The following is a 56200-nucleotide window of genomic DNA, read 5'->3' as shown; positions in this document are numbered from 1 at the left end:
CACCTTGTCGATCTCGTCCAGCAGCACGACCGGGTTCATCGACCCGGCCTCCTTGATCGCCCGCACGATGCGGCCGGGCAGGGCACCCACGTACGTACGCCGGTGTCCGCGGATCTCCGCCTCGTCCCGCACGCCGCCGAGGGCGACGCGGACGAACTTGCGGCCCATGGCGTGCGCCACGGACTCGCCGAGCGAGGTCTTGCCGACGCCGGGCGGGCCGACGAGCGCGAGCACCGCGCCGCCCCTGCGCCCGCCGACGACGCCGAGCCCGCGCTCGGAACGCCGCTTGCGCACGGCGAGGTACTCGGTGATGCGCTCCTTCACGTCCTCCAGGCCGGAGTGCTCGGCGTCCAGGACGCGCTGGGCACCCTGGATGTCGTACTCGTCCTCGGTGCGCTCGTTCCACGGCAGTTCGAGGACGGTGTCGAGCCAGGTGCGGATCCATGAGCCCTCGGGGGACTGGTCGCTGGAGCGCTCCAGCTTCTCGACCTCCTTGAGCGCGGCCTCACGGACCTTCTCCGGAAGGTCGGCGGCCTCGACCCGCGTGCGGTAGTCGTCGGACTCCTCACCCTCCGACTCCCCGTTCAGCTCGCGCAGCTCCTTGCGTACGGCGTCCAGCTGGCGCCGCAGCAGGAACTCGCGCTGCTGCTTGTCGACGCCTTCCTGCACGTCCTTGGCGATGGACTCGGCCACGTCCTGCTCGGCGAGGTGCTCGCGCAGCTGCTCGGTGGCCAGCTTGAGCCGGGCGACCGGGTCGGCCGTCTCCAGGAGCTCCACCTTCTGCGGGGTGCTCAGGAACGGCGAGTAACCGGAGTTGTCGGCGAGCGCGGAGACGTCGTCGATCTGCTGGACGCGGTCCACGACCTGCCAGGCGCCGCGCTTCTTCAGCCAGTTCGTGGCGAGTGCCTTGTATTCGGTGACCAGCTCGGTCACGGAGCCGGGCAGGGGCTCCGGCACGGTCTCCTCGACCGCGAGGCCCTCCACCCACAGGGCGGCGCCGGGGCCGGTCGTGCCCGCGCCGATCCGCACGCGGCTGCGGCCACGGATGAGGGCGCCGGGGTCACCGTCGGCGAGCCGGCCGACCTGCTCGACCGTGCCGAGCACGCCGGTGTTCGCGTACGTGCCGTCGATCCGGGGAACAAGAAGCACCTTCGGCTTGCTGCCGCCCACGGAACCACTGGAACGGGCCGCCGCCTGGGCGGCCTCCACCGCGGCACGTACGTCGTTGTCGTTGAGGTCGAGGGGCACCACCATTCCGGGCAGCACGACCTCGTCGTCGAGCGGCAGCACGGGCAGGGTGAGCGGTGTGGACGTCGATGCCATGATCTCCCCTTAAGCAGTCAAGTTGAGCTATGCAGACTCAATGCACGTGAGTCTCCGAATGTTCCCCCGGCGCTGTTCGCTCTCGGCGATCAACGGAGGGACAGGGGAAAGCCGCAGCTCAGATGGGGTGTGTGACGTGTGCGACCATGGGCCGGCCGAGGGACTGCGTCAGGCCGCGGAGGATCCCGGCGCGCGACGCCACCGGCGCACCAGCGGCCAGGTCCCGATGCCGATGGCCAGCGCCATGAGGTGGCCCCAGCTCGTCATCGGGTCGGTGAACGCGATGAGGTCCTCCACCAGCATTCCGCCGAAGACGGCGAGCACGCTCCAGCGCAGCCAGGGCGTGAGGAGACCGGCGAGCGCGCCGATGCTCGCGGCCACGCCGAAGCTGATGCCGTAGTCGAGGCGGTGCAGCGAGCTCTCGGGCAGGTGCCCGGCCATCACGGACAGCCCGACGGGCACCTCGGTGGCGAGTGTCGCCACGATGTGGCCGAGGACGAAGACACCGGCGGTCCGCCGGCCGCCGATCCGGCGCTCCAGCGCCGTGAGGACGACGAGGAAGCAGATCGCGAACGGGGACGTGATCCCGCCGGCGATCCACAGCGCACTGGCGACCAGCACGAACACGGGCGTGTGCGCGAGGTGCGCCACGTCGGTACTGGAGCCCTGCAGCGCGGACGCGACGACACCGGGGTCGGCGAACAGCGCGAAGAGGGACGTACCCATGAGCACGGCGGCGTAGGCGAAGGTGAACGGCGTCCCCGTGGGCGTGGGCAACAGCCGCCAGGGGCGCATCCGCCGACGCGGAACGACGGGCTCGCGCGAAGTGCGCGAAGTGCGCTCGTCGGTCGCCGCGGGCGCCGCGTCACCGGCCGCCTCCTGAGCCGGGATCGCGTCGAGCAACTGCCGCGAAGGGCCGGGGAGCGCGGGCGGGGAATCCAGCCGGAGCCGGTGGGACTCCCGCACGGGTCGCGAAGTTTCGGGCGGAGTCCCCGAAGGAACACCCGCCCCGTCGGCCTCGACCGTCACGCCACGCTCCACCTGCGGCACCCTTTCCCTTCCGGCCCGCCCCACCTTTCGCCTCCCGCACCCGCGCTGTCCATGACCGGCGTCACGTGCGGCACGATCCACAGGACCCGCACAGGAGCGCCCCCAACTCCGTTTCCAGGGACGGCAGGGCGTCCCACCGGTTACGGCAGGATGGACGCCATGTCCACCTCGTACCCCATCCCGTACGACACCGACCACACCGCCCCCGTCGTCCTCGACCGGCGCGAAGGGCCCTTCGGAGAGGTCGTACTGCGGCGCCACGGCGCGCTGCTCCAGATCATCGCCAACGGATGCTTCCTGATGGACACGTCCGACGGCCGCTCCGAGCGCCTCCTGGTCGACGCGGCGCTCGACGCCCTCGACGACCGCCCGGCGCCAGGAATTCTCATCGGCGGACTCGGCGTGGGATTCTCCCTCACGCACGCGGCTGCGAATTCCCGCTGGGGCCGCATCGCCGTCGTGGAGCGCGAGCCCGCGATCGTCGGCTGGCATCGCGAGGGCCCGCTGTCCGAACTGTCACGGTCCGCTCTCGCCGATCCGCGCACGGAGATTGTGGAGGCGGACCTTGTCTCGTACGTCCAGGAATCGACCGAGAAGTACGACGCGCTGTGCCTCGATATCGACAACGGACCCGACTGGACCGTGACGGAGGGTAACGACAACCTCTACTCACCGGTAGGTCTCGCGGCCTGCCGGGCCCGGCTCACCCCGGGCGGCGTGCTCGCCGTGTGGTCCGCACAGCCCTCCGCAAATTTTGAAGGAACCTTGCGGAATGCCGGATTCCAGTCGGTCCGCACCGAAGAGATCCCGGTTGTCCGGGGCGTTCCGGACGTCGTACATCTCGGGGTCAGGCCTGCGTAGCCGACTCGCGGTAACTCCCCGTACGCTGACTGCCGAAACCCAGATCATTCAAGCGTCAAGCGCACACGGATGTGCGCATTCAGGGGCGGGGCGATGGAGCAGACACACACCTCCCACAACGGCAGCACGGCGACGCCGGGTGCCCAGCGACGGGTCCTGGTGGTCGAGGACGACCCCACGATCGTCGATGCCATCGCCGCACGGCTGCGTGCCGAGGGATTCCTCGTGCAAACGGCACAGGACGGTCCGGCGGCGGTCGACACGGCCGAGGCATGGCAGCCGGACCTGCTGATCCTCGACATCATGCTGCCCGGCTTCGACGGGCTCGAGGTCTGCCGCCGTGTGCAGGCGCAGCGGCCGGTGCCGGTGATGATGCTCACGGCGCGCGACGACGAGACGGACATGCTCGTCGGGCTCGGCGTGGGTGCCGACGACTACATGACGAAGCCCTTCTCGATGCGGGAGCTCGCGGCGCGCGTGCACGTCCTGCTGCGCAGGGTCGAGCGCGCGGCGCTCGCGGCGGCCACGCCCAGGAGCGGCATCCTGCGCCTCGGCGAGCTGGAGATCGACCACGCACAGCGCCGCGTGCGGGTGCGCTCCGAGGACGTCCACCTGACGCCCACGGAGTTCGACCTCCTGGTCTGCCTGGCCAACACGCCCCGCGCGGTCCTCTCCCGCGAGCAGCTGCTCGCCGAGGTGTGGGACTGGGCGGACGCGTCGGGCACCCGGACCGTCGACAGCCACATCAAGGCGCTGCGCCGGAAGATCGGCGCCGAGCGGATCCGCACCGTCCACGGTGTGGGCTACGCGCTGGAGACGCCGACGCCATGACCGGCAGCGGCGACGCATCCGACGTACGGGACCCGGACGGGTACCAGCCGGTGGCGCCGGGCCTCGCGCCCGGCGCTCCCCCGGCCGCCCGGCCCCTCGCGGGCCACTGGGTGCAGGACGGTCTGCGGCCGTTCTCCATCAAGACCAAGCTCGGCACGCTGGTCGTCGTCTCGGTGTTCATCACGACCGGACTGCTGATGGTCGCCGTCCGCACCCAGACCGAGCTCCGCTTCATCACGGTCTTCTCGGTCATCGCGACGCTCCTCATCACCCAGTTCGTGGCGCACTCGCTGACCGCCCCGCTCGACGAGATGAACACGGTCGCCCGCGCCATCTCGCACGGCGACTACACGCGCCGGGTCCGCGGCGCGGACCGGCGCGACGAGCTCGGCGACCTGGCCGCGACGATCAATCGCATGGCCGACGACCTGGAGGCCCAGGACCAGCAGCGCAAGGAGCTCGTGGCGAACGTCTCGCACGAGCTGCGCACCCCGATCGCGGGCCTGCGCGCCGTCCTGGAGAACGTCGTGGACGGGGTCTCGGCCGCCGACCCCGAGACCATGCGCACCGCCCTGAAACAGACCGAGCGCCTCGGCCGGCTGGTCGAGACACTGCTCGACCTCTCGCGGCTCGACAACGGCGTGGTCCCGCTCAAGGCCCGCCGCTTCGAGGTGTGGCCCTATCTGTCGGGCGTCCTGAAGGAGGCCAACATGGTCGCCTCGCAGCGCGCCGGCATCGCCTCGGGCTCCGGCACCCATACGCGTACGGACGTGCATCTGCACCTGGACGTGTCCCCGCCCGAGCTGACCGCGCACGCGGACCCCGAGCGGATCCACCAGGTGGTGGCCAACCTCATCGACAACGCCGTGAAACACAGCCCGCCGCACGGCCGCGTGACCGTGCTCGCGCGGCGCGGTCTCTACCCGGAGTCGCTCGATCTGGAGGTCCTCGACGAGGGCCCCGGAATCCCCCGGTCCGAGTGGCACCGCGTCTTCGAGCGCTTCAACCGGGGCGGCCACGTGAAGGGCGCCGCGCACGGCCCCGGCAGCGACGGCGGCACCGGTCTCGGCCTCGCCATCGCCCGGTGGGCCGTGGACCTGCACGGCGGCCGGATCGGCGTGGCCGAATCGGAGCGCGGCTGCCGGATCCAGGTCACTCTTCCAGGCCTGCCGCGGGCTCAAAGTTGACGTAGGGTTCGAACCGGAAGCACAAGATCGCTGTGTCATTCGTCATGGGGTGCGGGCCGAGGGGTCGCACTCGTACAACGACGTACCCAAGGTGAACCGGAACCCCGCTTGTTTCCCGCCATTTCCAGCGTCGAAACACGGATTCCGGTGTGACTTACGCGACGGATGACCGGCCCGGTCTGCAAGTCCCGGTGTTGGAGGCGTAGCCTTTATTCCCGCTGTCCATCACCTTGTGAGAAGCGGAAGAGGGCGGTTACCGCCGTGTCGCCACAGTCCCCCAGTAACTCGAGCACCTCGACCGACCAAGAGGGGCAGGGCAAGAGCCCTGCAGCCGCTTTCGGTCCCAATGAGTGGCTCGTCGACGAGATCTATCAGCAGTACCTCCAGGACCCGAATTCGGTAGACCGAGCCTGGTGGGACTTCTTCGCCGACTACAAGCCGGGTGCCCCGGCCCAGCCGACGACCGGAGCCCCCGCACAGGGTTCCGGTCCCGCCGGCACCGCCGGTACCGCAGCCGCGGGGGCTGCGGGCACTGCCGCGGCGCCCGCCGCTCCGGCAGCCCCGGTCGCACCGCCGGCCGCGGCCGCCCCGGCCGCTCCGGCAGCCCCGGTGGCCAAGCCCGCCGCCGCGGCGCCCGCGAAGCCGGCCGCCGCCGCAGTGAAGGCCCCGGCTCCCGCCAAGGCGCAGCCCGCGACCGAGGCCGCTGCCGGCCCCGAGTTCGTGACGCTGCGCGGCCCGAGCGCCGCCGTCGCGAAGAACATGAACGCCTCCATCGAGGTCCCCACGGCGACGTCCGTGCGCGCGGTCCCGGTGAAGCTGCTGTTCGACAACCGCATCGTCATCAACAACCACCTGAAGCGCGCCCGGGGCGGGAAGATCTCCTTCACCCACCTCATCGGCTACGCGATGGTGCAGGCCATCAAGGCCATGCCGTCGATGAACTACTCCTTCGCGGAGAAGGACGGCAAGCCGACGCTGGTCAAGCCGGAGCACATCAACTTCGGCCTCGCCATCGACCTGGTGAAGCCCAACGGCGACCGCCAGCTGGTCGTCGCGGGCATCAAGAAGGCCGAGACGCTGAACTTCTTCGAGTTCTGGCAGGCCTACGAGGACATCGTCCGCCGCGCCCGCGACGGCAAGCTCGGCATGGACGACTTCACCGGCGTCACGGTCTCGCTGACCAACCCCGGCGGCCTCGGCACCGTCCACTCCGTGCCGCGCCTGATGCCCGGACAGTCGGTCATCATGGGCGTCGGCTCGATGGACTACCCGGCGGAGTTCCAGGGCACGTCCCAGGACACCCTGAACAAGCTCGGCATCTCGAAGGTCATGACGCTCACGTCGACCTACGACCACCGGGTCATCCAGGGCGCCGCCTCCGGCGAGTTCCTGCGCGTCGTGGCGAACTTCCTCCTCGGTGAGGGCGAGTTCTACGACGAGATCTTCAAGGCGCTGCGCATCCCCTACGAGCCGGTCCGCTGGTTCAAGGACATCGACGCCTCGCACGACGACGACGTCACGAAGGCCGCCCGCGTCTTCGAGCTGATCCACTCCTTCCGGGTCCGCGGCCACGTCATGGCCGACACCGACCCGCTGGAGTACCGCCAGCGCAAGCACCCCGACCTGGACATCGCCGAGCACGGCCTCACCCTGTGGGACCTGGAGCGCGAGTTCGCGGTCGGCGGCTTCGCCGGCAAGTCGATGATGAAGCTGCGCGACATCCTCGGCGTGCTGCGTGACTCGTACTGCCGCACCACCGGCATCGAGTACATGCACATCCAGGACCCGAAGCAGCGCAAGTGGCTGCAGGACCGCGTCGAGCGCCCGCACACCAAGCCGGAGCGCGAGGAGCAGCTGCGCATCCTGCGCCGGCTGAACGCCGCGGAGGCGTTCGAGACGTTCCTGCAGACGAAGTACGTCGGCCAGAAGCGCTTCTCCCTGGAGGGCGGCGAGTCCGTCATCCCGCTGCTCGACGCGGTCATCGACTCCGCCGCCGAGTCGCGCCTGGACGAGGTCGTCATCGGCATGGCCCACCGCGGCCGCCTGAACGTCCTGGCGAACATCGTCGGCAAGTCGTACGCGCAGATCTTCCGCGAGTTCGAGGGCAACCTCGACCCGAAGTCGATGCACGGCTCCGGCGACGTGAAGTACCACCTGGGCGCCGAGGGCACCTTCACCGGCCTGGACGGCGAGCAGATCAAGGTCTCGCTCGCGGCGAACCCGTCCCACCTGGAGACGGTCGACCCGGTCATCGAGGGCATCGTCCGCGCCAAGCAGGACATCATCAACAAGGGCGGCACGGACTTCACGGTCCTGCCGGTCGCCCTGCACGGTGACGCGGCCTTCGCGGGCCAGGGTGTGGTCGCCGAGACGCTCAACATGTCGCAGCTGCGCGGCTACCGCACGGGCGGCACGGTCCACATCGTCATCAACAACCAGGTCGGCTTCACCGCCGCCCCGGAGTCCTCGCGCTCCTCCATGTACGCCACGGACGTGGCCCGCATGATCGAGGCGCCGATCTTCCACGTGAACGGCGACGACCCCGAGGCCGTCGTCCGCGTTGCCCGACTGGCCTTCGAGTTCCGCCAGGCGTTCAACAAGGACGTCGTCATCGACCTGATCTGCTACCGCCGCCGCGGTCACAACGAGTCGGACAACCCGGCGTTCACGCAGCCGCTGATGTACGACCTGATCGACAAGAAGCGCTCGGTGCGCAAGCTGTACACCGAGTCCCTCATCGGCCGTGGCGACATCACGCTCGAAGAGGCCGAGCAGGCGCTGCAGGACTTCCAGGGTCAGCTGGAGAAGGTGTTCGCCGAGGTCCGCGAGGCCACCTCGCTCCCGGCCCCGGCCCCGGCTCACGACCCGCAGGCCGAGTTCCCGGTCGCCGTCAGCACCGCGATCTCCCAGGAGACCGTGAAGCGGATCGCCGAGTCGCAGGTCAACATCCCCGACCGCGTCACCGTCCACCCGCGTCTGCTGCCGCAGCTGCAGCGCCGCGCGGCGATGGTCGAGGACGGCACGATCGACTGGGGCATGGGCGAGACGCTCGCCATCGGCTCCCTGCTCCTGGAGGGCACCCCGGTGCGCCTCTCGGGCCAGGACTCGCGCCGCGGCACGTTCGGCCAGCGCCACGCGGTCCTGATCGACCGTGAGACGGGCGAGGACTTCACCCCGCTGCTGTACCTCTCGGACGACCAGGCGCGTTACAACGTCTACGACTCCCTGCTCTCCGAGTACGCGGTCATGGGCTTCGAGTACGGCTACTCGCTGGCCCGTCCCGAGTCGCTCGTGATGTGGGAGGCGCAGTTCGGCGACTTCGTCAACGGCGCGCAGACGGTGGTGGACGAGTACATCTCGGCCGCCGAGCAGAAGTGGGGCCAGACCTCCGGCGTCACGCTGCTCCTGCCGCACGGCTACGAGGGCCAGGGCCCGGACCACTCGTCCGCCCGCCCGGAGCGCTTCCTCCAGCTGTGCGCGCAGAACAACATGACGGTCGCCATGCCGACGCTCCCGTCGAACTACTTCCACCTCCTGCGGTGGCAGGTGCACAACCCGCACCACAAGCCGCTGGTGGTCTTCACGCCGAAGTCGATGCTGCGCCTCAAGGCCGCCGCGTCGAAGGCGGAGGAGTTCACGACGGGCGGCTTCCGTCCCGTCATCGGCGACAGCTCGGTGGACCCGGCCGCGGTCCGCAAGGTCGTCTTCTGCGCGGGCAAGGTCTACTACGACCTCGAGGCCGAGCGTCAGAAGCGCGGCGTGACGGACACGGCGATCATCCGCATCGAGCGCCTGTACCCGCTACCGGGTGCGGAGCTCCAGGCGGAGATCTCCAAGTACCCGAACGCGGAGAAGTACCTGTGGGCGCAGGAGGAGCCGGCGAACCAGGGCGCGTGGCCCTTCATCGCCCTCAACCTGATCGACCACCTGGACCTGGCGGTCGGCGCCGACGTCCCGCACGGTGAGCGTCTGCGCCGCATCTCGCGGCCGCACGGCTCGTCCCCGGCGGTCGGCTCGGCGAAGCGTCACCAGGCGGAGCAGGAGCAGCTGGTGCGCGAGGTCTTCGAGGCCTGAGCAGCCTGACCTCGTACGTACGATTGTGGGGCCCGGAACATCGTTCCGGGCCCCACGTCCGTATCACCCCAGGAGCGACTGGCCCATGTACTTCACCGACCGCGGCATCGAGGAACTGGAGAAGCGGCGCGGCGAGGAGGAGGTCACCTTCGAGTGGCTCGCCGAGCAGCTGCGCACGTTCGTCGATCTGAACCCGGACTTCGAGGTGCCGGTCGAGCGGCTGGCGACCTGGCTGGCGCGGCTCGACGACGACGAGGACGACGAGTAGGCGCCGGGTAGGCCCCGACCGAGCAGGCGCCGGGCAGGCCTCAGTCCCAGGCTCTCAGCCGGTCGTAGGCGAGGGCGAGCGCGCCGTGCACGACGAGCAGGGCGCCCGCGGCCACCCGGCCTGCGCCTCGCCGCCGCAGGCCCCACACGGTGAGCGGGATGCCCACGGCGAGCTGGACCGCCGCCGCTGTGCGCGCCTTGGGTGCGTGCAGCCAGGGCCCGATGGCGCTGCGCTCGACGACGTCGAGTTCCGCGCGTACGGCGTCCCGCCAGCCCGACCACACGAGGTACTCGGCGCCGGGCTGCACGCGCGCGACCGCGCGCAGCCGGTCGGCGGGTTCGCCGGGGGTCAGGCCGGCGGGGAGCGTCAGCCCCGCGCGCGTGAGGACCGCGAGCAGGCCGAGCAGGCGGGCGCGGGCGTCCGCCCCGCTGTCGGGCCGGGTGAGGGCCTCCAGGGACTGCATGTCGAGGACGGGGTCGAGGCCGAGGCGCGCGGCGAACGTGCGCATGGCCTCGTCCTCGCCGACGGGCGTGCCGTTCGCCAGCCATACGTAACCGACCGGGCGGCGGAAGCCGGAGGCGAGCGTGTAGCCGCCGTGTTCGGCGTCCCACCACAGGGCGAGCACCGGCCAGGGAGCGCCGACGGCGAGGGCCGCGGCCCAGCCGGCGAGAACGCTGTCGACCGGTTCGCCGCCGTGCAGCCAGGGCTTGCCCTCGGGGACCAGGACGCTCCAGCCGGGTCCCGCCTGGGCGAGGAGCATGCGTTCGCGCAGCAGCTGGGCGGCGGGGCCGACGGTTGCGGGGTCGGCGCGGCAGAGCAGCAGCGCTCCTGCGGCCCTGGCCTGCGGGGCGGGGATGCCGGCGGAGTCGGCGGTGGCGTCGGACGGCATGGATCCAACGCTAGGTCAGTTTGTGCGGTTCGGCCCATGAACGACCCATACATAGGGATCTCGTACATAGGGATCTCGTACGACGGAACACAGTCGCGACTGTCTTGACTTTCCGTATCCACGATATATCGTGTCTCAGGAGGGTGCGGTACAACGCGTTCGCTCCCGAACCGTCCCGCTGAGGAGGTCGCACCATGCGCGAGTGGTCCGTGGCAGAGCCCCACAAGCTCGGCTTCGAGGAGCCCGTGACGACGCTCCACGTACGCATCGTCAACGGAACGGTGAACGTCGTGGGCACCGACGAAGGTTCCGCCCGCCTCGAGGTCTCCGAGATCGAGGGCCCCCCGCTCCAGGTGACCCTGGAGGACGGCGTGCTGACCGTCGCGTACGACGACCTGCCCTGGAAGGGCTTCCTCAAGTGGCTCGACCCCAAGGGCTGGCGCCGCAGCGCGGTCGTATCCCTGGCGGTCCCGGCCGGCACCGCAGTCGAGGTCGGAGTCGTCGGCGCGGGCGCGGTCGTGTCCGGGATACAGGGGCGCACGGAGGTCAAGGGGGTCACCGGTGACACGACGCTGGTCGGTGTCGCGGGCGACGTGCGCACGGACACCGTGTCCGGGAATGTCGAGGCCCAGGCGGTCACGGGCGAGCTGCGCTTCCACTCGGTCTCCGGAGACCTGACGGTCGTCGAGGGCGCGGGCCCCTCCGTGCGGGCCGAGTCGGTGAGCGGCTCGATGATCGTGGATCTCGACCCGGCCGACCGGGCGACGGATGTGAATCTGACGAGCGTCTCGGGCGAGATCGCGATCCGTCTCCCGCACCCCGCGGACGCGGAGGTCGAGGCGAACACGGCGAGCGGATCGGTGTCGAACGCCTTCGAGGATCTGCGGGTCGGCGGCCACTGGGGCGCCAAGAGCATCACGGGCAGGCTCGGTACGGGCCGGGGAAAGCTCAAGGCGACGACGGTCTCCGGATCGATTGCGCTCCTGCGGCGGCCTCCGGCGGAGGACTACGCGCAGACTCCCGCCGGGCGCTCCCCCGCCGAGGACTCCCCCATCGACGCCGCCACCGACGCCGCCACCGGCGGCCCGGCCGACAAGAAGGTGCTCTGACATGCCCCCCGTCTTCGCCCACGGCCGCCTGCGCCTGTATCTCCTGAAGCTGCTCGACGAGGCACCGCGCCATGGGTACGAGGTGATCCGGCTCCTGGAGGAGCGCTTCCAGGGCCTGTACGCACCCTCGGCCGGCACGGTGTACCCGCGCCTGGCGAAGCTGGAGGCCGAAGGGCTCGTCACGCACACCACGGAGGGCGGCAGAAAGGTCTACTCGATCACCGACGCGGGCCGCGCCGAGCTGGCCGACCGCAGCGGCGAGCTGGCCGACCTGGAGCTGGAGATCCGCGAGTCCGTGGCGGAGCTCGCCGCCGAGATCCGGGACGACGTGCGGGGCGCGGCGGGCGATCTGCGCCGCGAGATGCGGGCGGCCGCCTCGGAGGCGAGGAACGGGTCGGGCACGACCACGCGCAAGAGCGAGCGGCAGGGCCCGTTCGGCGACTTCCAGGACTTCGGGGACAAGGAGGCGTGGCGCGCGGCCAAGGAGGAGCTGCGCCGCGCCCGGCAGGAGTGGAAGGAGCAGGCGCGGCGCGCGAAGGACGAGAGCCGCCGGGCCCGGGAGGAGGCCCAGCGGGCGCGCCGGCAGGCCAAGGAGGCGCAGGAGCAGGCGCGCGAGCAGGCGCAGGAGCAGGTCCAGCGTCTGGCACAGCGGGTGCAGGACCAGGTCCAGGACCACTTCGCAAAAGGCGACTGGCCCACGGGGGTCCGCGAAGGCCTGAGCGAACTGGCCAAGGAATTCGGCGACTTCGGCAAGCACTTCGGCAAGGAGGCGGGCGGCACGGCCCGTTCGGACAGCGCCGGGCCCGAGGTGCGGGTCACCCATGGCGACATCCCCGCGGAGTATCTGCCGTCGTGGAGCCACGAGGACCCGACCGGCGACCCGGGCCGTGATCTGGACCGCCTCCTCGACCGCTTCCGCGACGACATCCGCGACGCGGCCAGGGACCACGGGGTGACGGAGGATCAACTCCGGGAGGCACGGCTCCGGTTGTCGGAGGCGGCGGCGCGCATCGGGGCGTCCCTGCGGGCGCCCAAGGTCTGACCCGCGGCGAGGCGCACGGTGAGGCCCCCGGCGAGGAGGGTCAAGGGGTGTCGCCCCTCGACCCCCACAGGCCAGCCAGGCCCGCCAAGGTCAGGCGAGGTCAGACCGTCAGCACGATCTTGCCGAACTGCCCGCCGGACTCCATCCGCTCGAACCCTTCGCGGGCGCGGTCCAGCGGGAGGGTCTCGTCGATCACTGGGCGCACCCCGGTGGCCGCACAGAACGACAGCAGATCCTCCAGCTCGTCCTTCGAGCCCATCGTCGAGCCGACGATCTTCAGCTCCAGGAAGAAGACGCGGGTCAGCTCGGCGTGCGAGGGACGGTCCCCGCTCGTGGCACCGGAGATGACGACCGTGCCGCCGGGCTTGAGCGACTTGATGGAGTGCGACCAGGTGGCCGCGCCGACGGTCTCGATGACGGCGTCCACCCGCTGCGGCAGCCGCGCACCCGACTCCACGGCCTCGACGGCGCCGAGCTCCAGGGCGCGCTTGCGCTTGGCCTCGTCACGGCTGGTCGCGAAGACCTTTAGACCGGCCGCCTTGCCGAGGACGATCGCGGCCGTGGCGACCCCGCCTCCGGCGCCCTGCACGAGCACGGAGTCACCGGGCCGCACCCCGGCGTTGGTGAAGAGCATGCGGTACGCCGTCAGCCACGCGGTCGGCAGGCAGGCCGCCTCTTCGAAGCTGAGCTCCTTCGGCTTGGGCAGTACGTTCCACTCGGGCACGGTCACCTGCTCGGCGAAGGTGCCCTGGTACTTCTCGGTGAGGATGGACCGGCCCTCCCGGGGCCCGACCCCGTAACCGGCCTGGCCGATGACGGAGTGCAGGACGACCTCGTTGCCGTCCTGGTCGATCCCGGCGGCGTCGCAGCCGAGGATCATCGGGAGCTTGTCCTCACCGAGTCCGACCCCGCGCAGGGACCACAGGTCGTGGTGGTTGAGGGAGGCGGCCTTGACGTTCACGGTCGTCCAGCCGGGGCGGGCCTCGGGGGCCGGGCGATCCCCCAACTCAAGGCCGTTCAGCGGCTGGTCACGGTCGATTCGGGCGGCGTAGGCAGCGAACATGACCTTGACCCTAGGTCCGCGGGGTGCCGCGCGGAACACCGTAGGGCTGTGACACGCGCCGCGCCCCGTGTCCCACGGAGTCGATCCGTGGCGCACGGGGCGCGGTCGGGGCCTGCGGCGTGGTCAGCGTCGGGCGACGCCCTCGGCGCGCGCGGCGGCGGCGACGGCCGCGGTCACCGCGGGAGCGACCCGCTCGTCGAACGGCGAGGGGATGACGTACCCGGCGGCCAGGTCGTCACCGACCACGTCGGCGAGCGCGTCGGCCGCCGCGATCTTCATGCCCTCGGTGATCCGCGACGCCCGCACCTGGAGCGCACCGGCGAAGATGCCGGGGAAGGCGAGGACGTTGTTGATCTGGTTCGGGTAGTCGGAGCGCCCGGTCGCGACGACTGCCGCGTACTTGTGGGCCACGTCCGGGTGGACCTCGGGGTTCGGGTTGGCCATCGCGAAGACGAAGGCGCCGGGCGCCATCGAGGCGACCGCGGGCTCCGGGACCGTACCGCCGGAGACGCCGATGAAGACGTCGGCGCCCGCAAGCGCCGTCTCCAGCGAGCCGGTGATGTTGGCCTTGTTCGTGAGCTCGGCGAGCTCGCGCTTGACGTCCGTGAGGTCCTCGCGGTCCCGGCTGACGATGCCCTTGCGGTCCGCGACCGCCACGTCGCCGAGCCCCGCCTCGAGGAGGAACTTGGCGATGGCGACACCCGCCGCGCCGGCTCCCGAGATCACGGCGCGCAGCTGGCCGAGCGTGCGCCCGCTGAGCTTGGCCGCGTTCTTCAGCGCGGCCAGCGTGACCACGGCGGTGCCGTGCTGGTCGTCGTGGAAGACCGGGATGTCGAGCCGCTCCTGGAGCCTGCGCTCGATCTCGAAGCAGCGCGGCGCCGAGATGTCCTCGAGGTTCACACCGCCGAACGAGGGAGCGAGCCGGACGACGGTCTCGATGATCTCGTCGGTGTCGGTCGTGCCGAGCGCGAGCGGCACCGCGTCGACGCCGCCGAACTGCTTGAACAGGATCGCTTTGCCCTCCATCACCGGGAGGGACGCCTCGGGACCGATGTCTCCGAGGCCGAGCACCGCGGTGCCGTCGGTGACGACGGCCACGACGGACGACTTCCACGTGTAGTCGTGGACGAGCTCGGGATTCTCCGCGATCGCGGAGCACACCTTCGCGACGCCCGGCGTGTACGCCAGGGACAGGTCGTCCTTGTTGAGCACCGGCACGGTGGCCTGCACGGCCATTTTGCCGCCGCGGTGCAGCGCGAAGGCCGGATCGAAGGGCTCTTCGGTGCTTTCGTTGCCGGTATGCGCCGGGCCCGCACTGGCCTGGCCGGAACCGACGTCGCTGCGAGGATTGACGATCTCCGCTGCCACTTGTATTACCCCTTAGGTCTTAATCATCAGTTGAGGGTGGGTCCGCTCCTGGTTGAGGAACGGGCGGGCACCGCGTATGACCCATATGTCGGGTGTCTTGCACTCGTACACGGGTCGGTACGCGACGGGCGCGCCGCACGCGCGCCCTGAGCCCCGGATGAGGGGTGTAAAGAACCTTCTTACCTGACGGACGCCACCCCGGACGAGTCCATTTGTGATCGATCACAGCGCGGTGACATGACTCATAGCCGAGGACCCGGATATTAGGGACCCGACCTCAAGCCGGGCTCAAAGCCGATGGAGGGTCGCTCACATGGTGAGACGCGACCCGTGGGGCCGCAGATCTTCCGGCCGGACAGCGGTCTCACCGCAGATGTTCGCTCGCCCGTTGGCGCGATGTACCGGCCTGTCGGGGTCCGGGAGCGGTACGGGGGTAACCCGTTATCCGATTTTGACATAGCAGGGGCCCTGAATGGCCCGGTCCGAATGGCAAGATGCCGTAATCACACGAGGTCGCGACACTCGAAGGTGTGTGCCGGATCTCTGCATCGGCTACTCCCTCACCCTGCCGGAGGAACCAGAAATGACCGCAAGCACCACCCGTCGTTCGACCGCTGCGAAGTCCGCGAAGTCCCGGATTGCCGTGGTCGGCGCGATCGCGGTCGCCGGCACTCTGCTGCTGTCGGGCTGCGGTGACCAGACCAAGGACAAGAGCGCGCCCGCCGACTCCACCAAGGGCGCCCCCCTCGCGGACAAGCTGCCCAAGCAGATCCGCGACAAGGGTGTCATCACGGTCGGTTCGGACATCGCGTACGCGCCCGTCGAGTTCAAGGACAAGTCCGGCCAGACCGCGGGCATCGACCCCGACCTCGCGGCCGCCATGGGCAAGCAGCTCGGTGTGAAGTTCGAGTTCCAGAACGGCACGTTCGACACCCTCATCACGGGTCTGCGCTCCAAGCGCTACGACCTCGCGATGTCGGCCATGACGGACACCAAGGACCGGCAGAACGGTGTCGACTCCGACACCGGCAAGAAGGTCGGCGAGGGCGTCGACTTCGTGGACTACTTCAACGCCGGCGTCTCGATCTACACGCCGAAGGGCAAGACCCAGGGCATCAAGACCTGGTCCGACCTGTGCGGCAAGAAGGTCGTCGTCCAGCGCGGCACGGTCTCCCACGACCTGGCGAAGGCCGAGGCGAAGAAGTGCCCGTCCGGCAAGACGATCTCCATCGAGGCCTTCGACAACGACCAGCAGGCCCAGACCCGGCTGCGCTCCGGCGGCGCCGACGCCGGTTCGTCCGACTTCCCGGTCGCCGCGTACGCGGTGAAGACCTCGGGCGGCGGCAAGGACTTCGAGATCGTCGGTGACCAGGTCGAGGCCGCCCCGTACGGCATCGCCGTCGCCAAGGGCAACACCCAGCTGCGCGACGCCCTCAAGGCGGCGCTGGACGCCCTCGTCAAGAACGGCGAGTACGAGAAGATCATCGCCAAGTGGGGCGTCGAGGCCGGCGCAGTCAAGGAAGCCACCGTCAACGGCGGCAAGTGACCGCGTCCCTCTCGTCACCCAGCCGTTCGAAAGGCAACACCCGTGTCTGTTGACATCGACAAGGCGGACGGGCCCCAGGACGTCCCGCCCCCCAAGGCGGGACCCGAGGCCATCAAGGCCATCCCGGTCCGGCACTACGGCCGCTACGTGGCCGCCGTCGTCGCGATCGCCGTTCTCGCCGCGATCGTCTACGCGTTCGCCCAGGGCAAGATCAACTGGGGCGCCATCCCGGACTACTTCTTCGACAACCGCATCCTCAAGGGCGTCGGCCAGACCCTACTGCTGACCGCGATCTCCATGGTGATCGGCGTAGTCGGAGGCGTCCTGCTCGCCGTGATGCGTCTGTCGCGCAACCCGGTGACGTCGTCGATCGCCTGGTTCTACATCTGGTTCTTCCGCGGCACCCCGGTTCTCGTCCAGTTGGCCGTCTGGTTCAACCTGGGCCTGGTCTTCGAGTACATCAACCTCGGTCCGATCTACAAGGACTACTGGTCCTCGTTCATGACGCCGTTCCTGACGGCGCTGCTCGGACTCGGCCTGAACGAGGCCGCGTACATGGCGGAGATCTGCCGCGCCGGCCTGCTCTCGGTCGACGAGGGCCAGACGGAGGCCTCGCACGCCCTCGGCATGAGCCACGCCAAGACCCTGCGCCGGATCGTGATCCCGCAGGCGATGCGCGTGATCGTGCCGCCCACGGGCAACGAGGTCATCAACATGCTGAAGACGACCTCGCTGGTCTCTGCCGTGCAGTACTACGAACTACTGAAGTACGCCCAGGACATCGGCCAGACCTCCGGCTCCCCGGTGGAAATGCTCTTCCTCGCCGCCGCCTGGTACCTGATCATGACGTCGATCCTGAGCGTCGGCCAGTATTACCTGGAGCGTTACTACGCCCGCGGCTCCAGCCGCTCGCTGCCTCCGACGCCGTTCCAGAAGATCAAGGCGAACCTGCTGTCGCTCTCGAACCGTAAGGGGGTCACGGCATGACCGCCATGGTGAAGTCCGAGGGCGTCCACAAGTCCTTCGGCAACGTCGAGGTACTCAAGGGCATCGACCTGGAGGTCAAGGAGGGCGAGGTCTTCTGCCTCATCGGCCCCTCCGGCTCCGGCAAGTCGACGTTCCTGCGGTGCATCAACCACCTGGAGAAGATCAACGCCGGCCGGCTCTACGTCGACGGCGAACTGGTCGGCTACCGGCAGAAGGGCGACAAGCTCTACGAGCTGAAGGACAGCGAGGTCGCGCTCAAGCGGCGGGACATCGGCATGGTGTTCCAGCGCTTCAACCTCTTCCCGCACCTGACGGCTGTGGAGAACGTCATGGAGGCGCCGGTCCAGGTCAAGCGCCAGTCCCGGACGCAGGCGCGGCAGCGGGCCAACGAGCTCCTGGAGCGCGTGGGCCTCGCCGACAAGGCGGGGAACTACCCCTCGCAGCTCTCCGGCGGCCAGCAGCAGCGCGTCGCCATCGCCCGTGCGCTGGCGATGGACCCGAAGCTGATGCTCTTCGACGAGCCGACCTCGGCCCTCGACCCCGAGCTCGTCGGCGACGTCCTCGACGTCATGCGTGACCTCGCCGAGTCCGGCATGACGATGATCGTCGTGACGCACGAGATGGGCTTCGCGCGCGAGGTCGGCGACAGCCTCGTCTTCATGGACGGCGGCGTGGTCGTCGAGTCCGGCAACCCGCGCGATGTTCTGACGAACCCGCAGCACGAGCGCACGCAGTCCTTCCTGTCGAAGGTGCTGTAGCTCCGCGTACGCAGAAGGAGGGGGCGGTACGGACACCACGTCCGCACCGCCCCCTCCTGTATGCGCGTATGCGCAGGGCTACTTGACCGCGAGCACAAGCGCGTCGGAGGGCGAGCGCCAGACGGGGCGGGCCTCGCCGAACCCGGCGGCGCGCAGGGTGCGGGCGTGCCAGTCGGCCGACGGGGTCTCGCCGTCGGCGTGCTCCCCGTAGATCTCGAAGCGCTTCGCGGTGGGTCCGGCGAGTACCGGGTCCTTGGCGGCGAGGGCCCACCACTCGGCCCAGTCGAGGGCGCCGGAGGCCTTGGCGCGGTCCATCTGCGCGTGGCGGTGGGCGCGTTCGGCGGCGTTGATCCGGGGCGTGGTGTCGTCGATCATGTGGTCGGCGTTCATGAAGACGCCGCCGTCGCGGACGAGGTCGGCGATCTGTCCGTAAAGGGTGGCGAGCGGTTCGTTGTGCAGCCAGTGCAGGGCGGTGGCGGTCAGGACGGCGTCGTACGAGGTGTGCGGCAGCCGCGCGGCCCAGTGCGGGTCCTTGAGGTCGGCGGTCACGAAGGTGACGCGGTCGTCGTCCGCGAAGGTGCCCTCGGCGATGGCGAGCAGCGCGGGGTCGAGGTCGACGCCGACACTGGTCGCTCCGGGGAACCTCTTCAGGAGCCGGTCCGTAATACTTCCCGTACCGCACGCGAGGTCGAGCACGCGCGGCGCGGGCCCGGCGAAGGCCTCCACCATGTCGAGCATGACCCGCAGCCGCTCCTCGCGGTCGGGCATGTACCACTCCTGCTGCCGGTCCCAGCTGTCCTGCCAGGCGCGCCAGTCGGCCGTGACTCCTGCGGTTTCCGTAGATCCCGTCATCGAGAACCCTCCCGTACGTAATACCCTCGAAGCAAGAGCAGCCATTACTCCCGTCATCGACGAAGATAGACCGCCCCGGTAAGGACTACAAGTGGAACTGGCCTATTACTCGGACTACGCCGTGCGTCTGGTCAACAGCGAGGAACCGGGTCGCGGCAAGGACTCCCTCACCACGGTCGAGGCAGTGCGCGACCTCTTCGGCGCGAACCGGTCGGCGGCCCGGCGCGCCGCGGACGCCGACCTGACGCGCTTCCGCGGCGTACGCGCGCGACTGCGCTCGGTATTCGAGGCGGCGGACGGCGGCGACGAGACGCTCGCGGTCGATCTGCTGAACTCGCTCCTCCTGGAGTTCCCGGTGAGCCCGCAGATCTCCGGGCACGACCACCGGGACGACGACGACCGCCCGTTGTGGCACATGCACCTCGCGGACCACCCGTCGAACGCGACAGCGGGATACGCGGCGATCGCCGCGATGGGCCTCGCCTTCCACCTCACGGAGTACGGCGTGGACCGCCTGGGCCTGTGCGAGGCGTCGCCGTGCCGCAACGCCTACCTGGACACGTCGACGAACCGCTCCCGGCGCTACTGCTCGGACCGCTGCGCGACCCGGGCGAACGTGGCGGCCTACCGCGCCCGCAAGCGCGCCGAGGCGGACCGGTCGGACAGCACGGGGCGCAGCGCCGAGAACGCCCACGCGGCCACGGCCGCCACGGACCGCTGACGCTCGCCCTCCACCCACGGCTTGCGGCGGCGCAGGCGCCCGCGCACCTTGGCGAGCACGAGGTCGTCGGGCACCGCGCCGTACACCTCGCTGTCGCCGCCGGCGTCGGGGTTGTCGCCGAGCACCCACCAACCCCCTTCCCGCCGCGCGGAGATCCGCTTCACCACGAGCAGATCCTGCTGGAAGGGGTGCCGCAGGATGACCACGTCTCCCGGCCGTACCCGGGCGCCGTGCTGCACGAGCATCCAGTCGCCGGGATACAGCGTCGGCACCATGGACGGCCCGTCCACCTCGATGATTTGAAACGGCACCCTGGCCTCCCGCGTCTCCTCTGCCGTCTCAGGCATCAGACATCCTCCCCGGTTCCGCCCGCCGGACCTCCGGTCCCATCCTCCACCAGTCCTGGTCTCACCCTGGACTTTTGTCCTAAGCCCATGGGGGCACCCGAGAAAACCCCTCTGCTACGGAGTAATGTCCCACCTGAGAAGACGATCACGAGGAAGGACAGCTACATGCTTTCCCGCCTGTTTGCCCCCAAGGTGAAGGCCAGCGCGCACTGCGACCTGCCCTGCGGCGTGTACGACCCGGCCCAGGCCCGCATCGAGGCGGAGTCGGTCAAGGCCGTCCAGGACAAGATGGCCGCAAACGACGACGCACAGTTCCAGACGCGCGCCATCATCATCAAGGAGCAGCGCGCCGAGCTCGCCAAGCACCACGTGTCGGTGCTCTGGAGCGACTACTTCAAGCCCCCGCACTTCGAGAAGTACCCCGAGCTGAGCCAGCTGGTCAACGACACCCTGAAGGCCCTCTCGGCCGCCAAGGCGTCGAGCGACCCGGCGACCGGCCAGAAGGCTCTGGACCTCATCGCCGAGATCGACAAGATCTTCTGGGAGACGAAGAAGGCTTGATCTATGGCTAGGCCGTCTGACCTGCGGTTTCGCTGGTCATGTCGCCTACCGGTCCGCACCCGGTCCGCAGGCCGCCGAGAACGGCGTCCATGACGGAGCGGGTGCGGTCCTCTTCGCCCGGCCACAGGTGCGCGTAGATCCGTAGCGTGATGACGGCGGATGCGTGGCCGAGGACCAACTGGACCTGCTTGACGCTCGCCCCGCCGCCGATGAGCGCGGAGACGAAGAAGTGCCGCAGGTCGTGGGTCACCATGTGCGACAACTCGGAGGGCTTACGGCCCTCGCGCCCGGCCTCCTTGTTCTCAGCCGCCTGGCGCGCACGACGAGCGCAATTCCATTCGGTCTTCCAGCGACGGTAGTTGAGGGGCTCACCCTCCTCCATCGTGAACAACCACTCCTTCGATGGGTGCGCGGTGAGATGCGCCAGGAGCGCATCGGTATCCGCCAAGTCGCTGGGATACGACGCTCGTTCCATGCCCTGCGTACCAGCATGGACGGGCTCGCCGGTGGGTCTGGGTGGCGGTCAGCACCACGAACGAGCGATCGCGAACCAAGAGAGAAGGGGCCGCGGCCGCGGCACCTTCCCGCCGATCCCCATGGAACCTTCACGGACCGGTGCACAACCATCATCAAACCGTGGGGATGGTCATAGTTGCGCTGGGCCTCTTGTTTGGTTCGTCACGGTTTATCCAGTGGATTGTCATGTGCGCGAGGACATAGGAATGTCGAGGCGACATCGAACACATGTTGCAACCATCTGTGCGTCGCTGCCGCTGGGCGGGAGCGGCGCGAGAGGGCCAACCTCCCGTTTCCGGGAGGGGCTTGAGAGGGATCCAGCCCTGCCCAAGGGACCCGCAGGGCAGAATCGGAAGGGAAACGTCTTGCCAGGTACGTCCAGACGAAAGCTCATCCTCCGCCGGTTAACCGTCGGCGCCGCAGCGCTGCTACTCCTGGGATCTGGGGTGGCGACCGCGACCGCGGCCGACGGTGGCGGCGGCTTCGACCGCAACCTGAATCCGAACGCCGCGCCGTCGTCCCGACCGGCCGCCGGGCCCGCGCTGAATGCCGTCGCCGCAGCGTCCCGGCCGGTGTCGGGCAAGAGTCCCTCGGCGGGGCCGGGCACGAAGGACGCCTCCGGCGTCTGGCAGATCACCACCCCCAGGGCCAAGTTAAGCAACACCGTGACCAACGCCGACGGCAGCACGGCCGACCTCACCTTCGAAGTCTGGACCGCCGACTCCTCGGGGAACGCCAAGACCCAGGTGAAGATCAGCGACGACCAGTACGGCGTCATGGTGTCCGGCTTCGTCCAGTCCGGTTCCGCCGCCTCCGTGACCGTGGGCGCCGGATGGCTGAAGCCGAACGTTGACTACGTCTTCCACACCTCCGCCTACGCCAAGAGCGGCTTGTACGAGACGTCATGGTCGCCCTGGGCCCGGTTCCGCGTCACGATGCCCGTCGACCTGACCCTGCCCAACCCCAATGCCTCGGCTCCGAACCCGGACCAGTCCGCCCAGGCGTACACGAACACGATGGCTCCGTCCTCTCCGTGGACGACCACGGCCGCTCCGAGCCGGGAGCGCTCCATTGCTCCCGGGACGTTCAAGACCCACTGCACCACCTCCTCGGACGGAGTGAAGGTGTGCGGCAAGGCTGAACCCTACGACGGCCGCAACTTCACCCTCCACCGCAGCGTCGGCGTGCAGCCGAAGGTCGCCGCGCAGTCGTCCCTGGTCAGCGGCTGCGACCCGGCCAACCCGCAGAAGGGGCTGTGGACCACGCGCTTCGAGGAGTGCTCGACGTTCACCATGTCTTGGGAGGCGAGCCTTAACGATGTCCCCGTCGGCACCGTGAAGGCGCTGGTGGTCAACGAGCGTCAACTAGACCCGAAGTCCGGGAACATCACCGAACGGATCAACGTCACCGACGTGGACGTTCCGACAACCATCCCCGCGTTCACCCTGGACGCCCCGAAGATCGACTGCGAGCCCTCCGGGAACTGCGGCGTTCAGAACGTCAGCGGCTGGACGGGCGCGGCCGCATGGGTACCCGGCGACCACCACAGCGTGTCCGCGGACGCCTCCTACCTCTGGGCGCCCGACATGACCGGACCGGGCACCACCAGTCCCCAGGTGATGAAGCTCGGCGTCGCGGTCGCGCTACAGGGCAACCCGCAGATCCCGGGCCAGACGGTGCAGTCGTCCCCCGCGGTCTTCATGGACGTCGCGGGCGGTGACCTGGAGAACGGCGGAGCCCCCGACCAGATCCGATGCGACAATACAAAGATCATCAACACGGTGCCGACGACCGGCTGTGTGTTCCACAACTACGTGTCGACCTACACCTTCAACGCGGCGAAGTACCCGCAGGCCTCGTCGCACGCCTGGCTGATCCAGCACAAGCTGGCCAACCATCCCGGCAGCAAGGCCGACAGCAAGCCGCTGTACTTCCTGCCCGACGGTGACATCAGCGGCAACCGGACGGTGATCTGCCCCACCGGATGGGCGGCGGCCAACGGTGACACCAGTGCCCTCAACGGCACGACGGACAAGGCGCTGAACTGCGACGAGTTCGCGTTCAACGCCACGTACAACAGTGGCGGGATGCCCTCGCTCGCGGGTGGCCTGAACCCGGTCAGCAGTGGGGACGCCTGCGTTCAGACCCTTGCGAGCAAACAGGGCAGCACCGTTCACCTGTTCAACATCGACGGCCACACGCCGGTGTGGAAGGAGGTCTGCGGACGGTCCGCGATCTCCGGGAACGACAACAGCGGTTCGATGGCCGGGTTCGGGGCCTTCAACGCGAACCAGCGACTGCTGGACCGTGACCCGTACTGGCTGAACACGAACATGAACGCGGCGTGCTCCGCCGACAGCACGACCGTGAAGTGCACCATGACCGCGAAGAACCAGTAGCACCACCCCGCTCACAGGAGGCGCCGCGCCGAGAGGGCGCGGCGCCTCCCGGCTGCTACCGGTTCACACCGGCGAGGGCAGGTGCACCGCGGGCAACAGCCCCAGCTCGATCTCCCGACGCGGCAGCGACAGCCCGAGATGCTCGCCCACCGCCGCGAACAGCCGCTTCGCCAACTCCTCGTCCTCGTCCTCGGGGTCCTCGCAGCCGGGGAAGGTGTCCCGCACCGCCCCGGCCCGGCGCATGGCCGCGTCCAGCGCGGCGAACGTCCCGAACCGGTCCCCGGGCGGGACCGCGGTCCCCAGCAGACTGTCACCAGGCTCGCCGGAACTCACTTCGCCGGCTGCGTCGACGTAGCACACCCACGGGGACTCGTGCAGGAAGCGGTCCAGGCAGACGAGTTCGTCACCCTGCTCCACCAAGGTGTCCTGGCCCAGCCGGTCGAGGAAGACGAGGTGCCAGGTGGACCGCTCGACCTCCAGGACATACGTCCACTCGCCGCTCCGGCCGAACATCGCCACACTGTCGCCCAGGCTCACGCTCATCCTGTCGAAGTCCTTGAACTGTGGCGGCCGTTCGGCCAGGCCGCGGTCGGCGCCGAGGCGCACCACGAAGTCCACCGGGTCCACGCCACGCACCGCCGTGAGGCTGATGTCCGAGAGCATCCCGTCCTTGACGATCGCACCGCTGTACCAGTGCTCGCCGATCCACGCCAAGCCGTTGTCCGTCACCGCGGCAACCCCTTTCCTCGACCTTCGTGCACACGCTACTGACCTCGGTTCGGCCGCGTGATCTATCGGGAAGTCCGGTCCGCCGGCCGATGAGGCCGCGGCATGCGGAGCCGGGTGCTGTCGGCGTTTTCGGCCCGCTCGGGTAGCGTCGCCTGGATGGACCACTCGCGCCCCCGCCTCCTCTACGTAACCGATCTCGCGTACCCGGCCCGTGGCCGTCGGTACTGCGACGAGGACATAGCTCTCTCGGCGCGGCTGCGCGAGGAGTTCGACGTGGCCCTGTGTCATCCGCTGGACGCCGCCGCACTGATGGACGGCTTCGACGCGGTCGTCGTGCGCAACAGCGGGCCCGTGCTGCACTACCAGGCCGCGTACGACGCGTTCCGCGAGCAGGCCCTGGCGCGCGGGGTGCGGGTCTTCAACGAGCTGTCCGGGAAGGCGGACATGGCGGGCAAGGGGTACCTGCTCGACCTGACCGCGGCCGGGTATCCGGTCATCCCGACCGTCGGCCGCGCCGCCGACCTCCCTCTGCTGCCCGAGGCGGACGAGTACGTGGTCAAGCCGTTGCTCGGCGCCGACTCCATCGGCCTTGAGTTCGTCGGCCGCGAGGCGCTGCCCGGCCTGGAGTTCGACGGCATCCTCGTCCAGCCGCGGATCCGCTTCCGGTACGAGGTGTCGTTCTACTTCGTCGACCGGAGCCTCCAGTACGCCCTGTACGCGCCCCGGCCGGACGAGCGGTGGGTCCTCGAACCGTACGAACCCACCGGCGCGGACCGGGAGTTCGCGCAGAAGTTCGTCGACTGGAACACCATCGGCCACGGCATCCAGCGGGTGGACGCGTGCCGCACGCCGGAGGGTGAGCTGCTCCTGGTCGAGCTGGAGGACCTCAACCCGTATCTGTCCCTGGACCTGGTCGACGCGGGCACGCGGGACGCGTTCGTGGCGGCGATGGCGGACTCGCTGCGGGGGCTACTGGCCGACCGGGCCTGACGGCGACGCGAGCCAGGTGAAGCGGGGTTTGTCCTTCGACCGTGCTCCCAGGCGCCTCTGGAAGCGGATCGCGCCGTCGTTCCAGACGGGTGTCTGCCACTGGATCCCGACGATCCCCAGGGCTCGGGCCTCGGCCGCCACGGCGTCCATGAGGAGCGGTCCGAGGCCGAGTCCGCGGTGGCCGGGGCGCAGGTACAGGCAGTCCATGTGCAGGTATTCGTACCCGTCCCAGGTGGAGATCGCGGGCTCGCAGGTGGCGTAGCCGACGAGCGTGGCGTCCGCGCGTTCGGCGACCAGGCAGCGCAGGCGGGGGCCGGCGGCGGTGAACAGGAGCGCGTGCAGCCGGTCGGCGAGGCCGGGGCCGGCGGGGCCGCCTTTCTCGAACGCGGCGTGTTCCGCGGCGGGTCGGGCCACTGCGGGCAGGTCGCCGGGCGGGCGCGGCGCACGCTCACCTGGGCGTCGGTCACCGGGCGTCCTCTTCGGTGACGTCCGCGGACCGGGCGGCGAGGCGATCCGCGAGGGGGCCTTCGCCGTCGACCACGTGGCGGGTGAACGCGCTGCGCTCGTGGGCGAGCACGGCCGCCTCCCGGACGCAGGGGGCGAGGCCGGTACGGCCGGGCCGCAGCAGCTCCGGACGTCCTGCCGGTCCGGTGAAGACCGCCAGGTCGGACATGTGGCCCTCGATCCAGGTGTGGACGAGGACGTAGTCGCCGTCTCCCCCGGCGTGCAGCAGGACCACGGCGAGGCCGAGCGAGCCCCGGACGGCGCCGAGCGCCAGGTGGGCGTCGACGAGCGGCATGACGGCGGCGGCGTCCCGCTCCGTCACCGCGCGTCCCGGTGCCTCGATGGCGTACGTCTTGACGACATGACCGGCGCGCTCCCCGCTGCCCAGCGGGCGTACGGCACGCGCGTGGTGACCGTCGGCGAGGGCGAGGAGCGCGCCCTGGTCGACGGCCACCGGGAGGGCCGGTGCTGCGGCTGTGGTGACCGGGCGATCGGGCGTGGCCCCATCATGCAGGGCCGGGGGTTCAGCCGTCCGCCCTGTCACGTGCTCGCCGGGGCGCGAGGAACAGCGCGGCGAGGACCGAACCGGCGGCCACCAGAAGGGAGTTGACGAGTACGGCGGTGGAGACTCCGGACAGGACCGCGTGCGGACCGGTCGCCCCGCCCATGCGGGCCGTGGCGATCGCGCTCATGACCGGGATGCCCAGGGTGATGCCGACCTGCTGGGTCATGGTCGCGAGGCCGGTGGCGAGTCCCTGCTCCTCGTCGGGCAGTCCGGACGTGGCCGTCACCATGAAGCCGACGATCACCAGCATGTTGCCGACTCCGCCGACGAACGTGGCCGCGAGGAGCAGCCAGATCCAGGACCCCGACGTGCCGAGCGCCACCAGGGCGAGCGTCGCGACGGCCTGGACGGCGCCGCCGACGACGATCGTGGTCCGGTTGCCGAGGCGTCCGACGGCGCGGCCGCCGAGCGTGCCGCCGATCACGGTGCCGAGCCCGAGGACGCCGAAGGCGAGCCCCGTGGCGAGCGGCGAGTAGCCGAGGACTTCCTGGAGGTAGAGCGTGAGCAGGAAGACGAGGGACGTCTCGGTGACGAAGGCGATGAGCCCGGCCGCGTTGCCCCAGATCACGGAGCGCCGCCCGAGGATGTGGAGCGGGACGAGGGGCGCGGTGGCCCGCTTCTCGACGAACCGGAAGGCGACGAGGAGCGCGGCGCCCGCGAGCAGTGCGGCCAGGGTCGTGGGGGCGCCCCAGCCGGTCTCGCCGGCCTGCGTGAGCCCGTAGACGAGGAGCAGGAGTCCGCCGGTGACGGTCGCGGCGCCGGGGATGTCGAGGCGCGGGCGGCGATCGGGGCGCGAGTCGGTGATGACGGACGGGGCGAGGGCGAGGACGAGAGCGGCGACGGGGACGTTGACGAAGAACGCCCAGCGCCAGGAGAGCAGGTCCGTGAGGAGTCCGCCGAGGATGGCGCCCGCGGTGAAGCCGGCGGACATCAGGGCGCCGTTGAGGCCGAGGGCGCGTTCGCGCAGCGGCCCTTCCTTGAAGGCGGTGGTCAGGAGGGCGAGCCCGGCCGGGGTGACGGCCGCGGTCGCGAGGCCCTGCAACACCCGTGCCACGAGGAGGACTTCGGGCGAGGTGGCGAGGCCGCCCAGGAGGGAGGAGGCGCCCAGGACGGCCATACCGGCGAGGAACAGCCGTTTGCGGCCCACGAGGTCGGCGACGCGGCCGAAGAGGAGTGTGAACCCGGCGGCGGCGAGCGCGAACGCCGTGGCGATCCACTGGAGACGGGAGAGCGAGAAGCCGAGCCCTTCGCCGACGACGGGCAGCGCGACGTTCAGGATCGAGAAGTCCACGGCGATCATGAACTGGGCGCCGAGGAGGAGGGTGAGGACGAACCTCTGGCGGGCGGTCATGCGCGGGGGTGGTGCGACGGCCGGGGCGGGGGCGGTCTGCGTGGACGCCGACATGGGGCACTCCTTAAATGGTTCTGCGTTCCCGTTAAGGCACGCCAAACGTAGCAGAGTGGAGCGCCTTAAGGGAACCGCAGTCCCATTACATTGCGGCGAGCACCTCGCGCACGTTGTCCCGCACCGTCTCCTGGGACCGCCGCGCCGACTCGTAGGCGGACCTGTGGCGCGCAATGTCCGCCCGCTGCACCTCGGACAGCACGGACCACCACACCCCGGCCGTGTTGTGCTCGCGCTTGCACTCGATGTCGGCGACGGCCGTGCCCCGCTCGCGACGCGAACGTGACGTGTTGCCGCCGTTTTCGCGCTGCCACGCCTTGTCGCGGAAGGCGTCGTCGGGGGTGCCGTACCGCTTGAACCCCTTGTCCACGACGCACTGCGACCAGGCCTTCAGTACCCGCCGCACGCGCTTGTCCTTCATGGCCGCCTGGTGCAGGACGGCCGACCGCTGCGGGACGTACGCCCACGTGCGGCGCAGATCCCGCACGCCGCGGTAGAGGCGCTTTTCCGCGCGGCCCAGGCAGCCCTGCTCGGGGACGCGCCTGCCGCGGATCGTCGACGGCCCGCCCACACGGTGCCCCCGGTAGACGTACGACTCCTCGGCCGTCATGACGCGCCCCGCGGGCTCGACCGGGACGGCCCGCTTCGGGTCCCAGCCGTACCCCCAGCGCCGCGCCTTCTCCAGGTCGAACTGCCCCGCGGAATCCTGGGCCACGGCCACCAGGGCGACCGCGCCGGTACCCGGGCTCTTCGGGTCGCGGGGGAAGTCGGCGAAGCCGAAGTCGCGCATGCAACGCTGGGCGAGGAGCATCTGGGCGCGGTGGAGCGTCCGGTACGCGTCGTCGTCATCGGCAGTCAACTCGTAGTGATGCAGAGGCAGTTCGGGCAGATCCTTCGCCTCTCGGACGATCGGGACACCGTCCGCGGTCCGCTGCCCTTCGGACGGCGTACCGTCGCACCCCGCCAGCAGGAACACCGTCATCGCCGCCGCCACGACCCCTACGGGGCCGCCCCCTCGCCGTACCCGCACCGAACCCCCTCGGCCGGCTCGCACCGGCCCGTCCCCGTCCGGGGGCGAGTCACCCCCGAATCCGAACGCCCGTCCGACTGACGGGCGGACCGAGGGGACTTTAGCGGACCCGCCCGCCGTCCCAGTCCCGCACCTCGGTGACGGCCTCCACCGGCAACGGCCCGTAGATGTGCGGGAATTCGTCGGCGCCGGGCTCCGGCGCCTCGAACCTGACCGGCGCCGGCACCCGCTCGCTGTCGATGACCAGGACCACGATTTCGTCGGGTCCGTCGTACGTGCCGTACAGGAAGTCGGCGACCCCCCGCAGCTGGTGCGCCAGCGAGCAGTGGATGAAGCCCTCCTCGGCGAGGGTCTTGCCGCGCGTGGACATCTCGTAGACGCCGGACGCGCGGGCCGCGTCCCACAGGGAACGCTCGGTGATGTGCAGGAGTTCGGTCATGCGCGACAACCTACGAGCCGATCGCTCGGGCGGGCATCGCATTTCGGCCGGGAGCGCACCTCACGAGAGCAGCGTTCTCGGCACCGCCCGGCAAAGAATCTAGCCGGGGAGCCCCGGCCTCTTCCTGCTGTACGTCCGCACGATCACGCCGTTGCCGAACGTCCGGTTCTCCTCCAGGGCGAACTCGCCGATCGCGAAGCCGGAGCCGAACATCGGCATGCCCGAGCCGAAGACCAGCGGATACGTCTTGATCACCAGCTCGTCCACCTCGTCGGCGAGCACACCGGCGAGCGTCGCGCCACCGCACAGCCAGATGCCGAACTCGCCGTCCTCCGCCTTGAGTTCGCGGATCTTCCCGACGACATCGTCGGCGACGATCTCCACGTTCGGGTCGGGGGACTTCTCGATCGAGCGCGCCGCCACGTACTCGCGCATGTGTCCGTACGGGCTGGTCAGGCCGGCATCGAGGCCGATCCGGTAGCTGGCCCGGCCCTGGATGACGGTGTCGAACCGCTTGTTGACCAGGTGCTCCAGGCCGAGGATCCGGCGGCCCTCCGCCGAGATGGTCTCGGGGTACTCGGTCGTGAGGAACCCGAGGAACTCCTCGTCCACGAAGGGCATGAAGGCGTTCGCGTCTCCGTCGGGGCCTCCGATGAAACCGTCGATCGACACGGCGACGAAGTACGTGAGCTTTCGCAAGTGGGTCTCTTTCCGCAGATGACAGGGGTGTTCGGGCGGGCCGTCGTACGGACCTCGGTGCCATGGCACCGCTCGAACAACTGCAGTTATAGTGCTTCACCTGTAGTGGTTGCAAGAGGTTTCGGGATTCCGGTCCGGTGGGCTCCCGGATCTCCGGTCAGAAGGAGCGCACAGATGGCACGGAACGCGGAGCGCAGGGTGGCCCTGGTGAACGCCGCGGTGGAGGTGCTCGCGGCCGAGGGCGCGCGGGGCCTGACCTTTCGCGCGGTGGACGCGGCGGCGGGCGTCCCCACGGGCACCTCGTCGAACTACTTCACCAGCCGGGACGACCTGCTGCACCAGATCGACGCATGGCTGCACGAGCGGCTGGCTCCGGACCCGGCGGTGGTCGCGGAACTCCTGGAGCGTCCGCGCGACCGCGATCTCGTCGCGGCGTTCATGCACGATCTGCTGGGCCGCGCGCAGCGCGACCGCACCGGCTATCTGGCCATGATGGAGATGCGCCTGGAGGCGGGACGCCGGCCAGAACTGCGCGCGTCCCTCATGAAGTCGCTCCGCGGCGACCTGGACTTCGGCATCTCGTTCCACACCGAGTCCGGGCTCCCCGGCGGCGCAGAGACGGTGACCGTGCTCTACCTCGCCACCCTGGGTCTCATCCTGGAACACCTGACGATGCCGGGGATGCTGGACGGCGCCGTACCCGGCGTGAGCGTCCCCGAGGGCCTCATGGACCGGATCGTCCGCACGATCGTGCCGCAGGAGTAGCCACACCCACCCCTGCGGCCATGGCTCAACTGCCTTGCGGATTACGCCACATGGGCCACATCGTCGGCCCGTCCGGCAGCGCGACCCCGTTGCCGGTGCACGCGAAGCCGAGCCGCTCGTACAGCACACGGCTACGGGCGCTGCTCGCCTCCAGATACGCCGCCACGCCCTCGCGGTCGCAGCGGTCGAGGACGGGCGCCATGAGCGCGGTACCGAGGCCCTGCCCCTGCCGCGCCGGGTCCACGGCGATCATCCACAGGTATTCGTGCGCGCGCTCGCGCGGGTGGGCCCCCGAGGTCAACCGGCCGATCTCCTCGACCCGTTCGTTGTCCGGGTCCACGGCAGCGCGCAGCTGCGCGGGACCGTCGTCGTCCTCGGCCTCGTCCTGGTTCTCGTCCCGGCCGGCCTGCCCGCCCGGCCGGGCCGGTATCGACAGCCAGAGCGCGGCCGCGGCGCCGTCCTCGGTGATGTCGACATATCCCTCGCTCAGCGAGATGTCGATGAAGGCCGCCATGAGAGCGGCGTGCCTGCGGCGGCGGTGCGCCAGGCCGGGGAAGACCCAGCCGCTCACCGGGTCGTCCATGAACGCCTCGTCGAGCAGCCGCACAAGATCCGCCCGGTCGTGTTCCGTCGCCCTTCGGATCGCCACGCCCATGGCCCCCGCCCCCTCACGTCGCGGCCCGCCTCAACGGGCCGTGTCCCTGCGCCGGTCGGCCGCCACACGCCGGCCCGCTGCAGCCTAGGCGATCGGTTCCGTACGCGCGTGTGGGCCCCGCACTCCTCCCGGAGTGCGGGGCCCACAGATCACTTCAACTCCCCTCCCCTGCGGATGATTTCCCCCCTAGTGGCTGCGTCTCGTCACGAACTCGGCGAGCGACAGCAGTCCGCCCGCGGCCTCCGGCGCCGGGACCGCCCGGGACAGCTGGTGCACCGCCCGGGACATCCGGTCGGCCGCGTGCAGCTGCGCCCAGTCGCGCCCCCCGGCGCGCTCGACGACCAGCGCCATGGCCTCCAGCTCCCCCTCCTTCGGCGGGCCGTCGTCCGGTCCCACCACCCCGTAGAGCGCGGCCAGTTCACCGGCTTCGGGCATGCCCGAGGCCAGCGCCGCCACCACCGGCAGCGACTTCTTGCGTACCGCCAGATCGGCGCCCGCCGCCTTGCCCGTACGGGCCGGATCCCCCCAGATCCCGATGACGTCGTCGATCAGCTGGAACGCGAGCCCGGCCTCCCGGCCGAACCCGTCGAGGGCCGCGACCTCCTCCTCCTCGGCCCCCGCGTACAACCCCCCGATCGCGCAGGCGCAGCCGAGTAGCGCGCCCGTCTTCGCCTCCGCCATCACGAGGCACTCGTCCAGCGTGACCTCGTCCGGTTCACGCCTCTCCAGGGCGACATCGGCGACCTGGCCCTCGCACAGCTCCACCACACAGGCCGCGATCCGGGCCGCCGCCGCCCGGGCCGCCGGGTGCGGATCCTCGGCGAGCAGCCGCTGCGCGAGCGCCTGGAGTGCGTCGCCCGCCAGGATCGCGTCGGCGTCCCCGAAGACGGTCCACGCGGTCGGCCGGTGCCTGCGCGTGGTGTCCCGGTCCATGAGGTCGTCGTGCAGGAGCGTGAAGTTGTGGACGAGCTCCACGGCCGCCGCCGCCCGCACCGCGAGCTCCGGAGCGCCCCCCAGCGCCCGCACCGCGGCGAGGACGAGCGCCGGCCTGATGGCCTTGCCCGCATGTCCCGTGGCCGCGGTGCCGTCCGCTTGCTCCCACCCGAAGTGGTAGCGCGCGATGCGGCGCAACGATCCGGGCAGGGTCTCTACGGCCCTGCGCAGCTCCGGGTCCACCTGCGCCCTGGCCTGCGCCAGGATCACCGCCGCTTCCTGGCCGTCCGCGGCCACCTCCGCGTCCTGTCCGCCCGGCTCCCCCTGCTGCTGCGGCACTATGGACTGCTTCGTCTGCGTCATGAGCTTCAACGCCACCTGCCGATCTCGACGTTCTCCAGGACGCCGAGCGCGTCCGGCACGAGCACCGCCGCCGAGTAGTACGTCGTCACCAGGTAGGAGATGATCGCCTGCTCGCTGATGCCCATGAACCGCACGGACAGGCTGGGCTCGATCTCGTCCGGGATGCCCGCCTGCTGGAGGCCGATGACTCCCTGCTCCTCCTCGCCGGTACGCATGCAGATGATCGACGTCGTGCGCGCGTCGGACACGGGGATCTTGTTGCTCGGGAAGATCGGCACCCCGCGCCAGGTCGGGATGCGGTTGCCCCCTACGTCGATGGACTCCGGGACGAGCCCGCGCCTGTTGCACTCGCGCCCGAAGGCGGCGATGGCACGCGGGTGGGCGAGGAACAGCTTCGACCCCCGGCGACGGCTGAGCAGCTCGTCCATGTCGTCCGGGCCGGGCACGCCGTCGTGCGGCTGGAGCCGCTGCTCGTACTCGCAGTTGTTGAGCAGGCCGAACTCCCGGTTGTTGATGAGCTCGTGCTCCTGGCGCTCCTTCAACGCCTCGACGGTGAGCCGGAGCTGATGCTCCGTCTGGTTCATCGGCTGGTTGTAGAGGTCCGCCACGCGCGAGTGGATGCGCAGGACGGTCTGGGCGACACTCAGCTCGTACTCACGCGGCGCCGAGTCGTAGTCGACGTACGTGCCCGGGAGCACCGCCTCACCGACGTGGCCCGCGGAGACGTCGATCTGCTTCTCGCCGAACTTGTTCGTCCGCTGCGCGGGGATGGTCCGCAGCGCTCCCAGGTGGCCGGCGAGGCTCTCGGAGCGTTCCGCGACCTGCTCCAGGTCCTGGCGCGGCAGGGTGAGCACGGTGCACGCGGTCACGGCGCGCGCCGTGTACTCCCAGATGGCGTCCGGGTCGAGCAGCGCCTGCTCGCCGAAGTACGCACCGTCGGCGAGGACCCCGAGGACCGCGTCGTCCCCGTAGGGGCCCGTGCCGACCTTCTCGACCCTGCCGTGGGCGAGGAGGAACACCTCGTCCGCGGAGCTGCCGAAGGAGGCGAGCAGGTCGCCCGGCGCGTACTCCCGCTGCCGGCACCGCACCGCGAGCTCTTCGAGCACCTCCTGGTCCCCGTAGTCCCGCAGCATCGGCAGTTCACCGAGCTCCGCGGGGATGACCCGCACCTGGTCTCCGGTCTTGACGAACGTCACGCGTCCGTCACCGACCGAGTAGCTGAGCCGCCGGTTCACCCGGTACGTGCCGCCCTGCACATTCACCCAGGGCAGCATCCGCAGCAGCCACCTGGAGCTGATCTCCTGCATCTGCGGCGCGGACTTGGTGGTGGTGGCCAGATTCCGCGCGGCGGATGTGCCGAGACTCTGCTGCGGCCCGGCCTGCTCCGTGCGGACTTCTTCGCCTACCGACATGAGCTTTGCCTCCCGATCAAGAACTGACCTGCGGCGACAACACTTCCACCACGCATCGTGGCCGCGCCATCACACAAACGAGCGGGGTTGGATGGGGGTGGACAGGGCACGATGCCCGTTTTTCCGGGTAGGGAACTTCCGCACGGCGGAACTTCAAGATCCCGGCGGGCGTTCAACCGGTACACCGAGGCACTGATGACGGGAGACGGCAATGACAGGCTTCCTGGACCGCGCCAAGGAACAGGCGCAGCGCGGGCTCACGCAGGGCAAGCAGAAGCTGGACGAGGTGCAGGCGCAGCGGGCGGGCGGCGACCTCCTGAAGAAGCTGGGCGCCGCGTACTACGCGGAGCGCAAGGGCGCCGGCACCCCCGAGGCGACGCAGGCCGCGCTCGGAGCCCTGGAGAATCACATCGCGGAACACGGGGACGGCTTCCTGCGGAGCTGAGGCCGCCCCGCCTCCTTCCCGGCCCGTACGCGCGCTTCCCCGGCCCGTAGGCGCCTCTTCGGCCGAATAGGCTCGCGATGACCGGAACGGCTCGCACGCGATGCGAACAAGTAGTTCCGGTGCGCCGGTTCGGGTACAAGCGGCGTACGAGACGGACGCGCACCGCTTCCGTCGCACCCGCGAAGGAGGCGGCCATGGCCCCACCCATGTCCGCGAGCAGTTTCCTGGACGCCCTCAAGCGTGAAGGCCTGACGGTGGTCGAGGTCGGCGACTGGAGACACCACAACCGCAACCACAAGGGACCCTGGGGCCCGGTGCACGGCGTGATGATCCATCACACCGTGACCTCGGGCAGCAAGCAGACCGTCGACCTCTGCCGGAACGGGCACGCGGACCTGCCGGGCCCGCTGTGCCACGGCGTCATCACGAAGGACGGCCGCGTCCACCTCGTCGGCTACGGCCGGGCCAATCACGCAGGTCTCGGCGACGACGACGTGCTGCGGGCGGTCATCGCGGAGAAGGCGCTGCCCCACGACAACGAGGCGAACACGGACGGCAACCGCCACTTCTACGGCTTCGAGTGCGAGAACCTCGGCGACGGCAAGGATCCATGGCCCGCCGCGCAGCTGGAGGCGATCGAGCGGGCGGCGGCCGCGGTGTGCCGCCGGCACGGCTGGACGGAGCGGTCGGTGATCGGCCACCTGGAGTGGCAGCCGGGCAAGGTCGACCCGCGCGGCTTCACGATGGCCTCGATGCGGGGGCGCATCCGCGACCGGCTCAAGTAGCCACCCTCCGGCACGCGGCCTGCGGCGATCCGCTTGCACAATGAGTGGGTGACTGTGCACCCCCGCCCGCGCCCGCTCCTGCACCCCCGGCTGCCCTCGCCGGTGGAGCCGGTCGCCGACGACCGGTTCCACCGTCACGGGGTGCGGCTCCTGGTCAAGCGCGACGACCTCATCCACCCTGACCTGCCCGGCAACAAGTGGCGCAAGCTTGCGCCCAACCTCGAAGCGGCGACCGCCGCGGGCCACGGCACGCTGCTCACGTTCGGCGGCGCTTTCTCCAACCACCTGCGCGCCACGGCCGCCGCGGGCCGTCTCCTCGGCCTGCGGACCATCGGCGTCGTCAGGGGCCAGGAACTGGCCGGGCAGCCCCTGAACGCCTCTCTCGCGCGCTGCGCGGACGACGGCATGCGTCTCCACTTCGTCGACCGGACGACGTACCGGGAGAAGCGGGATCCGGCCACGCTCGCCCGCATCCTGCGTGAGGTGGCGCCGTCCGACGGGCCGTGGGAGCCGCCCTACGTCGTCCCCGAGGGCGGCAGCAACGCCGAGGCCGTGCGCGGCTGCGCGGCGCTCGGGCGGGAACTGCGCGGCGCCGCCGACGTGGTGGGCGTCGCCTGCGGCACCGGCGGCACGCTCGCCGGTCTCGCCGCCGGACTCGGCGAGGGGCAGCGGGCGCTCGGCATACCCGTCCTCAAGGGCGGCTTCCTCGGCGACGAGATACGCGCCCTCCAGGAGGCCGCGTTCGGCGGGCGGCAGGGCGACTGGTCCTTGGACGAGCACTTCCACTGCGGCGGCTACGGCCGCACCACCCCCGCCCTCCTCGCTTTCGCCGAGGACTTCGAACAGCGCCACGGCCTGCCCCTGGAGCGCCTCTACGTGGCCAAATTGCTGTTCGGGCTGCTCGCCCTCACCGAGGAGGGCGCGTTCGAGCCGGGCACCCGGCTCATGGCCGTCGTCACGGGACCGCCCTCTCCGTAGCGGACGGTCAGTCGTCGACCTCCCGGTAAGCGGCAGCCTCCTCCAGGTCGAGCTTGCGCAGCAGCGTGCGCATCATCTCGTCGTCGATCCGCCGCTCATCCCGCATCCGTACGAAGACCTCGCGCTCGGCCGCGATGGCCTCCCGCGTGAGCCTGCGGTAGGTGTCGTCGGCGGACTCCCCCGTCACCGGGTTGGCATGGCCGAGCCGCTCCCACACGGAGTTGCGGCGGCGCTCGAGCACGGTCCGCAGCCGGTCCTCGAGCGGCTCGGGCAGACAGTTGCGCTCGTCCTCCATCAGCGCGTCCACGCGCTCCTCGGCGGCCTGCGAGGCGGCGTTCTGCGCCTGCGCCTCGGCGAGCGTCTCGGCCTGCGCATCGCGCCCCGGCAGCTTCAGGATCCTGATCAGCCAGGGCAGCGAGAGCCCCTGCACGACGAGGGTGCCGATGACGGTCGTGAACGTCAGGAAGAGGACCAGGTTGCGGGCGGGGAAAGGGCTCCCGTCGTCGAGGAACACCGGGATCGAGAAGGCGATCGCCAGCGACACGACGCCGCGCATCCCGGCCCAGCTCACGATGAGCGGCCGCCGCCAGTCGCTGTCCTGCTCCCGCTCCCTGATCCGCTTCGACAGGCACCAGGGCAGATAGGTCGCCGGATACGACCACACGAACCGCATCACCACGACGAGGACGAAGACCGCGACGGCGTACGCGAGGGCCTCCCCGACGCTGTACTCGCCGAGGTCCTTCAGGACGACGGGCAGCTGGAGTCCGATGAGAGCGAAGACCGCCGACTCCAGGATGAAGGCGACCACCTTCCACACGGCGGCCTCCTGGAGCCGCGTCTCGAAGTCGACCTGCCAGGAGCGGTGCCCCAGGTACAGGGCGACCGTGACCACGGCCAGCACTCCGGAAGCACCGACCTGCTCGGCGGCCGCGTAGGCGACGAAAGGGATGAGCAGGGAGAGGGTGTTCTGGAGGACCGCTTCCTTCAGGTGCGTGCGCAGCCAGTGCAGCGGCACCATCAGGACCAGGCCGACGCCGACCCCGCCGACCGCCGCCACCAGGAACTCCCTGATCCCGCCCGCCCAGCTCGCGCCCTCCCCGACCGCGGCGGCCAGCGCCACCTTGTAGGCGGTGATCGCGGTGGCGTCGTTCACCAGGGACTCGCCCTGGAGGATCGTCGTGATCCGCGCGGGCAGCCCCACCTTGCGCGCGATGGCGGTCGCGGCCACCGCGTCCGGCGGGGCGATCACGGCGCCGAGGACGAGCGCGGCCGTCAGCGGCAGGTCGGGGATCAGCTCGTACGCGAGCCAGCCGACGGCGACGGTCGCGAACAGCACGTACCCGACGGAGAGCAGCGCGACCGGCCTGACGTTGGCCCGCAGGTCGAGGTACGAGCTGTCCAGGGCCGCGGTGTGCAGCAGCGGCGGCAGGATGAGCGGCAGCACGATGTGCGGGTCGAGCGTGTACTGCGGCACCCCGGGCAGGTACGAGGCCACGAGCCCCACCGCCACGAGCAGCAGCGGCGCGGGCACCGGGGTCCGGCGCGCGGCCCCCGCGACCGCCGCACTCGCCGCGATCAGTCCCACCAGGGGCACTACGTCCATCAGCCCGTCCCTCCGCCGTCCGCCATGCCGCCGCCCGTCGTAACCTGGCCATCATGAACGAGTGCCCGCACGTCGACGCGCTGCCGCACCCCGAGCCCGCGCCCCTCAGCGACACCTGCCTGGAGTGCCTCGCGGCCGGCAGCCACCCCGTGCAGCTGCGGCTCTGTCTGGAATGCGGGCATGTGGGCTGCTGCGACTCCTCGCCCCTCAAACACGCGACGCAGCACTTCAAGGCCTCGGGCCACGCGGTGATCCGGACGTTCGAGCCCGGCGAGAGCTGGCGCTGGTGCTTCGTGGACAACCTGCTCGTCTGAGGACCGCACCGGTTTGCGGTTCGACCGGGCAAGGCCTGGGTACGTCAACCCGGCGCCCGCTCTTTCCAATTGAGCCCACACACCCTCTAGCCACTGTCCGTACTCATAGGCTTACTATGAGTGACACCAACGGGCCGGGGGTCCCCGGGACAGAAGACTTGGGCGCGCGGTAGCGTCACCGCTGAACACATAGCGCGTCACCCGGGGGACGTATCCTCCGGAGCCCGAAAGTGCTTGTACCACCATGGAGGTGAGGGTGTCCCAGATCGCAGGCGAGCCCGGGAATCAGGACTTCGTAGAAGTCCGGCTGCCGGCTGCGGGTGCCTACCTGTCGGTGCTGCGGACGGCCACGGCCGGCCTCGCGGCGCGTTTGGACTTCACCCTCGACGAGATCGAGGACCTCCGCATCGCGGTCGACGAGGCGTGCGCGATCCTGCTCCAGCAGGCTGTGCCCGGTTCGGTACTCAGCTGCATCTTCCGGCTCGTCGACGACTCGCTGGAGGTGACGGTCTCGGCGCCCACCACCGACGGCCGCGCCCCGGAGCGCGACACCTTCGCCTGGACGGTGCTGTCGGCCCTCGCGGGCAAGGTGGACTCCACGGTCGCCGACGACAAGACCGTCTCGATCAGCCTCTACAAACAGCGCGGCGCGGGTCCCGGGCCGGCGTGACGAACGGGGACGGGCCGGTGCGGGACGAGAAGCACGGCACACAGGACCTCCCGGCCGACGGCGGGGACGGGATGCGGCGGCTTGCCGGCGGCATCCCCGAACAGCAGGCCCGGCCACACCCCGAGGACCCCGCGGACTCCGCGGACCTCGAACGGCCGGGTCCGCCGGCGGTGGCCGATGCGTCGGAGCAGGCAGAGCCGGCCGGCGGAGAGAAGATCTCTGCAGGACCGGACGCGCGACGGGCGGGATGGATGAGCGAGCACGAGCGACACGGTGACCAGCAGCGCACCCGCGATCCGCGGGACCGCAGCGGCGCACGGCTGATGTTCATCGAGCTGCGCACCCTGCAGGACGGCAGCCCGGAGTACGCGGACCTGCGCAATCAGCTGGTCCGCATGCACCTGCCGCTCGTCGAGCACCTGGCCCGCCGCTTCCGCAACCGCGGCGAGCCGCTCGACGACCTGACCCAGGTCGCCACGATCGGCCTGATCAAGTCGGTGGACCGCTTCGACCCGGAGCGCGGCGTGGAGTTCTCCACGTACGCGACGCCGACGGTCGTCGGTGAGATCAAGCGGCACTTCCGCGACAAGGGCTGGGCCGTGCGCGTCCCGCGGCGGCTTCAGGAGCTGCGTCTCGCGCTGACGACGGCGACGGCCGAGCTGTCCCAGCTGCACGGCCGCTCCCCCACGGTCCACGAGCTCGCCGAGAAGCTGGCGATCTCGGAGGAGGAGGTTCTGGAGGGCCTGGAGTCGGCCAACGCGTACTCCACGCTGTCCCTGGACGTCCCCGACACGGACGACGAGTCGCCCGCCGTGGCGGACACCCTGGGATCCGAGGACGAGGCCCTTGAGGGCGTCGAGTACCGGGAGTCCCTCAAGCCGCTCCTGGAGGATCTGCCGCCGCGCGAGAAGCGGATCCTGCTCCTGCGCTTCTTCGGGAACATGACGCAGTCACAGATCGCGCAGGAGGTCGGCATCTCCCAGATGCACGTCTCCCGCCTGCTGGCCCGCACCCTGGCCCAGCTCAGGGAGAAGCTCCTCGTCGAGGAGTGAGACCCAAGGCGTACGGGCCGGCTACTTCTGGTTCTGTACGTCGCCGGGAGCGCCCGGGGTCCTGATGCCGAGCGCCCGGGTGGTGGCCGGGTTCACCAGGAGCACCAGGGCCGTCACCGCGACGACGGCGAGCGCGATCCCGCCGGGGATCATCACGCTGTCGGCCTGGAGCAGCGTGTAGGCGACCGGGAGCGCCATGATCTGCGTGATGATCGCGGGCCCCCGGCTCCAGCCGCGCCGCTTCAGCAGGCCGCGCGCCGCGATCAGTGGCAGCAGCGCGAGGACGGCGAGCGTGACGCCGCCGGTCACGGCCGTCTCGGAGTTGTCGGGGTGACCCGCGAGGCCCATGACGAGCATGTAGACGCCGCCGACGAGCAGGGCGGCCCCCTCGAGCCCGGCCAGCGCGGCGGCCGCGGTCAGCCGGCCGGGGCGCGGTCCGTCGTCGGTGGTCGCGGCGTCATCGGGGCTGGGGTTCTGCTCAGAGGTCACCCAAGCAGGGTAGCCCTCGGCGGATGCCTCCCGGCCGCCCCGGGTGGGGCCGACGGGACCCCCGGTTTCTTACCCGACTCCTACCTCGGTCTGGGCCGAGTACCACCCGGTAGGTACCCTGCAACCCATGCGTGCACTTCTCGTGGTCAATCCGGCGGCAACCACCACCAGTGCGCGTACGCGTGACGTGCTGATCCACGCGCTCGCGAGCGAGATGAAGCTCGAGGCCATCACCACGGAGTACCGCGGGCACGCCCGGGACCTCGGCCGGCAGGCCGCGGAGAGCAAGGACATCGACCTGGTCGTGGCCCTCGGCGGCGACGGCACGGTCAACGAGGTCGTGAACGGCCTGCTGCACGACGGCCCCGACCTGGACCGCCTCCCTCTCCTCGCCGTCGTCCCCGGCGGCTCCACGAACGTCTTCGCGCGCGCCCTCGGCCTGCCGAACGACGCGGTGGAGGCGACGGGCGCCCTGCTCGACGCCCTGCGCGAGGGCCGGGAGCGCACGGTGGGGCTTGGGCTCGCGGCCGGTACGCCGGGCACGGAGGACGAGGCCGTCCCGTCCCGGTGGTTCACGTTCTGTGCCGGTCTCGGCTTCGACGGAGGTGTCATCGGCCGGGTCGAACAGCAACGCGAGCGCGGGAAGCGTTCCACACACGCGCTCTATTTGCGTCAGGTCGTACGTCAGTTCCTCGGCGAGCACGACCGGCGACACGGCGGGATCACACTGGACCGGCCGGGTGAGAACCCCGTCACCGATCTGGTCCTGTCCATAGTCTGCAATACCTCCCCATGGTCATATCTGGGGAACAGGCCGCTCTACGCGTCCCCTCAGGCGTCCTTCGACACCGGCCTTGACGTGCTCGGACTCAAGAAATTGTCCGCCCCTTCGGTGGCCCGTTACGGCACCCAGCTGCTCACCTCGTCGCCCGACCGGGGACCCCATGGGAAGAACGCCGTCACCCTGCACGACCTGACCGACTTCACCTTGCAATCGAAGGCTCCCCTGCCCCTCCAGATGGACGGTGACCACCTGGGGCTGCGGACGAGCGTGACGTTCACAGGCGTACGCCGTGCACTGCGTGTGATTGTGTGAGTGGAAGAGCCCAAAGTCCTTTATCTCGAACGTTTGGGCCAGGATCCACCCCATGGAAGTACGGCTGTGACCTAGCCGACACCGAGGAATCAAAAAAAACTTTCCTGAAGGGGTTGTATCCGCCGCCGAGGTTTGCGAATCTCTACATGGCGCTCGGGACGGCCCGCAACATCGGCCCCACAGAGAGCCCGAACCCCCTCCTCAACACACAGGACATCGTCGCAGATGTGACGAAAGTCCCTTCCGTTGTCAGGGGATTCGTGAAAGCGTTCACATTCACAAGCAACCCGCACGTAATACCAAGGAGAGGTAGCAGCCATGGACTGGCGTCACAACGCCGTTTGCCGCGAGGAAGACCCGGAGCTCTTCTTCCCCATCGGCAACACCGGTCCTGCGCTGCTGCAGATCGAGGAAGCCAAGGCCGTCTGCCGCCGCTGCCCCGTCATGGAGCAGTGCCTGCAGTGGGCGCTCGAGTCCGGCCAGGACTCCGGCGTCTGGGGTGGCCTCAGCGAGGACGAGCGCCGCGCAATGAAGCGTCGCGCCGCCCGCAACCGTGCTCGCCAGGCCAGCGCCTGACGTTCACGCCCCCCACGAGCCTGAGCCCGGCGGCGCGTACAGCGAGTACGCAACTCCCGCCCCCGAGCCGCAGCGCGCAGTACCCCCGATGCTCCACCCAGGCTCAGCCCGGGATGTAGACCCGGGCAACGCGAACAGTGAGCCCCGGACCCAACGGTCCGGGGCTCACTGGCGTTTGCGGGTGTGTCGATTGCTCGCGCGGCGCCCTGCGGCGCCGGGCCGGCTACTTGTCCGAGGTCACCGGGATGTCGAGGACGACCCGGGTGCCGCGGCCGGGCGCCGGGACCATGTCGAACGATCCGCTCAACTCGCCCTCGACCAGGGTGCGTACGATCTGCAGGCCCAGGTTGCCGGCGCGCTTCGGGTCGAAGCCCTCGGGCAGGCCGACGCCGTCGTCGGTGACGGTGATCAGCAGGCGGGCGTCCTTGGTGGTGCCGCCGCGCACCGCGGAGACCTCGACCGTGCCGGTGTCGCCCTGCCGGAAGCCGTGTTCCAGGGCGTTCTGCAGGACCTCGGTGAGGACCATCGACAGCGGGGTGGCGACCTCGGCGTCCAGGATGCCGAACCGGCCGGTGCGCCGGCCCGTGACCGCCCCGGGCGAGATCTCCGCGACCATGGCGAGCACCCGGTCGGCGATCTCGTCGAACTCCACGCGCTCGTCGAGGTTCTGGGAGAGCGTCTCGTGGACGATGGCGATGGAGCCGACGCGGCGCACCGCTTCCTCCAGCGCCTCGCGGCCGCTGTCGGAGTCGATGCGGCGGGCCTGGAGGCGCAGCAGGGCCGCGACGGTCTGGAGATTGTTCTTCACCCGGTGGTGGATCTCCCGGATGGTCGCGTCCTTGGTGATCAACTCACGCTCGCGGCGGCGCAGTTCGGTGACGTCGCGGAGCAGGACGAGCGAACCGATGCGGGTGCCCTTGGGCTTGAGGGGGATCGCGCGGAGCTGGATCGACCCCTCCTCCCCCTCGATCTCGAACTCGCGCGGTGCCCAGCCGCTGGCGACCTTGGCGAGGGCCTCGTCCACGGGGCCGCGCGACGGGGCGAGTTCGGCCGTCGTCGTGCCGAGGTGGTGCCCGACGAGGTCGGCGGAGAAGCCGAGCCGGTGGTAGGCCGAGAGCGCGTTCGGGGACGCGTACTGGACGACACCGTCGGCGTCGAGCCGGATGAGGCCGTCGCCGACGCGTGGGGAAGCGTCCATGTCTACCTGCTGGCCCGGGAACGGGAAGGACCCGGCCGCGATCATCTGGGCGAGGTCGGAGGCCGACTGGAGGTAGGTCAGTTCGAGGCGGGAGGGGGTACGGACCGTGAGCAGGTTCGTGTTGCGGGCGATCACGCCCAGTACGCGGCCCTCCCTGCGCACGGGGATGGACTCGACCCGTACGGGGACCTCCTCGCGCCACTCGGGGTCGCCCTCGCGGACGATGCGGCCCTCGTCGAGGGCGGCGTCCAGGAGGGGGCGGCGGCCTCGCGGGACGAGGTGGCCGACCATGTCGTCCTGGTACGAGGTGGGGCCGGTGTTGGGCCGCATCTGCGCCACGGAGACGTAGCGGGTGCCGTCGAGCGTGGGGACCCACAGCACGAGGTCGGCGAAGGAGAGGTCGGAGAGCAGCTGCCACTCCGAGACCAGCAGGTGCAGCCACTCGAGGTCGGTGTCACCGAGGGCCGTGTGCTGGCGTACGAGATCGTTCATGGAGGGCACGGAGCCGAGGGTACCTGGCGGGTCCGGGCCCAGGTTCTTTCGTTTGGATCACAGACACCCGCGGGCCGCGGCGCCTGGGAGGGACCCTCAGCCCGCCCGGCACCGCAGCCCGGAGTTGCAACAGCCGTCGGGTGTGCGGTCCCGGCCGGCCATGTGAGGACCCGCCGCAGTCAGGGCAGAGAGCGTCGGCTCCTCGGTCCGTCCTCCTGTGCGGGGAGGGCGGAGGCTTTACCATCGCATTGTGGACTAGACCATTCTGTCATGTCTACGCGTTGGACGATGTTTGTTGTTGTCTCTTCGCACCCGCTCCCGCGGCGGTCGCCGCGGGCCGGGCCGCCCTGCACAGGGTGCCAGAGCCGTCGCGTCCGTGTCGGGTGGAAGCTCCCCTTCAGCGATATCCGCCCGGATTCGGGTCTCAAAAGGGGCGATACCAGCCCGCGGAAGACGTCCCGGTCAGTGCGTCTCCGTCACCTTCGCCAGTGCCCTCGGGGCGTCCGGGTCCTGGCCGCGGGCGATGGTGACCTCGTACGCGAGGAGCTGGAGCGGGATGATCTCCAGGACCGGCTGGACCTCCTCCGCGACACCCTCGGTCGGCAGGACGAAGCCGGCCGACGCCTGGTCCACCTGGGCCTGGGGGCCGATGACGACGAGGTCGGCGCCGCGGCCGCGCAGCCGGTCGAGCACGGGCTGGAGCATGCGGCCGCCCTTGCCGTCCGTGACGACGGCGATGACCGGCGAGATGTTGTCGACCATGGCGAGCGGGCCGTGCAGCAGATCGGCACCCGAGTAGGACAGGGCCGGGATGTAGCTGGTCTCCATGAGTTTGAGGGCGGCCTCCTTGGCCGTCGGATAGCCGTAGCCGCGCGAGGTAATCACCATGCGGTCCGCGAAGCGGTAGCGGGAGGCGAGGGTGCGCACCTCGTCCTGGCGGGCCAGGAGCTGCTGCGCGAGGCCGGGCAGCACCTCGGCGGGCGCGCCGTCGCCGCCGCGCAGGCCCTCGACGAAGAGGTAGAGCGCGAGCAGGGACGCGGTGTACGTCTTCGTGGCCGGGAGCGCCTTCTCGGGGCCCGCCATGATCTCGATGTGGTGCTCGGAGACTGCGGCGAGCGGCGAGTCCGGGTTGTTGGTCACCGCGAGGGTGATCGCGCCGGCCGCGCGGGCCGCCTTCGTGGAGGCCACCAGGTCGGGCGAGCCGCCCGACTGACTGACGGTGACGGCCAGGACGTCCCGCAGGTCGGGCCGGGCACCGTACGCCGTCGTGGTGGACATGGAGGCCAGGCCGCAGGGCATCCCGAGCTGGATCTCCAGGAGGTACTTCGCGTAGAGGGCGGCGTTGTCGGAGGTGCCGCGGGCGGTGAGCAGGACGAAGCGGGGCGACTGTGCCGCGACGCGCCGGGCCACCTCGTGGATGCGGGGGGCGCCGGTGTCCAGGATGCGGCGCAGCACCTCGGGCTGCTCGGCCATCTCGCGGGCCATGATCCGGCCCGGCTGCTCGCCCTTCGGGGCCGACGGGGTGGCGGTCATGCGGACTCCTCCCAGAAAGGCGGTCGCGGGTGCGGCGGGCGGGGCACGGCCGGGGCCGGCCGGGCGCCTCCTGCCTCTCCGGCTTCCACGCTTCCTTCCACTCTGGCCGTTGTGGCGGGCGCGCGCCCGGCCGGGGCGGGCACGAGGTGCCGCCGGGGCGGGGAGCGCCGAGCATGGGCAGACGGCGCCGTACACCCCGTGACCGGCCGGGCCACCTCTGCTAGATTGGTCTATACCACATGCGCAACATCGCACCCTCGACCAGATCGGCAGGCCCAGCGTGGAAGTTGTGATCGTCCCGGACGCCAAGGCAGGCGGCGAGCTCATCGCCGAGGCGATGGCCCAGCTGCTGCGGCGCAAGCCCGACGCCCTGCTCGGCGTGGCCACCGGCTCGACCCCGCTGCCCATCTACGAGGCGCTGGCGGCCAAGGTCCGCGGCGGCGAGGTCGACGCCTCGAAGGCGCGTATCGCGCAGCTCGACGAGTACGTGGGTCTGCCGACCGGGCACCCTGAGTCGTACCGGGCGACGGTGCTGCGCGAGGTCGTCGAGCCGCTCGGCCTGAGCGAGGGCTCCTTCATCGGCCCGGACGGCAGCGCCGAGGACGTGCAGGCGGCCTGCACCGCGTACGACGAGGCGCTCGCGGCGGCGGGCGGTGTCGACCTCCAGCTGCTCGGCATCGGCACGGACGGGCACATCGGGTTCAACGAGCCGTGCTCGTCGATCGCCTCCCGTACGCGGATCAAGACGCTGACTCAGCAGACCATCGCGGACAACGCGCGCTTCTTCGACGGCGACCTCAGCCAGGTGCCGCGCCACGTCATCACGCAGGGCATCGGCACGATCCTGGAGGCGCGGCATCTGGTGCTGCTCGCCACGGGTGAGGGCAAGGCGGACGCGGTGGCGGCGACCGTCGAGGGCCCGGTGGCCTCCGTGGTGCCGGCATCGGCGCTTCAGCTGCACCCGCACGCGACGATCGTCGTGGACGAGGCGGCGGCGTCGAAGCTGAAGCTCGCCGAATACTTCCGGCACACGTACGCGAACAAGCCCGATTGGCAGGGGCTGTAAGCGGGTTCGGGCCGACATGACGGTGCCGGTCACCCCTGGTGAGGGGTGACCGGCACCTTTGCGTAGGGCTCGGCTCACCCGGCGACGATCACCTCGGCGGCGGCCAGGCCGCACACCCGGGCCGCACCGTGCGTCGCCACGTGGAGGGCTCCCCGGGGTGGCGCCTGCGGTACGCCCATCTCGACGACGACCGTGTCGGGGCGGGCATCGAGGAGTGTGTCCAGGGAATCCGCCATCCACGCGTGGCGGTGGGCGTCGCGGACCACGGCGACGATGCGCCGCTCCCCCGCGGCGGCCAGGGCGGCTGCGCCCGCGTCCGCGCCGGAGAAGCTGCCGGTCTCCGTGCCGGGCAGCAGCCGCTCCAGTTCGGCGGCGACGCCCCACGGCGTCTCGTCGCCTACGGCGATATTGGCGACGGGTGTGAAGGCGGCGACGTACGGCGCCTCGGTGACCGGGGACGCGTGCTCACCGTGCGTCACGGTCACCGCCCGCCGCGCCGCGACCAGCCCGATCCCGGTGTCGGGCGCGCCCCCCGAGTGCTCGGCCGCGCCCGGCACCGAGGTCCACCGGGCGAGCGCGCGCACCCGCGCCGCGGCGTCGGCGAGCCGCTCCTCGGGCAGGTCGCCCGCGTGCACCGCCGCGACGAGCGCGTCCCGCAGCCGCAGCACCGTCTCGTCGTCGGCGAGCCCGCCGCCGACGCAGATGGCGTCGGCGCCGGCCACGATGGCGAGGACGCTGCCGCGCTCGATGCCGTACGTGGCGGAGATGGCCTGCATCTCCATGCCGTCGGTGACGATCAGCCCCTCGTAACCCAGCTCCTCGCGGAGCAGGCCGGTGAGGATGCGGGGCGAGAGGGTGGCGGGGCGGTCCGGGTCCAGGGCGGGGACGAGGATGTGGGCGCTCATCACCGCGCGCGTGCCGGCCGCGATCGCCGCGCGGAACGGGGCGAGTTCACGCTCGTACAGCACGTCGAGGCCGACGTCGATGCGGGGCATGTCGTGGTGCGAGTCGACGGCCGTGTCGCCGTGGCCCGGGAAGTGCTTGGTGCAGGCGGCGACGCCCGCGGACTGGAGCCCGGTGACGTAGGCGGCGGTGTGGCGCGAGACGAGGCCGGTGTCGGCGCCGAAGGACCGTACGCCGATGACCGGGTTGGCCGGGTTGGAGTTGACGTCCGCGGACGGGGCCCAGTTGAGGTTGACGCCGCAGGCGGCGAGGCGGCGGCCGAGTTCGGCGGCTACGGACCGGGTGAGCTCCACGTCGTCGACCGCGCCGAGGGCGTGGTTGCCGGGGAACGAGGAGCCGGAGCGCACCTCCAGGCGCGTGACGTCACCGCCCTCCTCGTCGATGGCGACCAGGACGTCGTCGCGCTCGGCGCGCAACTGGGCGGTCAGTTCCGCGAGTTGCTCGGGGGAGGCGATGTTGCGGCCGAACAGGCCGACGGAGGCGAGGCCTTCGCCGAGCCGGCGCAGGAGCCAGTCGGGGGCGCTGGTGCCGGTGAAGCCGGGCTGGAGGACGGTGAGCGCGTCACGGGTGAGGGTGTCGGAGCCGCGTGCGGTGAGTGTCGTCATCTGGCGGTGTTATCCCTTCACGGCGCCGTCGGTGAGGCCGCTGACGGCCCTGCGCTGCAGGAAGACGAAGAGGATCAGGATCGGGATCGCGAAGAGCGAGGACGCGGCCATGGTGGCACCCCAGTCGTCGCCGAACGCGGTCTGGAAGCTGGAGAGCCACAGCGGCAGCGTCTGCGCCTCGGGCGACTTGTTGAGGACGAGGACCATCGGGAACTCGTTCCAGGCGGTGATGAAGCCGAACATCGAGGTCGACATCAGGCCGGGTGCGAGCAGCGGCAGGATCACCCTGCGGAAGGCCTGCATGCGGGTGCAGCCGTCGACCATCGCGGACTCCTCCAGCTCCCTGGGCACGGCGGCGACGAAGCCGCGCAGCGTGAGGAGGGTGAAGGGCAGGATCATCACCATGTAGAAGAGGGTCAGCGGGACGAGGCTGTTCAGCATCGACGCGTCGCGCACGATCATGTAGATCGCGATGACCATGACTTCCCAGGGCGCCATCTGGGCCAGCATGAACCCGATGATGAAGCCGCGGCGGCCCTTGAACCGCATCCGCGCGAGGGCGAACGACGCGGCCAGTCCGATGATCAGCGAGAAGACGACGGCGAGCACGGTCACGGTGACCGAGTTGCGCACCAGAGTCCAGAAGTTGTCGGCGTCGACCGCCGTCCTGAAGTGCTCGAACGTGATCTCGGTCGGGAACCAGACGGGGTTCTCGCTGATGATGTCGCCGGTCGGCTTGAGCGCCGTGGCGAACATCCAGTAGACGGGGAAGACGAAGCCGATGAACAGGATCACGGCCGTCACGTTGGGCCAGGCACGGCGGAACGTCGACGAAGCGGAGCGCTTCACTGCTCGTCCTCCTCTTGCTTGAGCACGATCCGGAGGTAGTAGGCGGTCAGCACGAGCAGGATCAGGATCGTCAGGACGGCGATCGCCGCGCCCATGCCGAAGTGCTGGTTGCCGACGCCCTCGATGTACGCGTACACGGGCAGGATCTCGGTGAGCCGGTCGGGGCCGCCGCCGTTGATCGTGAAGACCTGGACGAACGCCTTGAAGACCCAGATGATCTCCAGGAACGTCGTCGCGTAGAGGAAGGGCCGCAGATACGGCAGCGTGACCGAGAGGAAGCTCTTCCAGGGGCCGGCGCCGTCCAGGGACGCGGCTTCGTAGAGCTCCTTGGGGATGGTGGTCGTCGCGGCGTAGAGGTTGATCGCGACGAACGGGATCGACATCCAGACGATCAGCACGGTGACGACGAAGAACGTCGACAGCTGGCTGCCGGTCCAGCTGTAGTCGGCCATGGAGTGCCAGCCGAGCTTGTCGAGGACCCAGTTGACGACGCCGAAGCGCTCCGCGAACAGCCACTGGTAGACGGTGGTCGCGGCGACGACGGGCATCGCCCAGGCGAGCACGAGCCCGACGAGGAGCAGCACGCGCATGCGCTTGCCGAGCCGGGCGAGGAGCAGGCCGACGAGGGTACCGATCACCATGATCAGGACGGCGTTGACGAGGGTGAAGACGATGGAGCGTCCGGTCACCCGCCAGAAGTCCGAACTGGTCAGTACCTCTTGGTAGTTGTCGAAGCCGTTCCACTCGGTGACATGCTGGATCAGCTGCCCCATGTTGAGGTTCTGGAACGACAGGAGCCCGTCCTTGAGCAGCGGCCAGCCGAGGAGCAGCACGGTGGCCGCGACCGCCGGCAGCAGCAGCAGATAGGGCGCGAGGGTCCCGGCCCGTCCGCGGGCCTGCTTTCTCGGTCCGCCGGATCCCCCGCCGTCCGCTTTCCGGACCTCCGCCGGACCGGAGGGCGGCCGTTCGGTCTGCACGGTCATGCTCGCCATCTCTTTTCTGGGCCTGCCGGGACACCGTGGACCCCGCGGGGGCGGAGTGGCCTTGCGGCACTCTCCGTCCCCGCGGGGCCTGTTGCTGCCTTAACTCTTCTGCGAGAGGCGCTTGTTGAACTCGGCCTCGACCTGCTTGGCGGCGGCGGCCGGGGACTTACCCTTCAGCACCGCGGTCATGTAGGTCTTGATCGGGTTGGGAGCGTTCTCGACCGGGGCCCACTCCGGGATCAGCGGGGTGGTGCCACCGCCGGCGGCGGCGGGAGCGGCGGCCTCGGCGGCGGCGTTGCCCTTGAGGTTGGACTGCAGCGCCTCCTTGTTGGGGATCACGCCGCCTTCCTTGGCGAGCTGGCCCTCGAACTGGTCGGAGAGTGCGAGCTTCAGGAACTCCTTGGCGAGGTCCTGCTTCTTGCTGCCCGCGGCCACGGCGAGGTTGGAGCCGCCGAGGAAGACGCCCTCGGGCTTGTCGGCCGTGGCACCCGGGACGGTGAAGTAGCCGATCTCCTTCTCGATCTTCGGGTTGGCCTTGATGGCGAGGGCGGATTCCCAGCCCATGCCGATGAAGGAGCCGGTCTTGCCCTTCGCGAAGACCTCGGCCTGCTGCGGGGTGGCCTCGTCCTTGTCCTTGGGGGCCTTGGACAGGGCCTGGAACTTCTTGTACGTCTCCATGGCGGCGCCCACCTTGGGGTCGGCCAGGTTGGAGACGTACTTGTCGCCGTCCTTCTTGACGAGCTCGGCGCCCTCACCGATGGTCAGGCCGACGAAGTGGTACCAGTTCTGGCCGGGCAGGTAGATCGGCTCGGCGTCCGTCTTCTTGCCGATGGTCTCGAGGTCCTTGTAGAACTCGTCGCGGGTCTTGGGGAGTTCCTTGATGCCGGCGTCGGCCCAGATCTTCTTGTTGTAGATGACGACGCGGTTCACGACGAACCACGGGGCGGCGTACTGCTTGCCGTCCGAGACCGCGGACTTGTTCATCGACTCGGCCCAGTCGGCGCCGATCGAGGACTTGAGGTCGGAGAGGTCGGCGAGACCGCCGGTCTTGGCGTAGGCGGGGGTCTGCGTGTTGCCGACCTCGAAGACGTCGGGCGGGTTCTCCTCGGACAGGGCGGTGGTCAGCTTCTGCTGGATGCCGTTCCACTGCTGGATCTCGATCTTCAGCTTCGCGCCGGTCTTCTTCTCGAAGGCCGCCGTGACGTCCTTCTGCCAGGTGTCCGGCGTGGAGCCGTCCATGGCCCACACGGTCAGCGTCTGGCCTTTGTAGCCGTCGGCGCCGGCCTTCTTGTCCGTGCCGCCGTCATCACCACTGCCACATGCCGCGATCGAAACCAACATGCCCGCGACACCGATAGCCGCAATGAGCCTGCGCTTCACGTCACCCTCCTCAGGGATGCCAGCAACCCCCCCGCCCACGACGACGGACATACGACGAACACAACGAACTCGACGTGGTACTGCACGTGGGACTGGGACCTGGTCTTTAATGGTGTAGACCAGTACACGGGAGCTTGGCCTAGACCTTTAGGGGTGTCAAGGGTGTATAAGAAGGGCTGTCGCGTCCGTTATCGGACCGACACCTGAGGGAGCACGGCTCCCCCGGGGAGGGCCGTGCCACCATGTGAGCCGCGACAGACGGAGGAGCCGGTGACGGCAGCACCACAGGAGCCGGGAAGGCGGGCCATGGGCACCCATGCGGGCAGCAGCGGAACCGATGCGGGCGGCGCCACGACGGCGGAGGCACCCGCAGCGGGCCGCACCGCGCGTGTGCCCAAGTACTACCGCCTGAAGCGGCACTTGCTGGACATGACCGAGACGCTGCCCCCGGGCACCCCGGTCCCGCCCGAGCGCACCCTCGCCGCCGAGTTCGACACCTCCCGCACGACCGTGCGCCAGGCCCTTCAGGAGCTGGTCGTCGAGGGCCGGCTCGAGCGCATCCAGGGCAAGGGGACGTTCGTCGCCAAGCCCAAGGTCTCGCAGGCGCTGCAACTGACCTCGTACACCGAGGACATGCGCGCCCAGGGCCTGGAACCCACGTCGCAGCTCCTGGACATCGGCTATGTGACCGCCGACGACACCCTGGCCGGTCTCCTCGACATCACGGCGGGCGGCCGCGTCCTGCGCATCGAGCGGCTCCGCCTCGCGAGCGGCGAGCCGATGGCCATCGAGACGACGCACCTGTCGGCCAAGCGCTTCCCCGCGCTGCGCCGCTCCCTGGTCAAGTACACGTCCCTGTACACGGCGCTCGCCGAGGTCTACGGCGTGCGCCTGGCCGAGGCCGAGGAGACCATCGAGACCTCCCTGGCCACCCCGCGCGAGGCGGGCCTGCTCGGCACGGACGTGGGCCTGCCCATGCTGATGCTGTCGCGGCACTCCGTGGACGGCACGGGGCAGCCCGTCGAGTGGGTGCGCTCGGTGTACCGCGGCGACCGCTACAAGTTCGTGGCCCGCCTCAAGCGCCCGACGGACTGACGGGCGTCGCACGCGAATCCGCTTGTGCCGACCGAGAAGTCGGCACATGAACGGCATGTCGGCCACGCTTTGTCCGTTATCCGGACGGGGGTTCCATACGACGAGATCGTCGCCTAGATTTCCGCCACGTTAAGCATGAGATAAGCGGGATCAGCGAGGGGACGGACCGCCGTATGTCGGATGTGCCTGAAGTGAAACGGCCGGTGGTCACACCGGTGCGAGTGGTCATTGCCCTGTGCCTCGTCGCACCGTTCGTGGCGATGCTCTGGGTCAGCTCCTACGCGAAGGTCGACCCGGCCTTCATCGGTATTCCGTTCTTCTACTGGTACCAGATGCTGTGGGTCCTCATCTCCACGGCGCTGACGATGATCGCGTACAAGCTGTGGCAGCGTGACCAGCGCGCCCGGAAGACGGGTGGGCAGGCATGAACGGCGGAGTCAACGGCGTCGCGCTCGGCGTCTTCATCTTCTTCTTCATCGCCGTCACGGTCATGGGCTTCCTGGCCGCGCGCTGGCGCAGGTCCGACAACGAGCAGAGCCTCGACGAATGGGGCCTGGGCGGACGGTCGTTCGGCACCTGGGTCACCTGGTTCCTGCTCGGCGGCGACCTCTACACCGCGTACACCTTCGTGGCCGTCCCGGCGGCGATCTACGCGGCCGGCGCCTCGGGCTTCTTCGCGGTGCCCTACACGATCCTCGTCTACCCGCTGATCTTCACCTTCCTGCCGCGCCTGTGGTCGGTGTCGCACAAGCACGGCTACGTGACGACCTCCGACTTCGTGCGCGGCCGCTTCGGCTCCAAGGGCCTGTCCCTGGCCGTCGCCATCACGGGCATCCTCGCCACGATGCCGTACATCGCGCTCCAACTGGTCGGCATCCAGGCCGTCCTGGACGTGATGGGCGTCGGCGGCGACGAGTCGACCAACTGGTTCATCAAGGACCTGCCGCTGCTCATCGCGTTCGCGGTGCTCGCCGCGTACACGTACTCGTCGGGTCTGCGGGCCCCCGCGCTGATCGCGTTCGTCAAGGACGGTCTGATCTACCTCGTCATCGCCGTCGCGATCATCTACATCCCGATCAAGCTGGGCGGCTTCGACGCCATCTTCCACGCGGCGAACGAGAAGTTCGCGACGCCCAACCCGGCGACGGGCAAGCCGGTCGGATCGCTCGCCCCGGCACCGGCCGGGCAGTGGACGTACGCGACGCTGGCCCTCGGCTCGGCGCTGGCGCTCTTCATGTACCCGCACTCGATCACGGCGACGCTGTCCTCGCGCAGCCGCAACGTGATCCGCCGCAACACCACCATCCTGCCCCTGTACTCCCTGATGCTGGGCCTGCTCGCGCTGCTCGGCTTCATGGCGATCGCGGCCGGGATCAAGGTGCAGAACGGGCAGCTGGCGATCCCGCAGCTCTTCGAGAACATGTTCCCCGACTGGTTCACGGGCGTCGCGTTCGCGGCCATCGGCATCGGCGCGCTGGTGCCCGCGGCGATCATGTCCATCGCCGCGGCGAACCTGTTCACGCGCAACATCTACAAGGACTTCATCAGGCCGAACGCGACGCCGGCGCAGGAGACCAAGGTCTCCAAGCTGGTCTCCCTCCTGGTGAAGGTGGGCGCGCTCGCCTTCGTCCTCACCATGGACAAGACCGTCGCGATCAACTTCCAGCTCCTGGGCGGCATCTGGATCCTCCAGACCATGCCCGCCCTCGTCGGCGGCCTGTTCACGCGCTGGTTCCACCGCTGGGCGCTGCTCGCCGGCTGGGCGGTCGGCATGGTCTACGGCACGCTCGCCGCGTACGGGGTCGCCTCGCCGACGCAGAAGCACTTCGGCGGCAGCGCCAAGGAGATCCCCGGCATCGGCGAGATCGGCTACATCGGCCTCACGGCGTTCGTCATGAACGTGGTGGTCACGGTGGTCCTCACCTTCGTCCTGAAGGCACTGAAGGCCCCTGAGGGCATCGACGAGACATCCGCGGCGGACTACACGGCGGACGCCGGCGACCCGGGCGTCCTGAAGAAGCTGCCGGAGGCGACGGCGGGAGCCGGCGGGCACTGAGCCGACTTCCCCCAAAGAAACGCAGCACGGGCCGCCGGATTCCTCCGGCGGCCCGTTGCCGTACCGCGGGTTCATGAAGCCTCGTAGAGGTCCTTCCCCACCCGCTGCGCCGCCCCGGCGGCCGAGGACAGCGTCAGGGCCCTGTCCGTGCCGGCCCCCACGATCACCAGGACGCCGCCGACCCTCAGTTCGACCTCGTAGTGCGCACTGCCGTCGTACTCGTCGCCGCCCGTGGTCCGCGTCGTCTCCAGGACCGCCTCGTCGCCGAGGTCCGGCAGAGGCAGGGCCTCGTGGTGCTGCTGGACGGGCGCGCCCTCGGTGTCCACGGTGACGCGGCCACACACCTTGTGGAGCTCGCGGCGCAGTGCGAGATAGCGCCCGGCCCGCTCGGCCGGCATCGAGACCAGGCGCTCGTGGACGAAGGGGTCGTCGTCGCCCACGGCCTCGGGGGCCGGGCGGACCGTCCGCTCGGCGCTGGGGCCCCGCATGCGCACCAGTTCCCCGCGCGCGTCCCGGCCGGCCGCGCAGGCGCTCCAGTCGCCTCCCCCGTACCCCTGGTCGAAGAGTCCCAGCGAGGTCTCGGTCGCCTTCGCGCCCTTGGCGACGGCCCCGGCCGGAAGGAGAGCGGCGCCCAACTCGGCGTCCGTGAAGACCTTCGCGGGGTCCGCCGTTCCGTCGACACCGGACGCCGAAGGCTGCTTGCTCCCGCCGTCGCCGCGCGCCCCGGACCCGCCGTCACCGCATCCGGCGAGCAGCACCAGCAGTACGGCGGCACAGGCTGTTCCCCGCCCTCGCACCGTGCCTCCCCCAGCTAGGCCACCAGTTCGGCCGCAACCCTAGCCGACACAAGATGTGGGGCTGCCATCCGAGGCCGACACAAGATGTATGCTCGTGCTCGCTGTCGCCGCAGGGGAATCCGGTGCAAGTCCGGAACTGTCCCGCAACGGTGTACGTATGCACGCATACGTGAAGTCCGAGGACCTGTCGACAGCCTGCCCGAGCCGTCCGGCCCGGGATGACGACGTCCGGGTCTCGTGGAGTGGGCCGGTGACGCGGGCCCCGCCATGCCCCCGTGCCCTCCTCCCCGTCAGGCCCAGAGCCGAGCGAGGGAGAGCCCCACGTGACCATCGCGCCCGCCGAACCGGCCTCAGAGCTGGCAGGGAACCCCGAGCAGCACGACGCTCCGGGAACCGCGCTGCTGCGCACCCTGACCGAACTGACCGCCGATCTCCCGGACACCGACCCGGGCAAGGTCGCCGCCGCCGCGCTGCGCGGCAGGTCCGCGGTGGCGGACTCCGGCATCACCGCCGAGCTGCGCTCCCTCGCCACCGAGGCCGCCGCGGGCCTCATCTCCGAGGACCCGGCCTACTCGCGGCTCGCCGCCAGGCTCCTGACGATCAGCATCGCCGACGAGGCCGCCTCGCAGGGCGTCACCTCGTTCACCGAGTCCGTCGCGGTGGGCCACCGCGAGGGCCTGATCGCCGACCGCACCGCCGACTTCGTGGCGCTGCACGCCGAGCGCCTCGACGCGCTCGTCACCGCCTCCGTCGCCGAGGGCGCCGACGACCGGTTCGGCTACTTCGGACTGCGCACCCTGCACAGCCGCTACCTGCTGCGCCACCCGATCACCCGGCAGGTCGTCGAGACCCCGCAGCACTTCATGCTGCGCGTGGCGTGCGGCCTCGCCGAGGACGCCTCGGTCCACGCGCTCGACGAAGTCGCCTCCCT

Annotated in this window: 54 protein-coding genes, 1 pseudogene and 1 riboswitch (2 of these 56 running past the window's edge); of the genes and pseudogenes, 28 read left to right on the top strand and 27 right to left on the bottom strand. The window is 70.2% G+C overall.

All coding sequences use genetic code 11. From position 1 onward, the window contains the following. Window positions 1–1323, bottom strand: the 5' portion of a protein-coding gene (gene lon, locus AC07EJ_RS08710; protein ID WP_389478131.1) for an endopeptidase La. 1092 nt of this gene lie to the left of the window's left edge; only the first 1323 of its 2415 coding nucleotides appear in the window; its start codon is at window positions 1321–1323; the stop codon falls past the left edge of the window. A gap of 168 nt (window positions 1324–1491) precedes the next feature. Next, window positions 1492–2289, bottom strand: coding sequence for a rhomboid-like protein (locus tag AC07EJ_RS08705; protein WP_389478130.1), 798 nt, complete (start codon window positions 2287–2289; stop codon window positions 1492–1494). A 243-nt stretch (window positions 2290–2532) separates the two neighbouring features. Here AC07EJ_RS08705 and AC07EJ_RS08700 point away from each other — a divergent pair, with 243 nt between their 5' ends. From AC07EJ_RS08700 to AC07EJ_RS08680, 5 genes are all read left to right on the top strand, one after another. Then, a complete protein-coding gene (locus AC07EJ_RS08700) occupies window positions 2533–3234 on the top strand; it encodes a spermidine synthase family protein (RefSeq protein ID WP_389478129.1) in 702 nt (233 codons plus the stop codon). 93 nt (window positions 3235–3327) lie between these two features. Beyond that, entirely contained in the window at window positions 3328–4065 is a 738-nt protein-coding gene (locus AC07EJ_RS08695; protein ID WP_116510033.1) for a response regulator transcription factor, read from the top strand. 122 nt (window positions 4066–4187) lie between these two features. Further along, on the top strand, window positions 4188–5252 hold the full coding sequence (locus tag AC07EJ_RS08690) for a HAMP domain-containing sensor histidine kinase (protein WP_389478383.1): 1065 nt from the start codon (window positions 4188–4190) through the stop codon (window positions 5250–5252). Window positions 5253–5513: 261 nt separating this feature from the next. Beyond that, window positions 5514–9326, top strand: coding sequence for a multifunctional oxoglutarate decarboxylase/oxoglutarate dehydrogenase thiamine pyrophosphate-binding subunit/dihydrolipoyllysine-residue succinyltransferase subunit (locus tag AC07EJ_RS08685; protein WP_478883983.1), 3813 nt, complete (start codon window positions 5514–5516; stop codon window positions 9324–9326). 85 nt (window positions 9327–9411) lie between these two features. After that, window positions 9412–9594 (top strand): DUF6104 family protein, encoded by a 183-nt coding sequence (locus AC07EJ_RS08680; protein WP_019058231.1) that lies wholly within the window; start codon window positions 9412–9414, stop codon window positions 9592–9594. 40 nt (window positions 9595–9634) lie between these two features. Here AC07EJ_RS08680 and AC07EJ_RS08675 read toward each other — a convergent pair whose 3' ends face one another. After that, window positions 9635–10483, bottom strand: coding sequence for a hypothetical protein (locus AC07EJ_RS08675; RefSeq protein ID WP_393582426.1), 849 nt, complete (start codon window positions 10481–10483; stop codon window positions 9635–9637). 194 nt (window positions 10484–10677) lie between these two features. On the opposite strand from AC07EJ_RS08675, the gene AC07EJ_RS08670 reads away from it, so the two are divergent. Both AC07EJ_RS08670 and AC07EJ_RS08665 read left to right on the top strand, forming a co-directional pair. Beyond that, window positions 10678–11592, top strand: coding sequence for a DUF4097 family beta strand repeat-containing protein (locus tag AC07EJ_RS08670; RefSeq protein ID WP_389478124.1), 915 nt, complete (start codon window positions 10678–10680; stop codon window positions 11590–11592). Between the two features lies 1 nt (window position 11593). After that, window positions 11594–12634, top strand: coding sequence for a PadR family transcriptional regulator (locus tag AC07EJ_RS08665; protein WP_478883982.1), 1041 nt, complete (start codon window positions 11594–11596; stop codon window positions 12632–12634). Between the two features lie 100 nt (window positions 12635–12734). Here AC07EJ_RS08665 and AC07EJ_RS08660 read toward each other — a convergent pair whose 3' ends face one another. Both AC07EJ_RS08660 and AC07EJ_RS08655 read right to left on the bottom strand, forming a co-directional pair. Beyond that, window positions 12735–13697: a zinc-binding dehydrogenase gene (locus AC07EJ_RS08660; protein WP_389478121.1), complete on the bottom strand. Its 963-nt coding sequence runs from the start codon at window positions 13695–13697 to the stop codon at window positions 12735–12737. 123 nt (window positions 13698–13820) lie between these two features. Beyond that, window positions 13821–15065, bottom strand: a complete 1245-nt coding sequence (locus AC07EJ_RS08655) for an NAD(P)-dependent malic enzyme (protein WP_389478120.1) — start codon at window positions 15063–15065, stop codon at window positions 13821–13823. 583 nt (window positions 15066–15648) lie between these two features. Here AC07EJ_RS08655 and AC07EJ_RS08650 point away from each other — a divergent pair. The 3 genes from AC07EJ_RS08650 to AC07EJ_RS08640 are packed head-to-tail and all read left to right on the top strand — an operon-like array spanning window position 15649 to window position 18356. After that, window positions 15649–16611 (top strand): ABC transporter substrate-binding protein, encoded by a 963-nt coding sequence (locus AC07EJ_RS08650; protein WP_389478118.1) that lies wholly within the window; start codon window positions 15649–15651, stop codon window positions 16609–16611. Window positions 16612–16653: 42 nt separating this feature from the next. Next, window positions 16654–17598, top strand: a complete 945-nt coding sequence (locus tag AC07EJ_RS08645; RefSeq protein ID WP_478883981.1) for an amino acid ABC transporter permease — start codon at window positions 16654–16656, stop codon at window positions 17596–17598. Continuing rightward, window positions 17595–18356 (top strand): amino acid ABC transporter ATP-binding protein, encoded by a 762-nt coding sequence (locus tag AC07EJ_RS08640; protein WP_393582417.1) that lies wholly within the window; start codon window positions 17595–17597, stop codon window positions 18354–18356. Before AC07EJ_RS08645 ends, AC07EJ_RS08640 begins: the two co-directional genes overlap by 4 nt. A 78-nt stretch (window positions 18357–18434) precedes the next feature. On the opposite strand, the gene AC07EJ_RS08635 is transcribed toward AC07EJ_RS08640, so the two are convergent. Continuing rightward, window positions 18435–19208 carry a class I SAM-dependent methyltransferase gene (locus AC07EJ_RS08635; RefSeq protein ID WP_478883980.1) on the bottom strand — a complete coding sequence of 258 codons (774 nt, stop codon included), beginning with the start codon at window positions 19206–19208 and terminating at the stop codon, window positions 18435–18437. Between the two features lie 91 nt (window positions 19209–19299). Here AC07EJ_RS08635 and AC07EJ_RS08630 point away from each other — a divergent pair, with 91 nt between their 5' ends. Continuing rightward, the gene (locus AC07EJ_RS08630) at window positions 19300–19929 is read left to right on the top strand and encodes a CGNR zinc finger domain-containing protein (RefSeq protein ID WP_389478114.1); all 630 of its coding nucleotides are present in this window, start codon (window positions 19300–19302) and stop codon (window positions 19927–19929) included. Here AC07EJ_RS08630 and sodX read toward each other — a convergent pair. Beyond that, window positions 19833–20276 (bottom strand): nickel-type superoxide dismutase maturation protease, encoded by a 444-nt coding sequence (gene sodX, locus AC07EJ_RS08625; protein WP_389478112.1) that lies wholly within the window; start codon window positions 20274–20276, stop codon window positions 19833–19835. The genes AC07EJ_RS08630 and sodX overlap by 97 nt on opposite strands. Before the next feature lie 165 nt (window positions 20277–20441). On the opposite strand from sodX, the gene sodN reads away from it, so the two are divergent. After that, the gene (gene sodN, locus AC07EJ_RS08620) at window positions 20442–20837 is read left to right on the top strand and encodes a superoxide dismutase, Ni (protein ID WP_389478110.1); all 396 of its coding nucleotides are present in this window, start codon (window positions 20442–20444) and stop codon (window positions 20835–20837) included. A 7-nt stretch (window positions 20838–20844) separates the two neighbouring features. Here the strand turns inward: sodN and AC07EJ_RS08615 are convergent. Continuing rightward, a pseudogene (locus tag AC07EJ_RS08615) lies at window positions 20845–21279 on the bottom strand (tyrosine-type recombinase/integrase); the annotation flags it as partial. 520 nt (window positions 21280–21799) lie between these two features. On the opposite strand from AC07EJ_RS08615, the gene AC07EJ_RS08610 reads away from it, so the two are divergent. Next, window positions 21800–23752 (top strand): hypothetical protein, encoded by a 1953-nt coding sequence (locus AC07EJ_RS08610; RefSeq protein WP_478883979.1) that lies wholly within the window; start codon window positions 21800–21802, stop codon window positions 23750–23752. A gap of 63 nt (window positions 23753–23815) precedes the next feature. Here AC07EJ_RS08610 and AC07EJ_RS08605 read toward each other — a convergent pair whose 3' ends face one another. After that, window positions 23816–24481, bottom strand: coding sequence for a hypothetical protein (locus tag AC07EJ_RS08605; protein WP_478883978.1), 666 nt, complete (start codon window positions 24479–24481; stop codon window positions 23816–23818). A gap of 156 nt (window positions 24482–24637) precedes the next feature. On the opposite strand from AC07EJ_RS08605, the gene AC07EJ_RS08600 reads away from it, so the two are divergent. Next, on the top strand, window positions 24638–25471 hold the full coding sequence (locus AC07EJ_RS08600) for an ATP-grasp domain-containing protein (RefSeq protein WP_389478105.1): 834 nt from the start codon (window positions 24638–24640) through the stop codon (window positions 25469–25471). On the opposite strand, the gene AC07EJ_RS08595 is transcribed toward AC07EJ_RS08600, so the two are convergent. The 6 genes from AC07EJ_RS08595 to AC07EJ_RS08570 form a co-directional block, all read right to left on the bottom strand. After that, a complete protein-coding gene (locus AC07EJ_RS08595; protein ID WP_389478104.1) occupies window positions 25451–25885 on the bottom strand; it encodes a GNAT family N-acetyltransferase in 435 nt (144 codons plus the stop codon). The genes AC07EJ_RS08600 and AC07EJ_RS08595 overlap by 21 nt on opposite strands. 49 nt (window positions 25886–25934) lie before the next feature. Beyond that, window positions 25935–26429 carry a hypothetical protein gene (locus AC07EJ_RS08590; RefSeq protein ID WP_393582408.1) on the bottom strand — a complete coding sequence of 165 codons (495 nt, stop codon included), beginning with the start codon at window positions 26427–26429 and terminating at the stop codon, window positions 25935–25937. A 70-nt stretch (window positions 26430–26499) separates the two neighbouring features. After that, window positions 26500–27891, bottom strand: a complete 1392-nt coding sequence (locus AC07EJ_RS08585) for an MFS transporter (protein WP_478884051.1) — start codon at window positions 27889–27891, stop codon at window positions 26500–26502. A 139-nt stretch (window positions 27892–28030) separates the two neighbouring features. After that, a complete protein-coding gene (locus AC07EJ_RS08580; RefSeq protein ID WP_478883977.1) occupies window positions 28031–28975 on the bottom strand; it encodes a hypothetical protein in 945 nt (314 codons plus the stop codon). Between the two features lie 100 nt (window positions 28976–29075). Next, window positions 29076–29414: a DUF952 domain-containing protein gene (locus tag AC07EJ_RS08575; protein WP_389478099.1), complete on the bottom strand. Its 339-nt coding sequence runs from the start codon at window positions 29412–29414 to the stop codon at window positions 29076–29078. A gap of 99 nt (window positions 29415–29513) precedes the next feature. After that, the gene (locus AC07EJ_RS08570) at window positions 29514–30113 is read right to left on the bottom strand and encodes a dihydrofolate reductase family protein (protein WP_389478098.1); all 600 of its coding nucleotides are present in this window, start codon (window positions 30111–30113) and stop codon (window positions 29514–29516) included. A 174-nt stretch (window positions 30114–30287) separates the two neighbouring features. Here AC07EJ_RS08570 and AC07EJ_RS08565 point away from each other — a divergent pair, with 174 nt between their 5' ends. Further along, on the top strand, window positions 30288–30878 hold the full coding sequence (locus AC07EJ_RS08565) for a TetR/AcrR family transcriptional regulator (RefSeq protein ID WP_389478096.1): 591 nt from the start codon (window positions 30288–30290) through the stop codon (window positions 30876–30878). Between the two features lie 25 nt (window positions 30879–30903). Here the strand turns inward: AC07EJ_RS08565 and AC07EJ_RS08560 are convergent, their stop codons facing one another. From AC07EJ_RS08560 to AC07EJ_RS08550, 3 genes are all read right to left on the bottom strand, one after another. After that, complete coding sequence (locus AC07EJ_RS08560; RefSeq protein WP_389478095.1) at window positions 30904–31533, bottom strand: GNAT family N-acetyltransferase; 630 nt, start codon at window positions 31531–31533, stop codon at window positions 30904–30906. Window positions 31534–31719: 186 nt separating this feature from the next. After that, on the bottom strand, window positions 31720–32829 hold the full coding sequence (locus AC07EJ_RS08555) for a family 2 encapsulin nanocompartment cargo protein polyprenyl transferase (protein ID WP_389478649.1): 1110 nt from the start codon (window positions 32827–32829) through the stop codon (window positions 31720–31722). A 5-nt stretch (window positions 32830–32834) separates the two neighbouring features. Beyond that, a complete protein-coding gene (locus AC07EJ_RS08550; protein WP_393582397.1) occupies window positions 32835–34241 on the bottom strand; it encodes a family 2B encapsulin nanocompartment shell protein in 1407 nt (468 codons plus the stop codon). 211 nt (window positions 34242–34452) lie between these two features. On the opposite strand from AC07EJ_RS08550, the gene AC07EJ_RS08545 reads away from it, so the two are divergent. The 3 genes from AC07EJ_RS08545 to AC07EJ_RS08535 all read left to right on the top strand — a co-directional run bounded on the left by AC07EJ_RS08545 (window position 34453) and on the right by AC07EJ_RS08535 (window position 36449). Further along, on the top strand, window positions 34453–34686 hold the full coding sequence (locus tag AC07EJ_RS08545; protein ID WP_389478647.1) for a hypothetical protein: 234 nt from the start codon (window positions 34453–34455) through the stop codon (window positions 34684–34686). 194 nt (window positions 34687–34880) lie between these two features. After that, window positions 34881–35471: an N-acetylmuramoyl-L-alanine amidase gene (locus AC07EJ_RS08540; protein WP_389478646.1), complete on the top strand. Its 591-nt coding sequence runs from the start codon at window positions 34881–34883 to the stop codon at window positions 35469–35471. A 48-nt stretch (window positions 35472–35519) separates the two neighbouring features. Beyond that, window positions 35520–36449: a 1-aminocyclopropane-1-carboxylate deaminase/D-cysteine desulfhydrase gene (locus AC07EJ_RS08535; RefSeq protein WP_389478645.1), complete on the top strand. Its 930-nt coding sequence runs from the start codon at window positions 35520–35522 to the stop codon at window positions 36447–36449. Between the two features lie 7 nt (window positions 36450–36456). Here the strand turns inward: AC07EJ_RS08535 and AC07EJ_RS08530 are convergent, their stop codons facing one another. Beyond that, the gene (locus AC07EJ_RS08530) at window positions 36457–38055 is read right to left on the bottom strand and encodes a Na+/H+ antiporter (RefSeq protein WP_389478644.1); all 1599 of its coding nucleotides are present in this window, start codon (window positions 38053–38055) and stop codon (window positions 36457–36459) included. Window positions 38056–38108: 53 nt separating this feature from the next. On the opposite strand from AC07EJ_RS08530, the gene AC07EJ_RS08525 reads away from it, so the two are divergent. From AC07EJ_RS08525 to AC07EJ_RS08515, 3 genes are all read left to right on the top strand, one after another. After that, window positions 38109–38369: a UBP-type zinc finger domain-containing protein gene (locus AC07EJ_RS08525; protein ID WP_383887029.1), complete on the top strand. Its 261-nt coding sequence runs from the start codon at window positions 38109–38111 to the stop codon at window positions 38367–38369. A 256-nt stretch (window positions 38370–38625) separates the two neighbouring features. Further along, complete coding sequence (locus tag AC07EJ_RS08520) at window positions 38626–39039, top strand: ATP-binding protein (RefSeq protein ID WP_362903918.1); 414 nt, start codon at window positions 38626–38628, stop codon at window positions 39037–39039. Continuing rightward, window positions 39036–40091 carry an RNA polymerase sigma factor SigF gene (locus tag AC07EJ_RS08515; RefSeq protein ID WP_478883976.1) on the top strand — a complete coding sequence of 352 codons (1056 nt, stop codon included), beginning with the start codon at window positions 39036–39038 and terminating at the stop codon, window positions 40089–40091. Before AC07EJ_RS08520 ends, AC07EJ_RS08515 begins: the two co-directional genes overlap by 4 nt. A gap of 21 nt (window positions 40092–40112) precedes the next feature. Here AC07EJ_RS08515 and AC07EJ_RS08510 read toward each other — a convergent pair whose 3' ends face one another. Next, window positions 40113–40580, bottom strand: a complete 468-nt coding sequence (locus tag AC07EJ_RS08510) for a hypothetical protein (protein ID WP_389478642.1) — start codon at window positions 40578–40580, stop codon at window positions 40113–40115. Window positions 40581–40707: 127 nt separating this feature from the next. Here AC07EJ_RS08510 and AC07EJ_RS08505 point away from each other — a divergent pair, with 127 nt between their 5' ends. Together AC07EJ_RS08505 and AC07EJ_RS08500 are read left to right on the top strand one after the other, a co-directional pair. Continuing rightward, complete coding sequence (locus AC07EJ_RS08505) at window positions 40708–41676, top strand: diacylglycerol/lipid kinase family protein (protein WP_389478641.1); 969 nt, start codon at window positions 40708–40710, stop codon at window positions 41674–41676. 318 nt (window positions 41677–41994) lie between these two features. Then, a complete protein-coding gene (locus AC07EJ_RS08500; protein ID WP_016639615.1) occupies window positions 41995–42252 on the top strand; it encodes a WhiB family transcriptional regulator in 258 nt (85 codons plus the stop codon). A 223-nt stretch (window positions 42253–42475) separates the two neighbouring features. On the opposite strand, the gene AC07EJ_RS08495 is transcribed toward AC07EJ_RS08500, so the two are convergent. Then, on the bottom strand, window positions 42476–43942 hold the full coding sequence (locus AC07EJ_RS08495; protein WP_389478661.1) for a sensor histidine kinase: 1467 nt from the start codon (window positions 43940–43942) through the stop codon (window positions 42476–42478). Window positions 43943–44404: 462 nt separating this feature from the next. Further along, complete coding sequence (locus tag AC07EJ_RS08490) at window positions 44405–45475, bottom strand: SIS domain-containing protein (protein ID WP_389478639.1); 1071 nt, start codon at window positions 45473–45475, stop codon at window positions 44405–44407. Window positions 45476–45755: 280 nt separating this feature from the next. Here AC07EJ_RS08490 and nagB point away from each other — a divergent pair, with 280 nt between their 5' ends. Continuing rightward, window positions 45756–46541, top strand: a complete 786-nt coding sequence (gene nagB / locus AC07EJ_RS08485) for a glucosamine-6-phosphate deaminase (RefSeq protein ID WP_389478638.1) — start codon at window positions 45756–45758, stop codon at window positions 46539–46541. 74 nt (window positions 46542–46615) lie between these two features. On the opposite strand, the gene AC07EJ_RS08480 is transcribed toward nagB, so the two are convergent. From AC07EJ_RS08480 to AC07EJ_RS08465, 4 genes are all read right to left on the bottom strand, one after another. Continuing rightward, entirely contained in the window at window positions 46616–48109 is a 1494-nt protein-coding gene (locus AC07EJ_RS08480) for a glycoside hydrolase family 3 protein (RefSeq protein ID WP_478883975.1), read from the bottom strand. Between the two features lie 9 nt (window positions 48110–48118). Then, the gene (locus AC07EJ_RS08475) at window positions 48119–48958 is read right to left on the bottom strand and encodes a carbohydrate ABC transporter permease (protein ID WP_389478634.1); all 840 of its coding nucleotides are present in this window, start codon (window positions 48956–48958) and stop codon (window positions 48119–48121) included. Then, window positions 48955–49941, bottom strand: coding sequence for a carbohydrate ABC transporter permease (locus tag AC07EJ_RS08470; RefSeq protein ID WP_389478633.1), 987 nt, complete (start codon window positions 49939–49941; stop codon window positions 48955–48957). The genes AC07EJ_RS08475 and AC07EJ_RS08470 overlap by 4 nt, the downstream gene beginning before the upstream one ends. Before the next feature lie 99 nt (window positions 49942–50040). Next, the gene (locus tag AC07EJ_RS08465; RefSeq protein ID WP_389478632.1) at window positions 50041–51321 is read right to left on the bottom strand and encodes an extracellular solute-binding protein; all 1281 of its coding nucleotides are present in this window, start codon (window positions 51319–51321) and stop codon (window positions 50041–50043) included. Between the two features lie 306 nt (window positions 51322–51627). On the opposite strand from AC07EJ_RS08465, the gene AC07EJ_RS08460 reads away from it, so the two are divergent. The 3 genes from AC07EJ_RS08460 (at window position 51628) to mctP (ending at window position 54472) form a co-directional block, all read left to right on the top strand. Then, complete coding sequence (locus AC07EJ_RS08460; protein ID WP_100595947.1) at window positions 51628–52416, top strand: GntR family transcriptional regulator; 789 nt, start codon at window positions 51628–51630, stop codon at window positions 52414–52416. Window positions 52417–52589: 173 nt separating this feature from the next. Beyond that, the gene (locus AC07EJ_RS08455; protein WP_100595948.1) at window positions 52590–52844 is read left to right on the top strand and encodes a DUF3311 domain-containing protein; all 255 of its coding nucleotides are present in this window, start codon (window positions 52590–52592) and stop codon (window positions 52842–52844) included. Then, window positions 52841–54472 (top strand): monocarboxylate uptake permease MctP, encoded by a 1632-nt coding sequence (gene mctP / locus AC07EJ_RS08450; protein WP_393582391.1) that lies wholly within the window; start codon window positions 52841–52843, stop codon window positions 54470–54472. Before AC07EJ_RS08455 ends, mctP begins: the two co-directional genes overlap by 4 nt. Window positions 54473–54543: 71 nt before the next feature. Here the strand turns inward: mctP and AC07EJ_RS08445 are convergent, their stop codons facing one another. Continuing rightward, window positions 54544–55269, bottom strand: a complete 726-nt coding sequence (locus AC07EJ_RS08445; protein ID WP_478883974.1) for a hypothetical protein — start codon at window positions 55267–55269, stop codon at window positions 54544–54546. A gap of 88 nt (window positions 55270–55357) precedes the next feature. After that, window positions 55358–55475: riboswitch (cobalamin riboswitch) on the top strand. A gap of 117 nt (window positions 55476–55592) precedes the next feature. On the opposite strand from AC07EJ_RS08445, the gene AC07EJ_RS08440 reads away from it, so the two are divergent. Further along, window positions 55593–56200, top strand: partial view of a ribonucleoside-diphosphate reductase subunit alpha gene (locus AC07EJ_RS08440; RefSeq protein ID WP_389478628.1) — the beginning only. It continues 1789 nt past the right edge of the window; the window shows 608 of its 2397 coding nt (coding positions 1–608); it begins with the start codon at window positions 55593–55595; its stop codon lies beyond the right edge, outside the window.

The organism is Streptomyces sp. NPDC045026, assembly GCF_056432625.1.
Note: the sequence above shows the minus strand (reverse complement) of the source record. Positions and strands in the feature narration are given on the sequence as shown.

What these genes read in the sequence shown, in the direction of transcription:
- AC07EJ_RS08650 (WP_389478118.1), top strand. Translation starts at nt 15,649, where the DNA reads ATGACCGCAAGCACCACCCGTCGTTCGACCGCTGCGAAGTCCGCGAAG.
- AC07EJ_RS08670 (WP_389478124.1), top strand. Translation starts at nt 10,678, where the DNA reads ATGCGCGAGTGGTCCGTGGCAGAGCCCCACAAGCTCGGCTTCGAGGAG.
- AC07EJ_RS08700 (WP_389478129.1), top strand. Translation starts at nt 2,533, where the DNA reads ATGTCCACCTCGTACCCCATCCCGTACGACACCGACCACACCGCCCCC.
- AC07EJ_RS08540 (WP_389478646.1), top strand. Translation starts at nt 34,881, where the DNA reads ATGGCCCCACCCATGTCCGCGAGCAGTTTCCTGGACGCCCTCAAGCGT.
- AC07EJ_RS08635 (WP_478883980.1), bottom strand. Translation starts at nt 19,208, where the DNA reads ATGACGGGATCTACGGAAACCGCAGGAGTCACGGCCGACTGGCGCGCC.
- AC07EJ_RS08565 (WP_389478096.1), top strand. Translation starts at nt 30,288, where the DNA reads ATGGCACGGAACGCGGAGCGCAGGGTGGCCCTGGTGAACGCCGCGGTG.
- AC07EJ_RS08545 (WP_389478647.1), top strand. Translation starts at nt 34,453, where the DNA reads ATGACAGGCTTCCTGGACCGCGCCAAGGAACAGGCGCAGCGCGGGCTC.
- AC07EJ_RS08480 (WP_478883975.1), bottom strand. Translation starts at nt 48,109, where the DNA reads ATGACGACACTCACCGCACGCGGCTCCGACACCCTCACCCGTGACGCG.
- AC07EJ_RS08550 (WP_393582397.1), bottom strand. Translation starts at nt 34,241, where the DNA reads ATGTCGGTAGGCGAAGAAGTCCGCACGGAGCAGGCCGGGCCGCAGCAG.
- AC07EJ_RS08665 (WP_478883982.1), top strand. Translation starts at nt 11,594, where the DNA reads ATGCCCCCCGTCTTCGCCCACGGCCGCCTGCGCCTGTATCTCCTGAAG.
- AC07EJ_RS08530 (WP_389478644.1), bottom strand. Translation starts at nt 38,055, where the DNA reads ATGGACGTAGTGCCCCTGGTGGGACTGATCGCGGCGAGTGCGGCGGTC.
- AC07EJ_RS08695 (WP_116510033.1), top strand. Translation starts at nt 3,328, where the DNA reads ATGGAGCAGACACACACCTCCCACAACGGCAGCACGGCGACGCCGGGT.
- sodX (WP_389478112.1), bottom strand. Translation starts at nt 20,276, where the DNA reads ATGCCTGAGACGGCAGAGGAGACGCGGGAGGCCAGGGTGCCGTTTCAA.
- mctP (WP_393582391.1), top strand. Translation starts at nt 52,841, where the DNA reads ATGAACGGCGGAGTCAACGGCGTCGCGCTCGGCGTCTTCATCTTCTTC.
- AC07EJ_RS08455 (WP_100595948.1), top strand. Translation starts at nt 52,590, where the DNA reads ATGTCGGATGTGCCTGAAGTGAAACGGCCGGTGGTCACACCGGTGCGA.
- AC07EJ_RS08490 (WP_389478639.1), bottom strand. Translation starts at nt 45,475, where the DNA reads ATGACCGCCACCCCGTCGGCCCCGAAGGGCGAGCAGCCGGGCCGGATC.
- AC07EJ_RS08675 (WP_393582426.1), bottom strand. Translation starts at nt 10,483, where the DNA reads ATGCCGTCCGACGCCACCGCCGACTCCGCCGGCATCCCCGCCCCGCAG.
- AC07EJ_RS08600 (WP_389478105.1), top strand. Translation starts at nt 24,638, where the DNA reads ATGGACCACTCGCGCCCCCGCCTCCTCTACGTAACCGATCTCGCGTAC.
- AC07EJ_RS08495 (WP_389478661.1), bottom strand. Translation starts at nt 43,942, where the DNA reads ATGAACGATCTCGTACGCCAGCACACGGCCCTCGGTGACACCGACCTC.
- AC07EJ_RS08470 (WP_389478633.1), bottom strand. Translation starts at nt 49,941, where the DNA reads ATGACCGTGCAGACCGAACGGCCGCCCTCCGGTCCGGCGGAGGTCCGG.
- AC07EJ_RS08500 (WP_016639615.1), top strand. Translation starts at nt 41,995, where the DNA reads ATGGACTGGCGTCACAACGCCGTTTGCCGCGAGGAAGACCCGGAGCTC.
- AC07EJ_RS08555 (WP_389478649.1), bottom strand. Translation starts at nt 32,829, where the DNA reads ATGACGCAGACGAAGCAGTCCATAGTGCCGCAGCAGCAGGGGGAGCCG.
- AC07EJ_RS08585 (WP_478884051.1), bottom strand. Translation starts at nt 27,891, where the DNA reads ATGACCGCCCGCCAGAGGTTCGTCCTCACCCTCCTCCTCGGCGCCCAG.
- AC07EJ_RS08680 (WP_019058231.1), top strand. Translation starts at nt 9,412, where the DNA reads ATGTACTTCACCGACCGCGGCATCGAGGAACTGGAGAAGCGGCGCGGC.
- AC07EJ_RS08525 (WP_383887029.1), top strand. Translation starts at nt 38,109, where the DNA reads ATGAACGAGTGCCCGCACGTCGACGCGCTGCCGCACCCCGAGCCCGCG.
- AC07EJ_RS08640 (WP_393582417.1), top strand. Translation starts at nt 17,595, where the DNA reads ATGACCGCCATGGTGAAGTCCGAGGGCGTCCACAAGTCCTTCGGCAAC.
- sodN (WP_389478110.1), top strand. Translation starts at nt 20,442, where the DNA reads ATGCTTTCCCGCCTGTTTGCCCCCAAGGTGAAGGCCAGCGCGCACTGC.
- AC07EJ_RS08560 (WP_389478095.1), bottom strand. Translation starts at nt 31,533, where the DNA reads ATGGGCGTGGCGATCCGAAGGGCGACGGAACACGACCGGGCGGATCTT.
- AC07EJ_RS08460 (WP_100595947.1), top strand. Translation starts at nt 51,628, where the DNA reads ATGGGCACCCATGCGGGCAGCAGCGGAACCGATGCGGGCGGCGCCACG.
- AC07EJ_RS08505 (WP_389478641.1), top strand. Translation starts at nt 40,708, where the DNA reads ATGCGTGCACTTCTCGTGGTCAATCCGGCGGCAACCACCACCAGTGCG.
- AC07EJ_RS08575 (WP_389478099.1), bottom strand. Translation starts at nt 29,414, where the DNA reads ATGACCGAACTCCTGCACATCACCGAGCGTTCCCTGTGGGACGCGGCC.
- AC07EJ_RS08660 (WP_389478121.1), bottom strand. Translation starts at nt 13,697, where the DNA reads ATGTTCGCTGCCTACGCCGCCCGAATCGACCGTGACCAGCCGCTGAAC.